Below are 57,671 nucleotides of genomic sequence, written 5' to 3'. Positions count from 1 at the left end.
CGGGCTTTGGCTGTGCGAAGCTCGACCAGGTAGATGCCCGCCGCCGGGCGGGGGCCGTTGCCCGCCAACAGCGGCAGCGTTTGTTCGCCTTGCCGACCCATGGCCCGCGTGGCGGGGCCAACCAAACGCCCAACCAGGTCGGTGAGGCGCACCTCCACCGGACCAGCCGTGTCCAGCGCAAATTGTACCACTGTTTCGGCCGTCAGCGGGTTAGGAAATACATGAAGTGGCGCCGAACCAGTTTGCGTGCTTTGCGTGGCCAGCGTCGTGGCCGCCACGATGCGCACCTTGTCCAGATAAATGTTGTTGCCGACGGCGCTCACCATCCGAAACCGGACCTGAAAATGGCTGCTGATGTAGCTGGCCGGGATGTCCACCTGAAGCGGCTGCCAGTCAGCGGCGGAAGTAGGCGTGTAGCCGTACACGCGCAGCGTGTCGCGCGTGTTGAGCACCGATGAAAAGATATTGCGCTGGTTGGTCCACGTCAGGCCGCAGTCGTTGCTGTACTGAATGCTCAGGTATTCATTGACAGCCACCGGGCGCTGGGCGTAGGCGCGGTCAAAAACCAGGGCCGGTGGATTGGCAGCCGTGTAGGCACTCAGGTTAATGTTGGGCGAAATCAGGTTGGTTTGGGTACCGGCAGGCAGAAACGAGCTGCGCACCACCAGGCAGGCCGAGCCGTCGCTGGCCTGCAAGCCTCCCGCCGCGCTGGTCACCCGCATCCAGCGTGCGGCCCCCGATGAGGAGGTGGACGACTGCGACCAGTTGCGCAGGTCCGGGGCCGGGTAGTTGTTGGGGAAGCCAGCGTTTTCAAACGACTCGGCCACCGGCGCTGCCAGGCCGGCGTTGCCGCCCACCACCTGCATGAGCGCCGTGCGGGTGGCCGTGCCGACGCCACCGGCTGTGGTGATGGTGAGCGTCACATTGTACAAGCCGCCGGTTGGGTACGTCACCGTGGGGGTGCGCTGGCTGGAGGTGCTGGGCACCCCGCCCGGAAACTGCCAGGCGTAGGCAGTGCCGGGAGCCGTGAGGTCGGCGTTATAGGAAAAGTCGTTGAACGTCACGGCCGAGCCCTCGCAAACAACGGTGGCCGAGGGCTGAAAAGCCACTATTGGCGCACAGGTACCGCTCACGTAGCCGTCGTTCGTGCCGGTCGCAATCAGGTTGGCCTGCGACGTCAGCACGCTGCGCGCCGAGGTCAGCACGGTGCGCATCAGCGCCCGCTGGCCTTGCGTGAACATGCGCTTGCAGCTGGAATAATCCATGTAATTCTGCACGTTGGCTACCGGGCCGCAGGTACTGTACCCCAGATTGCAGCTAAAGGTGCCGTCCGTTACGGGCGTGTCGGCCACGTAATCGGTGCCGTTGCAGTTGCCCGAGCCAGGGCTGTTGGTGTTGCCCCAGGTGTGCGACAGGCCGAAGTAGTGGCCAATTTCGTGCGTGGCGCCCCGAAATAAGCCCCGGCTGATGGAGCTGGTCCCGATGTTGCCAAAATAATCCTGGCGCACCACAAAGCCGTCGTAGGGGTTGTTGGGGGAGTTGGGCGGCGTCACGTAGCCCACGGTGGTGCCGCCGCTGGTTGGGGTGCCAATGGTATTTACCACCCAGATGTTGAGGTACTTGGCCTGGTCCCACACGCCCACGCCCTGCACCGCGCCGCTCTGGTCGTCGTTGACGAGGCTGGGCAGGTAGTGCCGGGTGATGCCCGTGGTGCAGTTGCCGTTCGGGTCCTTTTTGGCCAGCCGAAACCGGAACCCAATCGAAGCCGCGATGGGCCGGAAGAGCGGAATAATTTCGGCCGTGTCCGGGTTCAGCTTCTGATAATCCAGATTCAATTGGTCGATGGCCGTGGCCACCTGCGCGTCGCTGATGTTGTCGGTGCCGCCCGCGTGAATGATGTGCACCACCACCGGAATGGTGATATCGGTCACGTAAGCCGGGCCGCGCTGCTGGGCCTGCGCCAAAACCTCGAGCTGTTGGTAATACGCCCGCTGCGCCTCGCGGGCCCCCGGGTGCTGGGCAAAGTAGCGCTCCTGTGCCGCCGTGGTGCCACACCAATCAGGCCCCGGTTCCGGAACCGGGGCCTGCGCCCAGGCGCTTCCACTAACAAGGGATAGGGCCGCAAAGGCAAGCGGAAGTAGTTTTTTTAGCATAGCACAGCGGCGAAAGAACGCAGAAAAACAATGACTTTATTGGGAAAGGCAGCGGCACCGCTCACAGTTCCGGCACCCCTAAACTACTCGGTAACCCGCCGCTATTGCCGCCAGCCGCTGGCCCCCAGCAGCGGCACGAAGCGAAACTCCTCAAACTCTTCGCGGATGAAAGATTCCGGCCCTTCGCGCGTCACGCGCACCATGCGCTGGGTTAGGTTATCGCCCACCGGAATCACCAGCCGGCCACCCACCCGCAGCTGCCGCAACAGGGCCGGCGGCAGGCCGGGCGCCCCGGCCGTCACCAAAATGCCATCGAACGGCGCCTTGGCCGGCAGGCCCACCGAGCCATCGCCGCAATGCAGCGCCGCACCCCCCGCGCCCAGCGCCGCCAGGAACTGGCGCGTGCGGGCAAACAGCACTGCGTTGAACTCGATGCTGTCGACGTGCGGGGTGAGCTGCAGCAGCACCGCGCACTGGTAGCCGGAGCCAGTGCCCACCTCCAGCACGCGGTCGGTGGGCTGCACGTTCAGCAGCTGGGTCTGAAAAGCCACCGTGTAGGGCTGCGAAATGGTCTGGCCTTCGCCAATGGGAAACGCCTTGTCCTGGTAGGCGTGGGCCTCAAAAGCCGGCTCAAAAAACAGGTGGCGCGGCACGGACGCCAGGGCCGTTAGCACCCGCTCGTCGTGGATGCCGCGGCGGCGCAGCTCGCGCGCCAACGCGCGCCGCTGCCCCTGGTGGCGATACGTGTCCTGAAGCGGTGAGAAAGGTGTGATAACGAAGGGAGCGTTAAAATCAGAAAACAAAAGTCGCGTAGTGGCAGGCAACACTTGGCGCAGTAGTTCCCGATAAGCCCGACAACGGGCTTCAGCGCCTACCTTTGCCCGGCGCGGTTTTTGCCGACCAGCCGCTAAAATACTACCGAACCCCACGTTTTGCCGCTCATTCGCCGCTTTCAGTACATTAAGCTCGTGGCCGCCGACTTTGGCGCGGCGCTTGTGGCCTGGATGTGCTTCTTTCTGGTCCGCAAATACTTGCTGAATGAGCTGACGGGCTATAAATTCATCGAAGGCCAGCTTTTCTACCTGTCCGGCTCGGCCGTGATGATTGCCTCGTTCTGGACGGTGCTCTACGCCCTGATTGGTGAATACCGGGACATTTACCGCAAGTCGCGCCTGGGCGAAATCCTCCGCCTGGCCCAGATTTCGGTGCTGGGCGCGGTTGTTATCTTCTTCACGCTGCTGCTCGACGACGAAGGCGTGGTGAACTACCGGGCCTACTACAAAACCTTCGCCGCGTACTACCTGCTCCATTTTCTCATTACGGCCGTGCTGCGCACCATTGCCGTGAGCAGCGTGCAGCGCCAGGTGTACCGGGGGAATATCTTTTTCCCGACCTTGCTGGTGGGCTCCAATGCATTGGCCTTAAGCACGTTTCATGAACTGGCGCGCACCGGGCGCCACCTGGGTTTGCGCCTGGTTGGGTTCGCCCCCGTGGGCGATACCGTTGACCCCGACCTGGCCGCCGAGCTCCCCGCGCGCGGCTCCTACAAGCGCCTGCCGGCCCTGGTACGGGCCCTCAAAATCGAGCAGATTGTCATTGCCATCGAGCCGAGCGAGCACCTGCTCATTCAGGACATTCTCACCCTGCTGGAGGGCACCCCGGCCCGCGTCAGCATCCTGCCCGACTTGTACCAGATGCTGCTGGGCTCCGTGAAGGTGAACCACCTGTTTGGCACGCCGCTCATCGAAATCAAGCAGGACCTGCTGCCCATTTGGCAAGTGGTGCTCAAGCGGGTGATTGACGTGGTGGGCTCGGCCTTGTTTTTGGTGCTGGCCAGCTGGGTGTATGCGTTCACGGCCGTCATGGTGAAGCTGTCCTCGCCCGGTCCGGTGTTCTACCAGCAGGAGCGAATTGGCCGCCACGGCCTGCCGTTCCGCATCATTAAGTTCCGGTCGATGTTTATTGACGCCGAAAAAATGGGCCCGGCCCTGAGCTCCGACCACGACCCGCGCATCACGAAGTGGGGCCGCTTCATGCGCAAAGTGCGCCTCGACGAGCTGCCCCAGTTCTGGAACGTTTTGAAAGGCGACATGAGCATTGTGGGGCCCCGCCCAGAGCGTCAGTTTTTTATCGACCAAATAATAAAAATTGCGCCCCACTACCGCCACCTGCACCGCGTGCGGCCCGGCCTCACCTCGCTGGGCCAGGTAAAATACGGCTACGCCGAAACGGTAGCCCAAATGGTCGAACGGCTCAAATTCGACATCCTCTACATCGAAAACATGAGCCTGGCCATGGATTTTCGGGTGCTGCTCTATACGCTGAAAATCATTGTGGAAGGGCGGGGGAAGTAAATTTAGGAATCGTTTGTCATCCTGAGCGCAGCGAAGGACCTTCTCCCGTCAGGACTCATCGTTTATGCGTGATGAGGTCCTTCGCTGCGCTCAGGATGACAAACCTTTTCCATACCCCCTACCTTTGCAGTTGCCGGCCGGAACCTTTCAAGCTCCGGGTGAATTGCAATCCACTATGAATACCGAAGTAAAAGGGAGAGTCCTCGTCGCCATGAGCGGCGGAATTGACAGCAGCGTGGCCGCCGTGCTGCTGCACGAGCAAGGCTACGAAGTGGTCGGGATGACCATGAAAACCTGGGATTACGCCAGCGCGGGCGGGTCGAAAAAAGAAACCGGCTGCTGCTCGCTCGACAGCATCAACGACGCCCGCGACATTGCCGTGACGCTCGGCTTCCCGCACTACATCATCGACATTCGCGACGAATTCGGCGATTTTGTCATCGACAACTTCACCGACGAATACCTCGCGGGCCGCACACCCAACCCCTGTGTGCTCTGCAACACCCACATCAAGTGGGACGCCCTGCTGCGCCGTGCCGACCAGCTCGGCTGCCAATACATTGCCACCGGCCACTACGCCAACATTCGAAAAGATGCCGAAACCGGCCGCTTTGTGGTCAGCAAAGGCCTCGACGAAAACAAAGACCAAAGCTATGCCCTGTGGGGCGTGAGCCAGGAAAGCCTGAGCCGCACGTTGTTCCCGCTGGGCGGCATGCGCAAAACCGAGATTTATGACGAGGCCCGCCGGCGCGGCTTCACCGAGCTGGTGAACAAGCCCGAGAGCTACGAAATCTGCTTTATCCCCGACAACGATTACCGGGGCTTCCTGCGCCGCCGCGTGCCGGGCCTGGAGGCGCGCGTGGCCGGCGGCAACTTCGTGACCAAAAACGGGCGCGTCATCGGCAAGCACGAGGGCTACCCGTTCTACACCATCGGGCAGCGCAAGGGGCTGGGCGTGGCGCTGGGCTACCCGGCCTTCGTGCTCGAAATTCGGCCCGATACCAACGAGGTGGTGCTCGGCAACTACGACGAGCTGGCCAGCACCGCCACCGTGGTGGGCAAGCTCAACATGGGCAAGGAGGCCAGCCTGGCCGGCCGCGGTCTGGTGCCGGCTGTGGTGAAAGTGCGCTACAACCACGACGGCGCCCCGGCTTTTCTGGAGGAAGTGGACGGCAAAATCCGCGTCTATTTCGAGGAGCCCGTGCACGCCATCACGCCCGGCCAGGCCGCCGTGTTCTACGACGGCAACGATGTGCTGGGCGGCGGCTGGATTGAGCGCCACGTCATTGGCGAAGTGGCCCTGCCGCTGGCTGCTGCCGAAGCTTCTCATTAGGCCAGTGCCGATTTCCGCACACTTTTTGCGGAAGCTGAAAGTGGAGCGTTAAAAGTTAAATCCGCAGCCCGTCTGATTTTTACCTTTTAACGCTCGACTTTTAACTTCTCCAGCGCTTTGCTTCAAAAGCTGCATTTACTTCTACTCTATTTCTCCGTCCGCTCTCGTCACATGCACCACCTGTTATCACGTCTGAAGAAGGAAGTTTCGGCCCGGAGGGTGGGCGCCACGTTGCTGGCCATTGGCCTGGGCTTGGCCGGTTGCAAAGACACCACCGAAGCAGTGCCGGAAGCCGGTGTGAATTATTATCCGGTGAGCGTGGGCAACTACTGGGTGTATGCCGTGACGGATACCGTTTGGAGTTCTGCGTCGCAGGGGGTGGCCAGCGTGCCAAGTCCCACCTCGTATAAAGTCAAGGAAACCATTACCGGCACGTACGCTGATGCCGCCGGGCAGCCGGTGTATAAGATGGTGCGGTCCAAGTTGGTAGCACCTGCCACCGACTACCGCGACGACAGCGTGTTCACGGTGCGCACTTCCGACCAGGCGGTAGTGGTGAACCGCAGCAACACCCCGACCGTGGAACTGATATTTCCGGTGAAAGACGGACGCTCGTGGAATTTTAACGCCTACAACAACAACACCAACGACACCATCACGGCCGAAACCCGCCAGTACAGCCGCGTAGGCCAGCCCTTTACGACTGCCGCCACGGCCGGAATAGCCGCCAAAAATTACCCAACTACGCTCGTCACCGCCAACACCGGTACGGCCGTGGAAAACAGTTTGCTCAAGCAGCGGAACTACCAGCAGGTGTTTGCCAAAGGCATTGGACCGGTTTACCGGCGGCGCGATTACTTTGAGAATTTTTATTATACTAATCTCGGCAACGGCAATGTCGTGTACGTGAAAGGCTCGTATTTCAAGGCCGTTACCCGGCGCGAATCCCTGATTGAATACAGTGTGAAGTAAGCAACTGCCTGCTTGTTCACCATTCCGTTGATGCCGTTTTCTATGCTGCCTTCTACAACAAAATGGCTGTTTCTGGCCCTGATTGGTTCGGTGCTGACGGTGGTGGCTGCCAAGCCGGCCGCCGCGCAGGGCACGGTGCGGCGCCATTTGGTGTACTTCCGCGACAAGGCCGGTACCCCGTTTTCGGTGGCCCAGCCCCAAGCTTTTCTGTCGGCGCGGGCGGTGGCCCGCCGCACCCGGCAGGGCATTTCGGTATTGCCGCGCGACCTGCCCGTGAATCCGGCGTATGTGGCCCTGGTGCGGGGCGTAAGCGGCAGCCCGCAGGTGCTTTACACGTCGCGCTGGTTCAACGCGGCCGTGGTTTCCTGCGATTCGGCCACGCTGGGGCGGATTTTGGCGCTGTCTCCGATACGTAGCGCCACCACGCTCAATCGGGCTTTTAAAGCGGCGGGGGCGACCAAGGCGCCGGTTCAGGTGCCTGCCATTGCCGCCCGGGGCACGTTGGCCACCCGGGCGCAGTACGGGCCGGCCTACCGCCAGGACGTGCAAATCGGGGCCACGGCCATGCACGACGCTGGTTTTCGGGGCGAAGGCATGCAGATTGCGGTGTTCGATGCCGGCTTTCCGGGAGTAAACCAGATTGCGGCCATGCAGCCCGTCTTCCAGGAGCAACGCATGCTCGGAACCCGCAATTTTGTGGACGGCGGCACCAACGTCTACACGCGGCACAGCCACGGTACCAACTGTTTATCGGCCATTGGGGCCAATACGGCGGGCTTTTTTATTGGCACCGCGCCCAAGGCCAGCTTCCACCTGTGCATCACCGAAGACATTGCCTCGGAGCATCCCATTGAGGAAGCCAACTGGCTGGCCGCCGCCGAATACGCCGACTCGGCCGGGGTCGACGTTATCAGTTCTTCGCTGGGCTACACCACCTTCGATGCTCCCTCTGTTTCCTACACCTACGCCGATATGAACGGGCGCACCGCCATCAGCTCGCGGGCTGCTACCGTAGCAGCCCGGGTGGGCATGGTGGTGGTGAGCGCCGCCGGCAACGAAGGCGACGACCCCTGGCACTACATTTCTGCCCCGGCCGATGCCGACTCCATCATTTCGGTGGGAGCCGTCGATTCGCTGGGTGGGCATGCCTACTTCAGCTCCTACGGCCCCACGGCCGACGGGCGCATCAAGCCCACGCTTGCGGCAATGGGGCTGGCGTCGGCGGTGCTGGCGCCCAACGGGGCCGCGTTTCGGGGCAGCGGCACGTCGTATGCCTGCCCAATACTGGCGGGCATGGTGGCCGGGTTCTGGCAAGCCAACCCCACGCTTACGGCTCAGCAGGTGATTCAGGCCCTGCGCAGTACCGCTTCGCAGGCCAATGCGCCCGACAACATTCTGGGCTACGGCATCCCCAATTTCGTGACGGCCTATAACGCACTGCATCCCAACGCGCCGCTGAGCACGAGCAGCGCGGCGGCCGACGAGTCCCTGGGCTTGTTTCCCAACCCGACCGGCGACGGCCCGCTCACCCTCACTTTGCCCGCCAGCCTGCGGGGCCAGGCCCTGCGCGTGCGGGTGCTCGATGCGCGCGGGGCAGTGGTGGCCCAGCAGCAGTTGCCTGCCAGCAGCGCCCAGGCCGCGCTGAAATTGGGACGGCTGGCCAAAGGGGTTTATACCTGTGAAGTAAGCGCCGGAACCACTCGCCGCACGGTGAAATTTGTGCAGCAATAGCCCCTGCTTTTACCACAAAAGAAGGCCGCCGGATAGTGGCCTTCTTTTGTGGATTTTACCTGCATATCCTCTTGTTTTTGAGATGGATATTTTGTAATTTTAAAGCATCAATTCACCCCGTTTTATTGCAGATTAAATGTTGCAGATGATGATTACCAAGCGCATCGGGCGCCGCCAGTTTCACTTCACGGTGCAGGGCAACAACTTCCACGAAACCGTGGCCGAATACGACCGGCTCAGCTTCCCCGATGTGGCTGCATGTGGACTTTGCGGCTCCGATAATCTGGACCTGACCAGCCGCGTAGCGCAAGGTAAATACAAGTACACGTCGGTTAAATGTCTGTCGTGCCGCGCCGACCTTACCTTTGGCAAGAACAAGGACGACGACCAAAGCTACTTTCTGCGCCGCCGCGATAATGGCGAGCTGGATTGGAAAGCCCTGGAAAAAGCCGAGAAATAATCATTCGGCCTTGCAAACTGTTTTGGATACGGAACGGCACCTTGGTTACGGGGTGCCGTTCTTTGTACTCGTGGATGCTTCATCCACGAAATCCCTTACTCTGCACAAGTCGCGGTCCATGTTTACTGGAATTATCGAAGCCCTGGGTACCATCATCGCCGTCAACAATGAAGGCAGCAACCGCCATTTTACGGTGGCATCGCCGTTTGCCGCCGAGCTTAAAATAGACCAAAGCGTAGCCCACGACGGCGTGTGCCTGACGGTGGTAGCTGTGGATGAAGCGGCCGGCACTCACGTCGTGACAGCCATCGACGAAACTTTGCGCGTCACGAACCTGAACCAGTGGCAGCCCGGCCGCCACGTCAACCTAGAGCGCTGCCTGGCCGCCAACGGCCGCTTCGACGGCCACATCGTGCAGGGCCACGTCGACGCCACGGCTACCTGCCTGAGCGTGGAAGACCAGCAGGGCTCCTGGCTGTTTCGGTTCGGGCATGCGCCGGGCCCCGGCCGCCTCACGGTCGAGAAAGGCTCCATCTGCGTGAATGGTACCAGCCTGACGTGTTTCGACAGCACCGACGGAGGCTTCACGGTGGCCATTATCCCGTACACCTACGAACACACCAGCTTCCAGCAGCTGCGGGCCGGCGAAACGGTAAATCTGGAATTTGATATTGTGGGCAAATACGTGGCTAAGCTGCTGGGAAAGGCAGCCTGACAACTTGGGCGCGTGGGTTGCGTACGAAGTAAATCCTTCCACGCAACTTCTCTTTACCATGTCAAAGCGCGAATTGATTACGCCAAACCCCGGTGATAAACGCTTCATCCGGCGCGATGCCGACGGTCAGATTGAGCAGGCGGTCGACCTGAACAAGTCGCTGTCGCAGGACGACAAGCACAATTCCAAAAAGACCAGCAAGCCGGGCCAGGGTGACAAAGGCGACGGGCACACCGGCAACCGCAAGGCTAGGAAATAGGCGCCGGCCAGCAGGCGGCCCGGTTGCTATGGCAGCCGGGCCGCCTGCGCTTCGCCCGGAAGCGGCAAGGCTGCGGCAAGGCTCGTGGCCTTGGGCGCAAGGAAAAAAGTTTTGGCCTCCCGCAAAGCGAGCGTATCGAGTTGAATGTCGTTGGGGCGGGAGCCGATGCCGTGCAGCAAGCCGCCCCATTGCATGTGCATGAACTGCGCGGTGAGCAGCAGCGTGGCCTCCAGGGGCTGGGTTTCGGCGCGTGAGCCGCTGCTCACGACCACGGCCCACAGGGTTTTGGCCTGCATTTGCTCCCGGAAATTGAGCGCGGGGATGCGCAGCCAGGCGCTCCAATAGTCGAGGTAATGCTTGGCGTGCACCGGCAGGCTGAACATGTAGAGCGGAGCAATAAGCACAATGTCTGTGGCGGCCAAGGTGGCATCCAGCAGCAGCTGAACGTTGCCGGTAGGCGCCGGATAGGCCCCGTTGTGGCGCATGTCGACGAAATGAGGCAGCGGGTAGTCCTGCAAGTGCACCCAATGCTGCTCGATGGTGGGGGGCAGCCCGTGGGCCGCGCAGTACGCCAGCTGTTCGCTGTTGCCTAGGCGCCGGGTGCTGGAAAGCAGAAAGAGAAAGCGACGGGCCTGTGGTTTCATGGGAGCAGTTCTCTAAGCTGAAGCCGGCCACCAGCGCGGGGCCAGGTACCGGTAGGCGGCGGCGGCGCCCCAGCCCAGCAGCAGGCCAATGCAAGCGCCCCCAAGCACATCGGCCGGGTAATGAGCGCCAAGATACATGCGGCTGTAGGATAACAGCAATGCCCACGCAAAAGCCCCGATTTTCAGCGCCCGAAACCGGCCTGCCGGTAGCACCAGGGCCAAAAAAATGGCTAGCGCCACGGAGTTGGCCGCGTGCGAGGAAAGGAAGCCGAACTGCCCGCCGCAGCCATCGGGCAGGTGCAGCTGCGGGGCCAGCAGGGCGTCGTGGCAGGGCCGCAGCCGCCCAAAAAAGGGTTTGAACAAGCGGCTCGTAATGCTGTCGGCCAGGGCCACGGCGGCTATTACCAAAGGCAGCAGCAGCCAGGCCCGCCGTCGAAAAACGTAAATCAGCCAGCCGATAAGCAGCGCATAAGCCGGAAACCAGACGTTGCGGTTGGAGGCAAATACCATCACGGCATCCAGGCCGGGAGAGTAGGCCTGGTTGATGGCCAGCAGCAGCCGTCGGTCAAGGTGTTGGATGGCCTCAAGCATCGGCCAGCCAGTCGATACCCTTGCGGAGCCAGGCCTGCGTTTGCGCTTCCGGGGTGCCGGGCGCGGGCGGCGCAGGGTTGTAGGCCCAACCGGTGCGGGGGGGCAGGCTCATGAGAATGGATTCGGTACGGCCCCCAGTTTCCAGGCCGAAGCGGGTACCGCGGTCAAATGCGAGGTTGAACTCGGCGTAGCGAGCGCGGCGCTGCATCTGCCAGGCTTCTTCGCGCTCGGTGAAGGGCAGGGCGTGGTTTTCGGCCATTAGCTCGGTGTAGAAGGGGCCGAACAGCTCGGCTACGTCGCGCATGAAGGCAAATAATTCTTCGGCGCTGCCGTCCGGGCCTACGGTCAGCCGGTCGTAGAAAATGCCGCCCACCCCGCGCGTTTCCTGGCGATGGGGTAGGTAGAAGTAGTCGTCGGCCCAGCGGGTGAATTTGGGGTAGTACGCCGGATTATGGCGGGTGCACACTTCATGCAGGCGCTCGTGAAAGCGCCGCGCCTGGGCTTTGTCCACGTAAATTGGGGTCAGGTCGATGCCGCCGCCAAACCATGCTTCGCCGTTGCCGGCCTCAAAATACCGCACGTTCATGTGAATAATGGGCACCCGTGGGCTGCGCGGGTGCAGCACCACGCTCACCCCCGTGGCGTAAAAATGCGGGTCGGGCATGTGCAGCTGGCGGGCGGCGGCCTCGCTCATCGAGCCCCAGACCGCCGAGAAGCCCACGCCTCCTTTTTCCAGAATGCGCCCATGCTCCAGCACCTTCGAGCGGCCTCCGCCGCCGCCTTCGCGCTGCCAGGCATCGGTGTGGAAAGTGGTCGGGCCGGCGTCGGCGGTTTGGAGCTGCTGGCAGAGGCGGAGCTGAAAATCAGCCAGCCAGGTTTCAATTTCGGGGCGGGTGGTGGGAGAGGGCATGAAGGGTAGGGGGCGGTTTGCAGGTAACTGGCAGCGATTGGGTTCCCGTTGCTCGCGCTTCAGCAGCCACCGGTTGGTGGGGCAAAGATACAGACGAGGGCGCAGGGCGTACTTTTGCAGCCTCACCCGCCCTTGCTCCAATGTCCGACTTTGCCGCCACTGCTGCGCCCGACACCACCGACTTTTTTAATACCCGCGTAGCCAGCGCGGCTGCCGCCGCCGCCGCTGCCTTTACGGCCCCGGCGGCCGTGCCTACGGCCGTGGTCGACAAGGATTTGCTGCGCCGGGCCTACCGGCTGATGCACACCGCGGCTGCCATGGCCGGCCTCTACGAAGAGGAGAAAGCCATTGCGGCCCGCTACGTGCACGCCACCGCCCGGGGCCACGAGGCTATTCAGCTGGCCGCCGCGTTTCACCTCACCGAAACCGATTACGCCGCCCCGTATTACCGCGACGATGCCATGCTGCTGGGCATGGGCTTGCGGCCCTACGAGCTGATGCTGCAGCTGCTGGCCAAGGCCGACGACCCTTTCAGCGGCGGCCGGACGTACTACTCGCACCCGTCGCTGCGGCGGCCGGGCAGCCCGGTTATTCCGCACCAAAGCTCGGCCACGGGCATGCAGGCCATTCCGGCCACGGGCATGGCCCACGCCATCAAGTATTTGGAAACCATTAAGAGCGAAAAACTGCGCCGGGGCGCCACCGACGGCGAAAATCCGGAAGCGGCCAACCCGGTGGTGCTCTGCTCCATTGGCGATGGCGCCATGACCGAAGGCGAGGTGAGCGAGGCGCTGCAAATGGCCATTCTGCACCAGCTGCCCATCGTGTATTTGGTACAGGACAACGACTGGGGCATTTCGGCCACGGGGCGCGAGATGCGGGCCATGAATGCTTACGAATTTGCGGCCGGCTTCCCCGGCTTGCGCCGCGTGCAGGTCGATGGCACCGATTTCGCGGCTTCTTACCAAACGGTGGGCGAGGCCGTGGCCCACGTGCGGGCGCGGCGCGGGCCGGTGCTGATTCATGCCAAGTGCCCGCTGCTGGGCCACCACACCAGCGGCGTGCGGCGCGAATGGTACCGCAACGACCTGGCGGCCCACCAGACCCAAGACCCCTTGCCACGCCTGCACGCTGCCTTGCTGACGAACGGTTTCGACGAAGCCGAATTGAACGACCTGCAAGCCGAAGCCAGCGCCACGGTGCGTGCCGATTGGGCCGAGGCTCTGGCCGCTCCCAACCCCGACCCGGCCACCTTCGCCGACCACGAATTTGCCCCGGCTGCCGTGACGGCCGAAGCCGGGGAGCGCAGCCCCGCCGACGGGGAAAAAGCCCTGATGGTGGACGCCGCGCTGCATGCCGTGGACGACATTCTGCGGGAATTCCCGGAGGCCTTGTTCTACGGGCAGGACGTGGGCGGTGAGTTAGGCGGCGTGTTCCGCGAGGCCGCGCTGCTGGCCAAAAAGTACGGCGATGCGCGCGTGTTCAATACGCCCATTCAGGAGGCCTACATCGTGGGCAGCACCGCCGGCATGGTGGCTGTGGGCGCCCGGCCCATTGTCGAAATTCAGTTTGCCGACTACATCTGGCCGGCGCTGAACCAGCTGGTGGAGGAACTGTCGAAATCCTGCTACCTCACCATGGGCAAGTTTCCGGTTCCGGCACTCATTCGCGTGCCGATTGGGGCGTACGGCGGGGGCGGGCCCTACCATTCGGGCTCCATCGAAAGCACGCTGCTTACCATTCGGGGCATTAAAGTGGTGTATCCGAGCAACGCGGCCGACATGAAGGGCCTGATGCGCGCCGCCTTTCTGGACCCCAACCCGGTGGTCATGCTCGAACACAAAGGCCTGTATTGGAGCAAAGTGTCAGGCACCGAAGACGCCAAAACCGTGGAGCCGGCCGCTGGTTATGTTATCCCGCTGGGCCAGGCCGCCATTGCGCAAGCCGCCGATGCCGATAAGCTGCGCCAAGGCGAAACGGCCCTTGTCGTGACGTATGGCATGGGCGTGCACTGGGCCAAAGCTGCTAGCCGCGACTTTGCCGGCCAAATCGAAATCCTGGACCTGCGCACACTCAATCCGCTCGATTTTGATGCCGTGACGGCCGCCACCCGCCGCCACGGCAAGGTATTGGTTCTAACAGAAGAACCCTTGCTCAACAGCTTCGCCGAAAGCCTGGCCGGGCGCATTCAGCGGCATTGCTTCCAAGCGCTGGATGCGCCGGTGTTCACCCTTGGTGCCGCTAATTTGCCTGCCATTGCCCTCAACGTGGAGCTGGAGCGCCAGATGCTGCCGAGCGCCGCGAAAGTTTCAGCGGCCCTAAAGGAGCTGCTGGAATATTAGCGGGGTTGTGGCTGAGTGACAATTTAAAAATATGTTGACCGTCCTGCTGCGCTTGTCGAAGCATCTTGCGTGCAGTAGTAATCCAATTGATGCAACGAAGCGGTAGAGATGCTTCGGCTACGCTATGCTTCGCTCAGCATGACGGTTTCGGTACCTTTAAAAAGGATACCCGATGCCCAGATTGAAGGAAATCGGGTTGGCCGTGGTGTTGAAGTAGCGCAAGGCCCAGCGCTGAGCTGCGGGTGCAGTTGGGTCGTATACTTTGGTAGCGAGGTCGAGCCGCAGGATAAGAAAAGTAAAGTCGAAGCGGACCCCAAAACCAGTGCCTACTGCAATCTGCTTGTAGAACTGATTGAACTGAAACTGGGCACCAGCCCGCAGGTAGTCGCCATAGGTCGGCGACTTGGGGTCCTCGTCCTTGCGCTCCTGCAAGCCCCATACGTTGCCAAAATCCGTGAAAAAGGCCCCCTTGATGAAGCTGTAGATGGGGAAGCGGTACTCGGCGCTTCCTTCCAGCAGCAGTTCGCCGGGCTGCTCGGTGATGTAGTCGCGGGCGCCGTTGCTCAAAAACGAGGTGTAGCCGCCGGGGCCGAGCCGGCGCGGCTGCCACGCCCGCAGGCTGGTAGAGCCCCCGGCAAAGAATGACTTGTCGTAGGGCACGGTATACACATCCCGCTGCAAGTCCGAATCGAACGTGCGCGAGAGGGCGTGCACGGCCCCGCCGTTGAGACGCCAGACGAAATAGGTTTGGGGCGAGAGGCGGTAATAGCGGCGGTAGTCGGCGCTGATGCGGGCGAAATTGAACACATTCAGGCCCGTGTTTTCCTTCAGCCAATCTTTGTAGAGGCCCCGCGTGAGGCCGCCGATTTCGGCAAACAGCCGCAGGTAGCGGGCGTCGCGCGTTTCGTTGAAATCGTTGGAGTTGTAGAGCGACGTGAAGCTAAAGCTGGGCTCAATCTGTTTGCTGAAAGAGCGGTACAGCGACGAGCCCTCCGTGTATTGCAGTTTTCGGAGCCGCGCCTTAAAGGAATCACTTTCAAAAGGTGTATTTACCAGGGTGATGACGACCGGTGAGAAAACGTACTGGTGAAACACTGAGCGCTGCCAGATGTAGTCGTAGGCGAATTCAAAGTTGGAGCGCGTGTATTCGGGCCGGTCCACGTAGGTTTCGGACAGCGAAAACCGGGTTTTGGGATTGTAGCGCGTCAAAAAGTGGTTGGCACGGAAAGGAACCAAAAACTGCGGCAGCACCAGCGCCGCCGTCGCCCCTAGCTGCACGGTATACACAGGCTGGTTGGCGTTGGTGCCATCGGCCTGGGCCACCCGCGCCAACTGGCCTTCCAGGCCCGCCCGAATGCCTACCTCCAGCACTTCGGCTCCGCCGAAGGGGTTACGGGTTTTAAGGCGTAGGTTGAGAAAGGGGCCAGGCTTGTAAGCCACGTAGGTGACGCCGGCTTCGCTGGTTTCGCCAAATTTGGGTGCCGGCGAGGCGTTGATGACGGCCACCAATTCGCCCGTGCTGGGCTTTAAGCCGGTGCTGTCGGCCGTGGGCGGGTCGGGCACCTTCCGGTAGTTCACGGTATTGAAGCGGAACATGTCCAGGTTGGCCAGCAGCCGTTGGGTCTGCATGGTGCGGTCGAGGCTGTAGCGTTGGCCGGGGCGGACCAGCACTTTGCGGGCCAGTAGGCTGGTGCTGTATTTCTGCTTGTAGGCCGCGAAATGCACCGAATCAGTTTCGATGGTGTCGGTGCGCACGCCCAGGCTGGGGCGAATGCGCAGGGCACCGGGTGTGCCGGCCCGCCGCAGGGTGTCGCCGGCTGCGTTGCGCAGGGTGCGGCCCACGCCGGCATCGGTAATGAAGCGGACCTGCCGCAGCGTGTACACGCGGTGGCCCTGATTCGGGGCGGGATTGGCGATGAAGGTGCGTAGCCGGACGGTGAATTTCTCGTAGCTCGTATCGGCTTCGAGGGTGATGTACTGCTGGCGGAAATCGTAATAGCCCGCGTTTTTCAGCAGCGTTTCCAGACGGGTACGTTCCTGGCCAATCAATTCCTCGTTGTAACGGTCGTTTTCGTGCAGCAGCGTGGCCGACTGGCCGGCCCGTACCACGGCCGCCACCGCCGAATCGGCAATGCTGGGGGGCTGGAGGCGGTACAGAAACGGCTTGTTTTCCTGGATGTGGTAGGTGACGGTGACGCGCCGGTACTGCTTCGCGGCATCCAGCGAATCCGGCTTGCCCGGAAACACCGAGCCGATGGCTTTGAGGCTCCGAAGCACGATGCCGCGCTCGTAGCGCGCCGTGTCCGTGGCCGATACCCGGGCCCGGAAAAATCCCTGAGAGCGTAGAAAGGTAGTCATTTGCTCCACCGAGCGGTGGGTCAGGGCCGAATCGTAGATGACCGGGGCTTCGCCCAGGCGCATGATGGCGTTGCCTTTGTCGAGGGCCAGCTGCTTGCGGTTCACCTTGCGCTCGCGCCGGGCCAGCAGCTTGCCCAGCTGCGCCGAATCGGTGCCGGCCGCTTTCATCTTGGTGGCGAAAGTGTTCTGAATGTCGCGCAGCTTGTTTTTAATGCGCACCGAGTCGTAGAACTTGGTGCCCAGCTGATAAATGGCCAGCTTGGGCAGCGGAAAGCGGGCATTGGGCTTTTGCTGGGCCAGGGCGGTGAGCCGTTCTTTGTCGGCCTGGTTGGTGCCCTTGATTTCGACGCGGCTGAGTAGGCGCTGACCGGGCCGCAACAGCTTAAACGGGGAACAGGCTGCCACCGCCAGCAGCACCAACAGGGGCCCCAGGCGCTGCGCGGGCCGTAGCTTTGAAGAATAGGAGGACAACAATGGTTTCAAAAGCACTTGGCAAATACGTGCAGTCGCTGCACCAAAAGAAGTACCGGCAACGCCACGGCGCGTTTCTGGTGGAAGGGGGAAAAAGTGTGTTGGAACTGCTAAGTTCTGACCTGGAAACCGAACACCTGCTGGTCACGGCCGAATTCGCTTCCCAAAACCATGCCCGGCTGCCGGGCCGGGTGCCGACCACTGTCGCCTCCGAAGCGGAGCTGACCCAACTCGGGACCCTGGCCACCAACACCACCGCCCTGGCCGTGGTCCGCCTGCCCGCCGAACAGCCACTGCACCTAACGCTGCCCGAATCGGCTTTGTTGCTCGCCCTCGACGAAGTCCGCGACCCCGGCAACCTTGGTACCCTGCTGCGTTTGGCCGATTGGTACGGCCTGCCGGGCGTGGTGCTCAGCCCCGGCTGCGCCGATGCGTATGCGCCCAAAACGGTGGCTGCCAGCATGGGCGCCTTTGCCCGCGTGCGGGTATGGGAGCGTGACCTGGCCGAATGGCTGCCAACGCTGGCGTCCGCCGTCGGCATTTTTGGCGCCGATTTGGAAGGTGATAATGTGCATCGCCTGCACTTGCAGCCTGCCGGTGTGCTCGTAATGGGCAGCGAATCGCACGGCCTCACGCCGGCTGTGGCGGCGGCCCTCACGCGCCGGCTGCACATCCCGCGCGGTGCCGGCGGCCAGGCCGAAAGCCTGAACGTGGCCATCTCGGCGGCGATTTTGCTGGATAATTTTTTTCGAAATCAGTGATTCTTTTCCCTGCAATTTTTGAACGTCATGCAGCGCGCAGCGAAGCAACGCGCGTAGGGTAGTCACTCAATCGTCTGTCATCCTGAGCGCAGCGAAGGACCTGCTCACCGATGAACAAGCTGCAATTATTCCTAACGGGCGCAGACGTGAGAAGGTCCTTCGCGCTGCTCAGGATGACAGACGATTGAGTGAGTGACTACCCCACGCGCGTTGCTTCGCTGCGCGCTGCATGACCGTCCTTTTTGTAAAGCCCCCAATCCAAACAAAAGCCCCGACTCAAACCAGAGCCGGGGCTTTTTTATCAAGGCCACTCCGTTTTAATCAATCCCGAAAACGCGCAGGCCAAAGCTTAGTACCTGCGTGTCGGGGCCGGCGCCGGTTTTGAAAAGGCTGTTCATGTTATACTTCCCAAAGAATTCCAGGCCGCGGTAGCCGATGGTGCCCTGCAGGCCATACTGGAAGTTTTCCAGGTTGTAGGTGTCGTGGTTCTTGTCTTTGTAGGTCGTGCCGTCGGTCGTGTACTTGAGCTTGGTCCAGGCCGAGAGGCGGTAGCCCGCGAAGCCCCCGGCACTTAGGATGAAGGTGGGCTTGTAGTGCGTGTCGTGCAGCTGGAGGCGGAGCATCAGGGGCACGTTGATGCTGGAGGTGGCCAGCTTGGTTTTCTGAAACTGGCGGCGACTATCGGTTTCGCGCACCACATCGGTGCGGCCGTTGGCGCTCACCCACTTGTCGTTGCCGTTCAGCATGTAGTTGTTGAAGGCGAACTCCGGGCCGATAGAGAAGCTCACCGGGCTGCGCTTGCCAAACAGGCGGGCGTTGGTGATGAAGCCAATGTTGACGTAGCGCGAGCCTTCGGGCCGCAGCTCCACGGCTTCGGGTTGGCCGCTGGCGGTGTAGTACTGCTTCTGGTTTACGAAAGCGTTCAGGCCCAGGTCCAACACCAGACTCGTGCTCACACTCTTGCGGTCGAGGGCTTTCATGCGGACGGAGTCGCGGTGGGCCTGGCGCTGCTCCTGGGTTTTGGCATTGGCGGTGTTGTAGGATTTTACGCCCTTTTCATCGGTGCTCACTTCCACGCCAAATGCCTTGTTCAGCATCACGTCGACGCGGTTGGTATTGGCCGCCTTCTTGTGGGTGGTGATGCGAACCTGCTCGGGCAGGTTTTTGCCGGGCTGGTCCTTATCGGGGTAAAACTCCATGGTCACCTGCTCGGTCGAGGCGGTTTTGGCGGCCGTTTCGGCTTGGGCAATGTAGCTGGCTAGGCGCGAGGTAAGCGAGTCGAGGTGGTAGTTTTTCATCTGGCGCAGCTGGGCTGCGTCGCGTACCGTCAGGGTGAGGGTGGCGCGGTTGGGGAGGCGCACCACAATGGTGTCTTTCACAGTAGCGGGCACCGTGAGGGCAGTAGCGCGGGCCACAGTCGACCCACCCACCAGCATCAACAGAAAAAAGGGGAGAAAAGCGCGTTGCATGATTTCTAAGAAGAAGGGAATGAATTACAATCGGATGGATTTGCTGACGGTGCGGCCGGCCACGGTGGCGCGTAGGGTCACGTTCTCGGGCAAGCCGGTGGCTTCGGCTAGGCTGAGGCGCTCGCCCCGCACCAAGTGCCCGGCTTGCTGCAGCAGCCGGCCGCCCAGGCTGCGCCGGCCAGCCGATTCCTCGGCCGCGGCCAGGGCCGAAACCACGGGGCGAGCGGGCCGGCTGCCGGGGGCCGCGCCGTTGCGCACGTCCACCGTAATCAGTTCACTGGCGTTGGCCGGGACGATTTCCAGGGCCGTATCCGTAACAGGAGAGGGAGCCTGGGCCACCACTGGGGCGAGGGGAGGCTGCTGCTCGTCGGCAGCGGTAGAAGTGGGAGTAGGAAGCGTACGCGGGGCGGGGTGAGCAGCGGCGCGGGGCGTCGTGCGGGCCACGAGTGAGGGCGCATCGGTGGCCGCGTCCGGCTGCCGGCTGGTTCTCAGCGGGTGGCGAGGCGACTGCCCGAGGGCGGACATCCTGGCCTTTGGTGCGGTAGATGCGAGGGTGGCGGAGCGGGTTGCCTGCGAGGAAATATTTTTTTGAACTGAAGGGCTCGAAGCCATTTCCAGCGGTTGCGTGCGGTTTGGAGCGTCCTTATGCCCAGCGCCTGCAACCGCAATAGTCCCCTCAGCTACTGTGGGAGCAACGGTTGTTTGCTCAGCTTTTGGGCCGGTGCTGGTGGCCGGGGCTTGCAGTCGCTCTTTCCGTCTAGCCTGGGTGGCAGACTGGTTTTTAGTCGCGAGCGTGCCATGGGAGGTGGAGCGGCCGGGGAAGCCCAGCCACAGTCCCGCGCCACCCGCCAACAAAAACAGCACCACGGCTGCCGCCAGCGCCATGGGCCACCAGGCTGCCGCCCGGCGCTTGCGGGGGCGCAGGTGCTCGTCTTCGAGGCGCTCCCATAGCTCGCGGGCGGGCGGGGTAGCGTGGGTGCTCAGGCCGGCGCGGAAAAGCTGGTCGAGCCGCTGGTCGGTCGTTTCCGGTACTTCCGGTGCGGGCGTGGCTTGCAGGCGCGCCCACAGGGCATCGCCCGGCGGGGTTTCGTGGCCGTCGAGCTTGTCGCGGAATAAGTCGTCGATATCTTCGGGAAGCATAGGGCTAATTGTTCGTAATGGCGGAAAACTGCACGCGGCGCTGGAGCATGGCGCGGGCCTTGCTCAGCTGCGACTTGCTGGTGCCTTCGCTGATGCCCAGCAACTCGGCAATTTCCTGGTGGCCATAGCCTTCCAGGGCGTAGAGGTTGAAGACGGTGCGGTAGCCGGTGGGCAGGGTGGCCAGCAGGCCCATCAGGTCTTCGGCCTGAAGCTGGGTGTCGGCGGTAGCGGCGGTGGTGGCCAGGTTTTCGGGCTGGGCAAAATCTTCAAACGACACCGTTATCATCTCGCGCTGGCGCAGCTGCATCAGCGCCTCGTTCACCATGATGCGGCGCACCCACCCTTCAAAACTGCCTTCGAACCGGTAGGTGGGCAGGGCCCGGAACATCTTGGCAAAGCCCAGAATGAGGGCTTCTTCGGCATCTTCGCGGCGCTTGAGGTAGCGGCGGCATACGGTGAGCATCAGGCCGGCCAGCTGGTCGTAGAGCTGGCGTTGGGCCCGGTGCTCGCCCCGCACGCAGGCGGCAATGAGGTCGGCTTCGGTAAGAGTAGTGGTGAGCACAACGCAGAAAGGATGGTGAGGTAGCGCGGCAGATGCGGAAAAGGAGCGAAGGGTTGCCTGGAGTCAAAAGTTTTTCCGAACGCCGGTTGTTGGCTTTAAGGCAGTAGTTTCGCAATACGATGATGCACCGACTGCTGCCCTTCCTCCTGTGCTCCTCAGTGGTTTCCCACCTGGCGGCGCAGGAAGCGCCCTCAAAGCCCGTTAGTTACCCAAAATACCGGGCTGCCTTGGGCATTTTGGGCAATCCCAAGGTGCTGGGCGTGCAAGCGGAAGGCCGCTTTGGGCAGCATTTTGGGGGTCGGCTGGTGGCCACACAGGTGTTTGATTCGCATCGGCAGAACGAATTTAGCGCCGGCGGCATCGGCTTGCTCACGTATTATATCCCCCTGAAAAATCCGCGCCTGGAACCCGTAGTTGGCATTGGCGGCGTTTATTCGCTTTACCACTGGGACCTGGGCGCCAATGCCAAGAAAGGCACGCTGACGGACTTTAACGTGGGCGGTGGAATGGGCTTGAACCTGCGTTTTAGCAATGACTTTCGGGCCGGTATCAATGTATTATTTGCCAATGGATTCGTGGCTGATTATCAAGCCGACGACATGCGCATTGCGCGCCGGAAGCTGCTCGTGATGCCTGCCCTCACGTTTGATATTCTACTTTAGGCCCAGCTAGGGCAGCTCGCGCAGCGGCCTACCTTGTTGCCGTCCCAGTCGTAGGTGCTTGGCTTGGCCCACCACCTGCGCCCCGTAGATGCCGGTGTGGCCCGAGAACAAATATGCCACCACGCAAACCAGCGCCAGATACACCGCGCCGTGGGTGCCAAACAGTTCAAGGCCCATCAGGATGCAGGCCAGGGGCGTATTGGCTGCCCCCGCAAAAACACCCACAAAGCCCATGGCCGCCAGCAAAGCCACCGGCAGCGGCAGCACCACGGCCAGCGCACTGCCCAGCGCTGCCCCAATAAAAAACAGCGGCGTCACCTCGCCGCCCTTGAAACCGCAGCCCAGCGTGAGGGCCGTGAGGGCCAGTTTCCAGGCCCAGTCGGTGGGGGCCAGCGGGCGCTGAAAGGCTTCGACAATTACCGGCACGCCCAGCCCGCCGAAGCGGCTGGGCCCCAGCACCCACAGCAGCGCTGCTACCAGCACCCCGCCCACGACCGGTCGCAACGGCGGGTAAGAAATTCGGCCAAATACCTGACCGATGGCATGAGTGAGCGAAGAAAACCCGCGCGCCGTGAGGCCACATAAGGCCCCCACCAAAAGCGTGCAGCCGAATAGCAAAGGGCTGAGCGGCAGTGCTTCCAGCGTAGGATACGGCGTGTGGCCCACGCCCCAGGCCCGCGTCACGGCATCGGCAATGACGGCGGCCAGGAAACTCGGCAGCACGGCCTCGTAGCGAATGGAACCCAGCAGGAATACTTCCAGCCCGAAAACGGCCCCGGCCAGCGGCGTGCCAAATACCGAGGCAAACCCGGCGCTCATGCCCGCGATGAGCAGCAGCCGACGGTCGCGCGGCCGCAGCCCAAACCAGCGGGTGAGCTGGTCGGCCAGAGTCCCGGCCATCTGCACGGCCGTCCCCTCACGGCCTGCCGAGCCCCCAAACAGGTGCGTGGCCAGCGTGCCGCCCAGCACCAGCGGCAACATACGCAGGGGAATGCGCTGGTTGGGCCGATGGATTTCGTCCAGTATCAGGTTGTTGCCCCGCACCGCCCGGTCGCCAACGTAATGGTACGCTAAGCCGATGAGCAGGCCCGCGGCCGGCAGCAGTGCCAGGGCCCATGGGTGGCTTTCGCGCCAGTGCGTCACCCAATCCAGGGCCACCAAAAACCCGGCCGATGCCGTGCCGGCTAGCGCCCCAATCAGGACGCTGAGCAGCAGCCAGCGCAGCACAAAAAGCAGGGTAGATGCAGGCTCGAAGCGGCGGACCCAAACGGGCAGCAGGCGGCTAAAAAAGAGGCGTTGGGCCACGAAAGCGAACAAAATGATGAGCGGTGCGGAGCGGCCACCCGGCCGTCCGTTTCGTAGGAATCATCAGCGCGGAGCGGAGGGCGCCGGCGGTTCGCGGTGGAAATCCATCACCGTAGCAGGGCAAATATAGGCGCGGGCTTGGTCAGATTTTGCTGGGTCGTGCTGGCATGCTTCATTTGACAAGTCTAGGGTAAGAGGCTTGTTCCGGTAAGTTGTTTAAAGTCATGCTGAGCTTGTCGAAGCATCTCTACCGCGCAAGTAATTCAGTTACTCTCGCGGTAGAGATGCTTCGACAAGCTCAGCATGACTTTAAACAACTTGCCCTGCCCACTCATCGGCAATGCTTACGGATTAGGCCGAAAACCCCGCAGTCGCAGCGAATTGGTCAGCACCGACACCGAACTGAGCGCCATGGCCCCGGCGGCCAGCATGGGCGAGAGCAGCACCCCAAACAACGGATACAGCGCCCCGGCCGCAATGGGAATGCCCAGGATATTGTAAACAAAAGCAAAAAACAGGTTTTGCCGGATGGTCCTGATGGTTTGTCGGGACAACTCAATGGCCGTCACCACGCCCTGCAAATCGGAGCGCATGAGGGTGATGCCGGCGGCTTCCATGGCCACATCGGTGCCCGCGCCCATGGCCAGGCTCACATCGGCCTGGGCCAGGGCCGGGGCGTCGTTGATGCCGTCGCCCACCATGGCCACTACGCGGCCTTCGGCCTGCAGCGCCTGCACCTGCGCGGCCTTGTCCTGGGGCAGCACCTCGGCAAAATACCGCGTGATGCCCACCTGCGCGGCCACGGCCGCCGCCGTTTGCGGGTTGTCGCCGGTCATCATTACCACGTCCAGGCCCATTCGGCTGAGTTGCCCGATAGCCGCCGCTGAGGACTCGCGCACCGTGTCCGCCACGCCGATGAGGCCCACGGCCTCGCGGCCTACGGCCACGTAGAGCACGGTTTTGGCCTGGGCCTGCAGTCGGCCGGCCTCCGTCTGAATTTCCGGAGAAATGGCAACGCCCGCTTCCGTCAGTAGGCGCTGGTTGCCAATAAACACCGCATGCCCTGCCACCGTTGCGACCGCGCCCCGGCCTTCCTCGGCCCGAAACTCGGTTGCGCTGGGTATTTGGACTTGCTGGGTTTCCGCATAGCGCACCACGGCGGCGGCCAGCGGGTGTTCCGACTGGCGCTCCACGGCCGCCACCAGCGCCAGCAGCGGGCCGGCGGCCTGGCTGGGCATCGTCCAGAAATCCGTTACCGAAGGCTCGCCTTGGGTGATAGTGCCGGTTTTGTCGAGCAGCACGGTTGTCACTTGGTAGGCTTTTTCGAGCGCCTCAGCATTGCGAATGAGAACCCCGTACTCGGCGCCCTTGCCGGTACTGACCATGATGGCCGTGGGCGTGGCCAGCCCCAACGCACAGGGACAGGCAATGATGAGCACGGCCACAAAATTGACCAGCGCCAGCGGCAGGCGCGTGCTCACCGGAGCCAAGCTGAACCACAGCCCGAAGGTGACCAGGGCGATGACAACCACCGTGGGCACAAAAACGGCACTGACTTTATCGGCCAGCCGCTGTATGGGGGCCCGGCTGCCCTGGGCATCTTCCACCAGCTTCACAATCTGAGAGAGCAGGGTGTCGGCCCCGATTTTCGTGACCCGGAAGCGAAACGAGCCGGTTTTGTTGAGGGTGGCGCCGAACACGGCATCACCGGTTTTTTTGGCTACCGGCAGACTTTCGCCGGTCAGCATGGCTTCATCGATGGCAGATTGGCCTTCAACGATGAGGCCGTCGGTAGCAATTTTCTCGCCCGGCCGCACCAAAATGATGTCACCCGGCTGCACCTGTTCGATGGGCACGTCCAGCTCCTGCCCGTTGGGGCGCACGAGGCGGGCCGTTTTGGCTTGCAGGCCCAGCAGGGCCCGCATGGCGGCCGAGGTTTGGGTTTTGGCGCGCAGCTCCAGCACCTTGCCCAGCAGAATAAGCGCAATAATGGTGGCCGTGGTGTCGTAATACACATCGGGCCGTAGGCCCCGACTGGTGAAAAAGCCCGGTGCCAGCGTGGCGGCCAGGCTGTAGAGAAATGCCGCGCCGGTGCCCAGCGCAATCAGGGTGTCCATGGTTGCCGCCCGGTGCAGCAGGCTGTTCCAGGCCGAGCGGTAAAAGTCGCGCCCGCTGTAGAGCAGCACGGGCAGCGTGAGCAGCAGCAGCGCTCCGTTCAGCAGGGGCATGTTCACGCGCATCATCAGCGCCGGCCAGAGCATGAGCATACTCAGCGGCATGATGAGGGCGGCCAGGCCGGCGGCCACCCAGAACCGCCGTTTCAACTGCTGGTACGCTTCCGCTTTCTGCTGGTCGATGGCGGCGCTGCGCTCGGCGGCGCTGATGTCGGGGGCGCGCTCGGCCACGGCATAGCCGGCATTTTCTACGGCTTGCTTAAGGGTTGCGGGCGAGGCTTGGCCGGGCAAAAACTGCACGGTCGCTTTCTCGGTGGCAAAGTTGACCACGGCGCTTTGCACGCCGGGCGTGCGGGCCAGGGACTTTTCGACGGCCGATGCGCAGGCGGCGCAGCTCATCCCTTCGATGTCGAGGGTCGTGGTTTCGGGAGTAGGGGACATAATTCGGGGTGCTGCAATCAACGACTGGCAGCTTGTAACAAAGGAACACCAGCAACTAGCCCCGCCCGGTACGGAATCGTGCCGAAAAGCTATAGAATTTGCCGTTGGGTGCGCCGCGCTTTGCTGGCGCAAGTCATCACTTATTCTTCCCCTGAATGGGCCGGCTACCGGCCGCATGCCGCGCTTGCCCGCTACCTTCGGGCCCATGGAATTGCTCAAGGTGGCCGGTATTGGGCTGGTAGAACACGGAAAAGTGGTGCTAGAACACATCAGCTTTGGCCAGCCGGCGCACCGAAAACTGGCCCTCGCCGGCGAGTCGGGCACCGGCAAAAGCACGCTTCTACAAATCATTGCCGGCCTGATTCAGCCCAGCGCCGGCGAGGTGCGCATCAGCGGCGACCGGGTGCGCGGCCCGCGCGAAACGCTGGTGCCCGGCCATCCCGGCGTGGCTTATTTGTCGCAGAAATCCGACCTGCCGCATTCGCTGCGCGTGGAGCAGGTGCTGCGCTACGCCAACAAGCAATCCAGCGCCGACGCGCAGGCGCTGTACGAGCTTTGCCGCATCGACCACCTGGCCGAGCGCCGCACCGACCAGCTTTCCGGCGGCGAGCAGCAGCGCGTGGCCCTGGCCCGCCTGCTGCTGGGCGCGCCCCGCTTGCTGCTGCTCGACGAGCCCTTTTCCAACCTCGACCGGGTGCACAAGCGCATCCTCCAAACCATTATCGACGAGCTGGGCCCGCGTCTGGGGATTACCTGCCTGCTGGTGTCGCACGATGCGGCCGATACCCTGCCCTGGGCCGATGAAATTCTGGTGCTGCACCGGGGCCACATCATCCAGCAGGGCCCGCCCGCCGTGATTTACCGGCAACCGGTGAATGAATACACCGCCGCTCTGTTTGGCGACTACAACCTGCTGCGGGGCGCCGACCGGCAGGCCCTGGCTCCCAAAACGCCGCGCAAAAAGCCGAAGACTGTCCTACTGGTGCGGCCCGAGCAATTTCGGCTTGGCAAAGTCGAGGGAAATGCCGTGGCCGGGACGGTGCAGGCCGTTCGATTTTTCGGCGGCTATTACGAGGTGGAAATCAGGCTGGCTGAAACCAGTATTCGCGTTCGGGCCGATGCGGCAGAGGTGACCGCAGGTTCGGCCGTGGCCGTGTCGGTGGTGGCCGGCGGTGGCTGGGAGGTGGCGTTGTGAGTTCGTTATTTGCAGCCTCCGCTTTACTCTTGTTGAACTCCTAGCATGCCGCCGTCGCCTTCACCCGTTTCCCAGCCCAGGGGCAGCCGCTGGTACGATGCGGGGGCGTCCGTCGCCATTGCCGTTTTGTTTGCATTCTACCTGCTTACCTCCGAATACCACAACCTTTATTACGACGCCGAAGACTACTGGCAGCTCGGCCACCGCTTTTATCAGCAAGGTCATTTCCAACTCCTGGCTTACGATGATGCCCTGCGCGGCTATGCCTATCCACTGCTGAATTTTGGGTGCCTGGTGGTCCGCAAAGCCTTGCGCTGCGATGCCGTGACGGTGGTAAAACTGCTGAACGCGGGATTGGCGGGGGCGCTGATGGGCGTGGTGGGTCCGCGCCTTTGGCAGGCGGCTACCGGGGCTACCCAACCGCCGGCCCTGGCGCGCCGGCTGCTGTGGGCCGGGCTGTGCTTCGTGTTTTGGCGCGACTATTTCAACTTTTCGCTCTCAGATTTTCCCGCCTTGCTGGCCCTGGGTTTTGCCCTGTGGCTGGCGCAGCGGCATGGGCCAGCGGCGGCCATTGCAACGGGGCTAGCCTTGGCGCTGGCCCTGAATATTCGCCCGATTTATGTGGCGTCGGTGCTGCCGGTTGGGGCATTGCTGCTGCTTGGCGTGCCGCGCCGACAGTGGCTGCCTTGCCTGGCGCTGCTGGCGGTAGGAGCGGGGCTGGTACTTGCGCCCCAGTGGTTCATCAACCGGCGGCATTTTGGGGCAAATACGCCGCTGGTGTTGTCCCAATCCAAATCCCTGAATATTCACAACCTCTACCTGCAAAAGCTGAAATGGGGGTTGCTGCACGAAAAATACGAGTCTTCCGTCGGCCGGGAGCTGCCCACTGGCCAGCTCCTGTTTCTGGACCCCGATGGCGCGGCCGTGCTGCGCGCCGAGCAGCTGCAGAATTTTGAAACCCCCGGCCAATACCTGCGCACAATGCTCCGGCACCCGTTTGCGCTGGCGAAGGTGTACGCTCGGCACGTGTTTGCCGGACTCGACATCAGCCACCCCACGCCGTATCTGCGGCGGTGGGCACCCGCCGTCTGGTTGCAGCTGCTGAATTATAGCCTGTGGTTTTGGGCCGCCCTGATAGCCTGCCAGCGTCTGCCCACCCGGCGTGAAAGCCTCGTGCTGGCCGCCCTGCTGTTGCCCTGCCTGGCCGTGATGCCCCTGAGCATGGAAGCCCGTTTTCTGCTGCCGCTGCATTTGCTGCTGCTGGCGCTGGTTGCTTTTGGGGCCAGGCCGGGCCTGCAAGCCGTCACCAAGCAGCGCGCCTTTTGGACGGGAAGCCTTTACCTGCTTTTTATCTTCGGGTGCTTCGCGTGTTCCGCCAGCATCACGCAAACGGTTGAGCCTCGTTTTCGGCCATTTTTACTGAAAACAGCGCGTTGACATTCAAAAACAGAATCGGGCCGCGACAACCTTGTCGCGGCCCGATTCCGATGTAATTGCCGGCGTTTCCAGGGAATGTATGCGCCAGTTAGCCCCGACGTACCTGCGGTTCTAATACTGGCCAATCGAGAGCAATACCAGCGTGCAGGCTTCTTCCGTCTGAATGCCGCGCTGCTGGGCCAGGCGCTCCAGTTCGGGGTTTTCAGTGCCGGGGTTGAAGAGAATGCGCTTGGGCTTCAAGTCCAGGATATAGTCGTACCAGCCCGGCTGGTTTCTCGGCCCTACATACAGCGTGACGGTATCAATATCTGGTTCCTGCGGCCGGTCGGTATGAATGGCCATGCCCGCAACTACGCCTTTCCTAATCCCCACCGGAACCACCTCATGCCCGTGGTTTTTGAGCATGTGCATTGCCCGAAAGGAATAGCGAGCGGGGTTATCGGAAGCGCCGAGCACAAGGGTCTTTTTCATAATGAGCTGGTTTGTTAACAACGGTTAGGGGGGAATTGGCCGTGATTTTACTGGCCAATGGATAACAGCTAAGCAGTACGAAAAAACGTCCAGCAGTGACGAATCATTCAACGGCGCACCCAGGCCGCAACGGCCTCCGCGCACCGCTCACCGTCCATGGCAGCCGACACGATGCCACCCGCGTAGCCCGCCCCTTCACCGCACGGAAACAGGCCCGCTACCACTGGGTGTTGCAGCGTTTCCTTGTCGCGGGGGATGCGCACCGGGGCCGAGGTGCGGCTTTCGACGCCCACAATCTGGGCTGCATTGGTGGCATAGCCGGGAATTTTGCGGCCAAAGTCGCGGAAGCCCTGCCGCAGCCGTTCGGCCAGCACCGGGCCCAACACCTCATCCATTGGCACCGATACCAGGCCGGGCTGGTAGGAGGTTTCAAGCAAATTGGACGACGTTTTTTTCTTCAGAAAATCACCCAGCAGCTGGGCCGGGGCGCGTTGGGTGCCGCCGGCGGCCTGGCAGGCCACCTGCTCAATGGCTTGCTGAAATTGCAGCCCGGCCAGCGGGCCGTAACGCTTTACGTCCATGTCTTCCAGCTCCACGGCTGCCACGATGCCGGAGTTGGCAAAGCGCGAGTCGCGGCGGCTGGGGCTCATGCCGTTCACCACCACCTCGCCCGGTGCGGTAGCCGCCGGCACAATGAACCCGCCCGGGCACATGCAAAACGAAAACACGCCGCGCTGCTGCCCGCGCACCTCCGTCTGGTGCACCAGCGAGTAGGAGGCGGCCGGCAGCAAGCCCCGTTCCGTGCGGCGGTACTGGGCCTGGTCAATCAGCGACTGCGGGTGTTCCACGCGCACCCCCAGCGCAAAGGGCTTGGCTTCGATGAGAATCCCACGCCGGTGCAGCAACTCATAAATGTCACGGGCCGAATGGCCGGTAGCTAAAATAGTCGCGTCGGCCTCGATGGTTTCCCCGGTGGCCGTGACGACGCCACGCAGCCGGTTATTATCGAGCAGGAAATCCGTCACGCGGGTGCCAAACCGCACCTCGCCGCCGGCCGCGATAATGGCCTCGCGCAAGGCTTGTACCACGGCAGGTAATTTGTTGGTGCCGATGTGGGGGTGGGCATCGACCAGAATATCGGGCGTGGCGCCGTGCTGCACCAGGCGCCGTAGTACCCGGCCCACGTCGCCGCGCTTGGTGGCACGGGTGTAGAGCTTGCCATCGGAATACGTACCGGCTCCGCCTTCGCCAAAGCAGTAGTTGGAATCGGGATGTACTACCTGGTCCTTATTGATAGCCGCCAGGTCTCGACGCCGCGCCCGCACATCAAAACCACGCTCCAGAACAATGGGCTTCAAGCCTAGCTCAACGCAACGCAAAGCTGCAAAGAGCCCCGCGGGACCGGCGCCAACGATAGCTACATTTGGCGCATTTATTTTAACATTTGAATAAGTGAACCAAGGCCCAAATAAGTCACTTGGTGGCGTTGAGCGGTACACATCGGCTCGGAGCCGAATGAGTGGCTGCCTGCCGCGCGCATCAATGGAACGGCGCTTTATATGCACAAAATCGACCTCCCCCGGTTGCAGCCGTACTTCGCGCAATATGGCTTCGTACCTGTCCAGCTCGCTGAACGCAACTTCAGGGGCAAGTAGAATTTCTAACTCTTGTTTTAACATTTGTAAAATATGAAAGGTGTCTATCCTTTTGATTACGGGGCCTAAGCCAACTTCTGAATTTGCAAAGCTACGGTTCCGGCCGATGGCGTGCTTACCAGCTTACTTGCATTGCTCATTGCTTGCATTCGGCAAGAGCCTTGAATCAACCAGCGTCTATGAAAATACCGTACCCCTCTGCACCCGTTTCACGCCTGCGCTCCATTGTCAGCGGTTCCATCGGCAACCTGGTGGAATGGTACGACTGGTATGCCTACTCAGCATTCGCGCTCTACTTTGCGCCGGTGTTTTTTCCCAAAGGCAGCCCCAATGCTCAACTGCTCAACACGGCCGCCATTTTTGCGGTGGGTTTTCTGATGCGCCCACTTGGGGCATGGCTGCTGGGCGCTTATGCCGACCAGCACGGTCGGCGCGCGGCGCTGTTGCTTTCGGTGCAGCTCATGGCGGGAGGCTCGCTGCTGATTGCCGCAACTCCCGGCTATGCTCGGATTGGGATAGTGGCCCCGGTGATGCTGCTGCTGGCGCGGCTGGTGCAAGGCCTCAGCGTGGGGGGCGAATACGGCACTTCGGCCACCTACCTCAGCGAAATGGCCGGCGCCAGGCACCGGGGCTTTTGGTCCAGCTTTCAGTACCTCACGCTTATGGGCGGGCAGCTGCTCGCCCTGCTGGTGCAACTGGGCCTGCAGCAGTTGCTGACCCCACCCGAAATGAGTGCCTGGGGCTGGCGGGTGCCCTTCGTAATCGGCGCCATGGCGGCGCTGGGAGCCCTGTACCTGCGCACCCACATGGGCGAAACGGCCGCCTTCGAGAAGCAACAAGCTGCAGTTCCGTCCGCCAGTAACGTCAAAAGCACGTCGCCCGCCCCAAGCCAGCTGCAGGTGCTCATGCAGCATCCGCGGGCCGTGTTCACAGTGGTGGGTCTTACCCTGGGAGGCACCCTTGCGTTCTATACTTTCACCACCTATGCCCAGAAGTTTTTGGTCAATACTGCCGGTTTCAGTAAAGAGCAGACGACGGTAATTTCCTTTTGTGTGATGTCGGTGGCGCTGCTGTTTCAGCCCTTGATGGGCGCTATTTCCGATAGGGTAGGCCGCCGGCCGGTGCTGTTATTTTTCGGCATCGGTGCTACTGTAGGCACGGTGCCGCTGTTGCGCCTGCTGGCCCACACGCACGATGCCTGGGCGGCCGTGAGCCTGCTTGTGGCGGCTCTTTTCGTGGTTAGTGCCTACACGTCCATTAGCGCGGTGGTCAAGGCTGAGCTGTTTCCCACGGAGATAAGGGCCCTGGGCGTGGGGCTGCCTTATGCGCTGACTGTGGCCATCTTCGGTGGCACGGCCGAATACGTGGCGCTGTTTGCCAAAGAACAGGGCGTTGAAGAGTGGTATTACTGGTACGTGACGGGCTGCGCGCTGCTGTCGCTGTTGGTATATTGGCGAATGGGGGAGACGCGCGCCGAGAATGGGCACATGGCGGGAAATGATTAATCGGAAAATCATTTACTCGGTTAAGGCGGGCTTCTTGATATACTCAATCGCGCGACGCAGCTTTTTGGAGTTCAGATAAAACTTTCCAATGCTGCACCGCTATCGGATTCAGTGCAGTAGCGCTGTCAACGTACTTCCATGAATTCACGTAGTCGTGCTTGAGAAAATAGGCCACTGCCAGCCGCTCGTAGGCGTCAATCACAGCTTCGGTGTCATGCGAGTTTGCGATATAAAGCTGCGAAAGGCTGATTGCGTCTTCAAGGTCAGATACCTGACTCGTTGTCTGATAACGGTCAATCAACGAAAGGGCCATGTCTACGAAAATTCGATGGTTCGTTGGGTCGTGTCGTATGCTCTGCCGGAAGTACCCCAAAGCATCCGTGTTATGGTGGCGGCTGCTCTCAACGACGCCAAATCCCCAGTAGGCAGACGCGTTGGTACTATCCAGCAGCCATGCTTGATTGAAACGCTTAATGGCTGTTGATAAATCGTCTTTACGGAAAAACTCCCAGCCTTTTTCGGCAAAATGTGCGGCCGCTGCTTTCCGGCTGGCGAACCGCTGGTCGGAGTCTGCCAGAAACCGGGCGTCGGCCAATCGCAGCGCTCTGCTCTTTTTGAAACCGCCGTACATAGGCAATAAGTTGATTTCTCCGCTTCTGGCAATCTGGGCTGAAGCGCATTGCAGCCCGCCAGCTAAGGCAAAGGCCATTAAGTAGCTGACGAAACGTTTCATGCTCTACAACCGGGCGATGCTCGTTAAAAAAGAAAGTCATGTCAAGGTAAACCGGGCATGACTTTCGTTGAATTCCTATTCAAGAAATGCGATGGCTTACACGCCCACGCCTTCCTCCAGCACGCTTTCCACCCAGCCCTTGCCCCAGTCTTCCAGTTCCTGGGCGCTCCACAGCTGCGGGTAGAAGATGCGGCGCTGGAACTTGGGCGGCAGGTAGCTGCGCCAGTTGGTGCCGCCGGTGGCGGCCAGGTCGGTGGGGTTGCGCTGCAGGTAGCGCACCGCCGATTTGAAGTGCATCAGGGGCCAGTTCACGTTCACGCTCACATCGAGCTGGCGCAGGGCGCGCACCAACCGGGGGTGCTGGCGCTCTTCCTCGGGCAGGCGCTGGACCATGGCCCACACGTTGCGGTCGTGGTAGGCTTCGGCGTGGCGCACGAGGTCGGCGGTGTACTTGCGCTCAAACTCGATGAGGGTGAGGGCCTTGGCGCCACTGGCTTCGATGGTGGCCCCGGCTTTCCAGTAGATGCAGCCCAGGAGCTGGTCGTAGTCGTGGGCAGAGGCTTCGCCCAGGGCCTGGCGCTTGGCCTCGTCGGTCAGGTTTTCGAGGCTGGTGCTGGCAATCTCAATCATGCGGTACTGCACGCTCTGAAAACCGGAAGCGGGCATCAGGGCCATGCGGAAATCCAGAAACTGCTGCTTGTCCATGCCGTCGACCATCACATCGAACGAGTCAATGAGGTTGTCGAAATAGCGGTTGATGCGGCCCAGGCGCAGGACGATTTCGCCCAGCGTGGGTGGCTGCAGGTTGCCAATCTGTTCGTACTCGCAGAGGCAGAGCTTAAAATACAGCTCCGAAATCTGGTGGTACATGATGAAAATCCGCTCGTCGGGTACGTTGGTGAGCGGGCGCTGGAGCGAGAGTAGCGTGTCTAACTCAATATAATCCCAGTAGTTAACGTATTTGGCGTGGTAGAGGCCTTCGAGGTAGGCGGCCAGGTCCTGGCCGTCGGGAGCGTATTTTTCCTGGAGCCGACGCAGCTGCGCCAGCACGGCAGGCGAAAACTCGTCCTGGGTGGGAGGGACGGACATTGTAGCAAAAAGGGGTGTGGTGGGAAAAAAGGCTGGGTGGGCCCGGGACAAATATCGTTAAAATACTGAGTTTGCAAAGCGGGAATTTAGGCGGCGTGCCGAACAATTCGCAACTATTGCGGTCCGGCGGCATCTTTGCAGGATAATCCAGCCCAAAATCTTTTCGTTTCGGTGCCGGCCGGTTAGGGTTTCGCGCCTTCGCGGCCGGGTCTGGCAGCCATCCGCTACTTTTAACCCCGCAAACTAACCCACTACTGGTGCACGCCCATGGCCGAGAAATCCAGCATTTTTGATATGATTGGACCCGTCATGATTGGACCCAGCTCGTCGCACACGGCCGGCGTGGTGCGCATTGCGCGGGCTGCCATTCGCATTCTGGGCGCGGTGCCTACCGAGGCAGTGATTACCTTCTACAATTCTTTTGCCCGCACCTACGAGGGCCACGGCTCCGACCGCGCCATCGTGGCGGGCCTGCTGGGCTACGCCCCCGACGATACCCGCATCCGCACAGCCTTTGAGCATGCGGCCGAGGCCGGGCTGAATTACACGTTTCAGAGCGTGGGCAATGCCTCCACCATGCACCCCAACACCATCAAGCTGAATTTGCTGGACGGCGCCACCGGCCACCGCATCGAGGTAGTGGGCCAGAGCCGGGGCGGCGGCGTCATTCGCATTGTGGAAGTCGACGGGTTTCCGTCGGACTTTTCCGGGAGCCTGCACACGCTCATCATCGACGCCGACGACGTGCCGGGCTCCATTGCCTTTATTGCCTCGGTTATTGCCCACGACCAGTGTAACATTGCCACCATGTTCGTGAGCCGCAAGGGCCGCAACGATGCCGCCCGGCAGTTCATCGAAATGGATAGCCCTATCAAAGAAATAACCCTGGCCTACTTACGTCAGCTGAGCTGGGTAAAGCACATTACCTACATCCCCACGCTTGACTAAAGCGGGAGCGGTGTAATAAAAACCGAAATTTGCCGATTCTTCTATCTCCGATACCCTACTTTTCTGCAAGCATGAAACGACGGACTACTTCTTCCGCGCTCAAGCGCCGGGTGCTGGCCGGGTTGGCGGGCACGGTGCTGCTGCTGCCAGCTGCGCGGGCCCAAACGCCCGCCGTGCCCGCCTCGCCGCCGGCTGCCACCCTGAGCAGCGCCGCCCAGGCCGCCACCGGCCCCTGGACGCTGCAGCGTGCCGTGGACTATGCCCTGGCCCACAACCTGAACGTGCGCCTGAGCGAGCTCCAGGCCCAGAACAACCAGCAGGTGCTGCGCCAGAGCCGCGCCGCGCTGCTGCCCACGGCCAACCTAAGCGCCTCGCAGAGCTGGCAGTACGGCACGAGCGTGAACCCGCTCACCTATGAATTTCAGAGCAATACGGTGCGGGCCAACAACCTGGCCGGCATAGCACAGGTCACCTTGTTTCAGGGGTTTCAGCTGCGCAACACCATCCGGCGCAACGACCTGGATTACCAGGCCAGCCTTGCCGACATCGAGAAGGCCCGCAACGACCTGAGTTTGAACGTGGCCTCGGCTTTTCTGCAGCTGGTGCTGGCCCAGGAGCTGGTGCGTGCCAACCAGGTGCGCGTGGAGAGCGACCAGGCGCAAATTACCCGCACCAAGATTCTGCTGAAAGCCGGCAGCATTCCGGAAAGCACCTTGCTCGACAGCCAGTCGCAGCTGGCCACCGACGAGCTGAACGTCGTGACGGCCCAGAACCAGGCCACCCTGGCCCGGCTCTCGCTCATGCAGCTGCTCAACCTCGACGCGGCCACGGCCAAAAGCTTCGAGATTGAGGTGCCGCAATTTCCCGACCCGGACGAGGAGGCGCCACTGGCCCTCGACCTGGACCAAACCTACCAGACGGCCGCCGACCGCCTGCCCGAAATCAAGGCGGCCGAGCTGCGGGTGCAGAGCGCCCGCCGGGGCATCGACCTGGCCCGCGGCGGCTATTATCCGCGCCTGGCCTTGACGGGGCAGGTGTTCTCGGGGTATTCGTCGGTGCGCACGGTCACGTCGGTGAGCAACGATTCCACGGCCCGGCGCACCACGTTTTTCGTGAACAACGGCGGTGTCGTGACCCCGCTCAGCGTGGTGACGTACCAGCGCAACATCACCAGCCTGCCGCAGGGCTTCTGGGACCAGCTGAACAAGAACCTGGGCCAGCAGGTGCAGTTTTCGCTCAATATTCCAGTCTTCAACGGCCTGCAGGTGCGCACCGGCGTGCAGCGCGCCATCATCAACGAGGAGGCCCAGAGCGTGCGTGCCGAGCAGGCCCGCCTCACGCTGCGCCAAAGCATCGAGCAGGCCTTTGCCGATGCCCGGGCCGCCCAGCTGCAGTACGCCGCCGCCAAGCGCCAGGTAACGGCCCTCACGCTCACGCAGCGCAACTCGGAAATCCGCTTCAACAACGGCCTGCTGAACGGCACCGAGTTCAACATCACGAAAAACAACCTGACCTTCGCCGAATCGAACCGCATTCAGGCCAAGTACAGCTACATTTTCCGCCGCAAGGTGCTCGATTTTTACCAGGGCAAGCCGCTTTCACTTTAGTCATTTAACAAGTAGCATTTATCATTTAACACCCTCACGGCTTACGCCTAAGCAAGCAGAACGGCTGTTAAATGTTACTTGATAAATGTTGAATGAAACCTTATGAAAAACAACCGTTTACTGTACACGCTTATCGCCGTGGTGCTGGTGCTCATCGTGGGCTACACCGTGGCGAAGAAAAAAGGCTGGGTGGGCAAGTCCACCGGGGTAGAAGTGCTGGTGGCCAAGGCCGGGCCGGCCACCATCGTGGAGAAAGTAAGCGCTTCGGGCAAGGTGCAGCCCGAAACCGAGGTGAAAATCTCGCCCGACGTATCCGGTGAAATCACCGAGCTCTACGTGCAGGAAGGTGATTCCGTGCGCAAGGGCCAACTACTGCTGCGCATCCGGCCTGACAACTACCAGGCCCAGGTGAATATGCAGAGCGCCCAGGTGGGCACCCAGCGCGCCAACGTGGGCCAGGCCCAGGCCCGCCTGCAACAGCTGTTGGCCTCGGCCAAGCAAACCGAGCTGACCTACCGCCGCAATGCCTCGCTCTATAAGCAAAAGGTGATTTCGCAGGCCGACTACGAAGCCAGCCAGGCGGCTTACAATGCCTCACAGGAGGAAATTAACAGCGCCCGCCAGCAAATCCGGGCCTCGCAAAGCACCGTCAGCGCTGCCTCGGCCTCGCTGGAGGAAGCCCGCAAAAACCTGAACAAAACCACCATCTACGCCCCGGTGAGCGGCACGGTGAGCAAGCTGAACGTGAAGAAAGGCGAGCGGGTAGTAGGTACTACCCAGATGGCCGGCACCGAAATCATGCGCATTGCCAACCTCAACAACATGGAGGTGCGCGTGAACGTGAACGAAAATGATGTGAACAACGTGACCCTGGGCGACTCGGCCGACGTAGAAGTGGATGCCTACAGCAGCAAGGACGAGAAGTTTCGTGGCATCGTCACCAACATTGCCAACACCGCCAAGGACGCGCTGACGGCCGAAGCCGTGACCGAGTTTGAGGTGCGGATTCGCTTGCTGCCCGAAAGCTACCGCCACCTCATCCGCACCGTGCGCAAGCAAACCATCGTGCCCTTCCGGCCGGGCATGACGGCCTCGGTTGACATCATTACCGACCGCAAGGCCGGGGTGCTGAGCGTGCCGCTGGCGGCAGTAACCACCCGCTCCGACTCGGCCATGCTGAAGAACGACGACAAGAACGGCCCGCGCATGGGCGGGCGCCCCAGCGGTACGGCCACGGCCGTCGCGCCCGGCGCGGCTCCCAAGGCGGAGATTCAGGAGGTAGTGTTTGTGGTGAAGGACGGCAAAGCCGTGCTCACGCCCGTGAAAACCGGCATCAGCGACTTCCAGAATATTGAGATTCTGAGCGGCGTGCCGGCCGGGGCGCAGGTGGTAAGCGGGCCCTTCCGCGCCGTGGCCAAGTCGTTGAAAGATGGCTCACTGGTGGATATCAAGGACGAAAAAACTTTGAATAAGGAAGCCTTGAAGGAAGACGCAGACGCGAAGTAGCCGGGCTTGCCAGGGCAACTATTCTTAGAGGAAACGTCATGCTGAGCGCATTCGAAGCATTTCTCCCGCAACTGTAATCCCATCCATTGGGGTTAGTATTGCAGGCGAGATGCTTCGCCTTCGCTTAGCATGACGTTCTGTTTTTACTCCTTCGCTCATTCAACTTCTGCCCTAAATTCCCACCTCCCTTGGAAAAAATTGCCATGCTTGGCGGCGGCTCCTGGGCCACTGCACTAACCAAAATACTGAGCGAAAACGGCGCCCGCGTCGACTGGTGGTTGCGGGCCAAGGACGATGTGCAGCATTTGCTGCGCACCCGCCACAACCCGCGCTACCTCTCATCGGTGCAGTTCGACCTGAACCAGGTGTACCCCAGCACCGATTTGGAGGATGCCATTGAGGAGGCCGACTGGTTGGTGCTGGCCGTGCCCGCCGCCTTTGTGCAGCCCGTGCTCGATAAGCTGAGCCGTGACAGCTTCAAGCACAAGCGCGTGGTATCGGCCATTAAGGGCATGATTCCGGGCAAAAACCAGCTGGTGACGGACTACGTGGCCGAGCGGTTTCGGCTGCCGCGCACGCAGCTGGGCGTCATTGCCGGCCCTTGCCACGCCGAGGAAGTGGCCCTCGAAAAGCAGAGCTACCTCACCATCGGCTCGCCCGATGCGAGCCTGGCGTTGGCCTTTTGTGAGATGCTGCGCAACCGCTTCGTGAGCGCCCACCCGGCCTCCGACCTCGACGGCATCGAATATTGCGCGGTGATGAAAAACATCATTGCCCTTACTGGCGGCATTGCCCACGGCCTGGGCTACGGCGACAACTTCCTGGCCGTGCTGGTGAGCAACGCCGTGCAGGAAATTCGGCGCTTTTTGCAAGCCATTAACCCCCAGCCGCGCGACTTATCGGCCTCCGCCTACCTCGGCGATTTGCTGGTGACGGCCTATTCGCAGTTCTCGCGCAACCGCACCTTCGGCAGCATGGTGGGCCGGGGCTACTCGGTGAAATCAGCCCAGCTGGAAATGAACATGATTGCCGAGGGCTACTACGCCGTGAAGTCCATCCACGAGCTGAACAAGAAGCTGAAGGTGAACATGCCGATTACCGAAGCGGCGTATAACATTCTGTACGAGGGCAATGCGCCGGGCGCGGAGCTCGATGTGTTGAAGGAGAAGCTGCGGTAATTGTCATTCCGAACGCAGTGAGGAATCTGGGTTTGATAAAACTGATGCAAATCCCTCATAGTGAACAGTGTGATATGAAAAGCTACTACGTCTATCTGTTGACCAACCCGAAACGCACGGTACTTTACACGGGGGTGACGAACGACCTAGCGCGTCGACTGGAGGAGTATCTTGAAAATGAAAATAGTCGCCGCACCTTTGCAGGGCGCTATTTCTGCAACCTGCTCATGCATTGGGAAGAATTCAGTGATGTTAATCAAGCCATTGCTCGCGAGAAGGAGATAAAGGGCTGGCGCAGGGAGAAGAAAGACGCGCTGATTGGGGTTAATAACCCAACCTGGAGTGATTTGAGCGCATTAATCTTTGGTTAATAAGTTGCCGGGATTACCAACAAACCCAGATTCCTCGCTTCGCTCGGAATGACAACAACGCTATGAAAGTCGTCGGTTTCACCTTCGTTCGCAACGCCATTTCCTACGACTACCCCGTGGTAGAAAGCATCCGCTCACTTCTGCCACTGTGCGATGAAGTGGTGGTGGCTGTGGGACGCTCCGAAGAAGACACTTTGGGCCTTATCCAGGGCATTGGCTCGCCCAAAATCCGTATTATCCATACGGTGTGGGACGACTCTTTGCGCGAAGGCGGCCGGGTGCTGGCCGTGGAAACCGACAAAGCCCTGGCAGCCGTGCCCGTCGATGCCGACTGGGCCATTTACCTGCAAGCCGATGAGGTGCTGCACGAGGCCGACTACCCGGCCATCCGGGCCGGCATGGCCCGCTGGAAGGATGATAAAAGCGTGGACGGCCTGCTGCTGAACTACCGGCATTTTTATGCGTCCTACGACTACGTGGGCGATTCCAAGCGTTGGTACCGGCGCGAAATCCGCATCATTCGGCCCGGCATTGGTGTGTATTCGTACCGCGACGCCCAAGGCTTTCGCAAGCCCGACAACCAGAAGCTGCGCGTGAAGCTGCTCGAGGCCACCGTGCACCACTACGGCTGGGTGAAGCCCCCCGCCGCCATGCAGCGCAAGCAGGAAACCTTCAACAAGCTCTGGCATTCCGACGATTGGGTGGCGCAGCACGTAGCCCCGGCCGCCGAGTTCGACTACAGCCAAGTAGACTCGTTGCAACATTTCACCGGCACGCATCCGGAGGTGATGACCGAGCGCATCCGGCAACAAAACTGGCGCTACGACCACGACATGGCCCGCAACCGCTACCGCCTCAAAGACCGGCTCAAACAGTTGGTGGAGCGAGTAACGGGCTACCGCATCGGGGAGTACCGCAACTATAAGCTGGTATAGCCTGCTCCGTCTATGAACTGGCTTCCGCTCGCCCTGCTCACTGCCTTGTGTCTGGCGCTGTACAACTTTTTTATCAAGCTGGCCGCCAACCATGTGCCGCCTGCGCTGGGGGCCGTGGTGCTGCAGTTGGTAGCGGCGGGAATCGGGGCCGTCTGGCTGCTCACACTTAGGGCGCAAGGGCAGGCGCTACCGGTTTCTGGCAAGGGCGTGGGACTGGCTGCATTGGCTGGGCTGGGCGTGGGGCTGGCTGAAATACTGACGTTTATCGTTTTCCAGCGCGGCGTAAGCGCATCGGTGGGCACCCCCGTGATTGTGGGCGGCTCGGTACTACTCACGGCAGTGCTGGGGCTGGTGGTGCTGCGCGAGCAGCTTACCCTGGCCCAGGCGGGCGGCTTGGTCCTCATCGTGCTGGGAATCGGTTTGGTAGCGCGAGGGCATTAAGAAGGACTTCGGCCTCACTCGGCCAGATGCCAGTAGGCGGGCGTGTTGGCGGTTGCTGGTGAGGTAGCAGGAGGGAGCTGGTAAATAAGCACTTGCTCGTTTTGAAATGCGGGCGGATAGGCGAACCGGGGTTGGAAATTTCCTCGCGCGTCAGGGAATGCCAGCACGTAGCGGTACGGAACTTTAGGGCGCGGAAAGGCATCCAGCGGCCAGGTTTCACCGGGCCGCTCCGCATGCAGGTACATGCGCATGAATAGACTGTGGGTTGGTTCGGGGACGAGCAGTGTCCCACGCGGCTGGTGTTCCAGCCACTGGAATGCGGCATGAAAAGCCTGGTTGCGATGCCTGAGGGGCCGACTTTCGCGCCATAAGCTGCTAAGCTGGTACCCAGTCCAGAGCAGCAGAAGCATTGCCAGAAGCAGCCGGAGCGGGCGTCGGCTGCGTCGCAGCCACCAATCCGCTGCCAGGGCCACGAGAACGAAGAAAAAGAAGGCTTTGTAGACTAACGTCCGCTCAGGAGCCAACACGTGCCGGATGGTGAGCACGGCGTAGGGGGCCAGCATAAACCAAAGCGCGGCCGGTGCCAGATGCCGCCAGGCGGGGGCATTCTCGTCCAATGTTTGGTTCTTACGTGACGGGGGCAGAAGCACAGCGGTAGCCGCCAGCGTGGCCAGCGTGAATACGCTGCCGATGGTCATTTGGCCGGCCAGTACGCCTTCGGTTTTCCACAGGTAGGCTGGCAGGCCGGCCAGGAACTGCGGCCAGGTTTGCGCGTTCACAAAACCATTGCCGAAGAAGGACGCCGGGCCAGACACAAATAGCAGCGGGAAGTATAACAGCAGGCTCGCGGCGCCAGTCATCAGTACCACGGCCACCAGGCTGCGCAGCGCAAGTCCAGAGCGTTGTTGAAAAAAATACCACCCCAGCCACGAAAATGCGGAAGCCAGCACCAGCGCAAACGTGGGTATCGTAAACATTCCCAGCACCGAGCCCACGAGCAGTCCCGACCAGGCGATGCGCCTCCGCCGCGGGGCCCGTTTCAGGGCCATGCTGCAAAAAAATACCACCCCCGCCAGGGCAGTGAGCAGCCAGTAGCCCCGGCCCACCGCCGCCTGATAAAGGCTTTGGCCCAACAGGCTGAATAGCACCGTGGCCAGCCAGGCCACCCGAAACCCGGCCCGCATCCACACCAGCCCCAGAAAAAGAAGCGCCGTGCCCACGGTGGCCGCCAGCAGCACCGGCAGCCGCATCGTGAACCAAAAGCCGGGCGTGATGTGGTAAAATAGCCAACTCAGCGTATTGGAAAGCACGTGGTTGTTCGGGACGGGATAATAGCTGCTAACGGCCAGCAGGCTTTTGCTCGCAAACAGCTCATACGAAACGACATCGTCGTACGCAGGGGTGATAGCCGGGTGGCTCAGCCCAACGCGTAGCACCGTGAGCGCCGCCCAGGCTGCTAAGGCACTCTTGCGCTGCCTGGGCAACAGGCGGCTGAAACACCGGCGAAGACCACGCGCCGCGGCACTTGCCTCGGCCAGCCACGCGGTAATTTCGGTTCTGCCGGTACGCGTCAGGGCTATGGCTGCGGAAATGATGCCGGTTGAAACGGCTAGTGCCGCCAGCCAGTGCCAGGCCTGGGCCAGCTCGGCGGCCGAAAACGGCCGGATGCGCCAGCGATAAAACGGAAAAATAGCATCCAGCTGCCGTGCTTCAGCCCAACTGGCGCTGTGCAGCACCAGCGTTGCATAAGCCGCGCCTATGGTTAGCACGCTGCATCCCAGTAAGGCAAAAAACCAAGGGGTGGGCTCTGGGGCTGCGGGTTTCATGGCGCGTGTTCAACGGGGGTGGCCGTCAGTACCTGGGTTTGGCTGTGTGCTGGCTGGCGCTGAGTGACAGCAGGCCGGAGCAAGGGCGCATAAATTGTGACCAGGGCGTCGTGGTAAACCGGCCGGTAGGTGGGGGGCAGCCCCACCGTCTTCTTAGCCGTGGCAAACAGAACCACGAAGTCATAGCCAGTACCAGGGCTTTTCTCCCGGCTGGTATGGAGCAGCAGTTGAGATGACTGGTCCTGCCGGAGGTAGTGGAAAAAAAACAGCTCGTGCAGCGGGGCGAACATCCACACCCGGGCGGGGGAAGAGGTGTTCGGCCGGTGGCTCAGCAACCAGTGGTACGCCTGCTGAAACTGTTGGGTCTCGCGCTGCAAGGCCCGGATGTGCCCTTGGTCCAGGTACACCCGGCTGCCCCCAATGCCCGCCACCGCCCCCACCACCAGCAGCCAGCGCACCCGCCCAACCACCCGCCGCCAGCGCGGCAGGCGCCCGACAAGCAGCGCCGCCACCAAATAGCCAAAAAAAGTGAGGTACAGCAGCACCCGTGCCGGGGCGTACACCCGTTGTAGCGCCATGAGCAGCAGCGGCAGCGCCAGCTGCACCCAGGCCAGTAGAGCAGCGGTTCGGCGCGGGCCAGGTGCCCGCCAGCGACAGCCGGCTAAGCCGCCCAGCAGGGCGCCGGCCAGCCAGGCCGGCCCGCTGTAGCGAACGGGCAGTCCAAAAAGTACTTCCGCCAACTCATACAATACCGGCCGATAGCTTGGCCAGAACTGGCCCGGGGTCCGCGTCATCACGTAGCGGTTTCCGGTCAGCAAAGACCACCCCGATATGGCCACTACCGGGCTATAGAGCAGTGCGGCAATTCCCGTAATAATGCCTCCGGCCAGTACTAGCTGACCAAATTCCTGCCACCTTCGCTGCGCAGCCAGTCCCACGGCCGCCCCCAGCCCCAACCCCGCCAGCGGGTAAGCATAGGTAGGAATTAAGTAAAAGCCCAGAATACTGCTGCTGATAAAAGCCAGCCAAGCAACATGCCGGTAGCGAGAGAATGGCCGTAATAACTCAATTGTCGCAAAAAAGCCGGCCTGCAACAAGCAGAGCTGCAAAAAATACCCGCGCCCGGCCGTTGCGTAGTACACCCACAGGGGCGCTCCGCTCACCAGCCCATTCACCAGCACAGCGGCACGCAAGCCAATGAGCCGCGCCAGCAGCACCACCGACACCACGCTCCCAAAGGTGCCCAGTAGCAGCGTGGGCAGCCGCATGACCAGCCGGGGCGAAAGGCCCAGGTGCACCAGGGGCCAGGCCAGTAGGTTGTAGCCAATATGGTTGTTCGGGATGGGGTAGAAGCCCGTGATGGCCAACGGTCCCTGACGCACAAAATAGTCGTAGGAACCTACTTCGTCGGTACTCAGTGGGTAGGTAAACAGGTACCATGTGCGGACGGCTAGCAGGCCAGCCAGTACGCCGGCGGCCAGCAACACCGATGTTCGGGGAAGGCGGCTATACCACCGGCGCAGGCGTCCAACCCCGAAGCGTAGCTCGCGCCAAACCGAACTCAACGGGCTGCCAGCAAGCATGCGCCACAGCACCAGCAGCCCCAGGCCAGCCGCGGCCAAAAGCACGCCCCGTAGCCAGTTGAGCCGGTCCGGAGTAAGTGCCAGTGTCAGCCGCTCTAGCCCGTTTTCGTGGTATACGATGCGGGCCAGAGCGGCTACTTCTGCATACGAGGAACACCCATAAAGCCCCCCCAGCCCGCCTCCGCCGAGCAACAACCCGACGCCGCCTGCAAACCAAAGAAAGCGGGTTGCGACAATCCCGTCATTGGTGTTGGTGACGGGCATTGCCCGCTGGCGCGACAGTTTTTCCAAGAGCCCCCGCATGGGTGTCAGGCGTGGGGCGGCAGGGCGTCGAGCTTCGCCAGCTCGGCCCATACCCGGTGCGTAGGTAAGCCCATCACGTTGAAGTAAGACCCTTCGAGCCGCACAATGGCGGCCATGCCCAGCCAGTCCTGCGCGCCGTACGCGCCGGCTTTGTCGTAGGGCTGGTAGGTATCGACGTAATACGCAATTTCCGTCGGGCTCAATTCCCGAAAGTGCACGGTGGTCTGGTCCGAAAAAAGCACCTCCCGGCCATCGCCGGCGAGCAGGCACACGCCCGTGAACACGTCGTGCGCCCGGCCTTGCAGGCGGGTGAGCATGGCCATGGCTTCGGCGCGGTCGGCGGGCTTGTTCAGTACGTCGTCGCCGAGGCACACAATGGTGTCGGCCGTGATGACCAGCTCATCCGGAGCCAGTCCGGCGGCGTAAGCAGCGGCTTTGCGGGCGGCCAGGTATTCCGCCACCTCCACCCGGCGCAGGTGGGCCGGAAAGCTTTCGTCCACCTCCAGCAGCCGGATTTCGTAGGGCAGGCCCAGGTCGGTCAGCAGCTGGCGCCGTCGGGGCGAGTTAGAAGCAAGAATCAGTCTCACGAGGGCAGAGTGGCAAAGTGTTCCGCAAATACATTCGCGCTTTTCTCATCGGCAATGCTGCTGAAGAGAAAACCGCCGATGGTTTTCGGGTAAAAAAAAGTGGACTTGGGGGGCATCACGGCCCCGGAATGGCACACGGCCTCGACTTCGGCCATGCTTACTTCGTTCACAATAAATGCGGCCCGGGCTTCGCCCCGGTCCACGCGCTGCAGGCATTCGGCAAAGCTGCGCACGTAGGCCACGCCCGGCCACGCCCGCTGCGCGTCGGGCCCGACGATGCCCAGGGCTTTCTCCAGAACGAAAAAATGCAGCACCGTCAAATCCAGGGCTTTTACTTCGGCCGTGGTGTCCCAGTCGAGTTGCGCATGCACCTCGGGCCGAAGCCGGATTTTGTGGGCCTGTCCGCCCAAATATAGCCCAAAGGCCCAGGGCTTGCCGGCGATGATTTCGGGCAAGTCGTTGGCATTTTCCTGCGGTATCACGGTGAAGTACGGCCCGAGCCGTTCCAGAAGCCTCTCTTCGCTCAGGCCATCGGGCAACTCAAGCAGCAGCCGGTGGGTCGGCAGAATGCGCAAGTCGTCGGCCGCTGCGTTGGTCAGGTACATCAGGTGGTAGTTCCAGGGTTCGCGGCCCGTGGCGCGGCCGTCGGCGGCCAGCTCGCGGGCCTGCCGGTAGGCCAGCGAGCCCTCGTAGCGGTGGTGACCATCGGCCAGTATCACCTGGCGGGTGGCCAGCACTGCCTGGATGCGGCCGATAAGGGCGGCATCCTGAATCACGGCCAGCACATCGCGGGCGCCCTGGTAGTCTTCGGCCGTTTCGTAGAGGGGCGAGCGCATGGCTTCGTCCAGGTAAGTTTCCAGCTCAAAATCCTCGTCGCGGTACAGCCCGTGGGTCGCGCTGGTTTGAAACTGGGTGCGGGCCAGCAGCTCGGCCCGGTCGTTTACCGAAGCAGGAAGCGTGTTTTCGTGGCGCAGCACCACGTTTTGGTCCCAGTCATAGGCCCGGATGTGGCACATGAAGCCTTTGCGGCAGTACTCCCGCGCGTGCCCCGGCAAGCGGAAGTACTGGTAATAAACGTAAATGCCCGGCAGCTCGTCCTGGCGCAGCACGCCGCTGGCCTGCCACTCCTGGAGTGTTGCCAGCGCGGCTTCCGCCGGGTCTTCGGCCCGCGGCACCGACAGATGTATCGAATTGAGCGGGTTGCGGTACAGGGCCTCGCGCTGCCGGGCCGATACCACGTCGAAAAGCGGCGAGACGTAGGCGTCAATGTTCGCACTCAGCACCGGGTTGTAGCGCCAGCCGCGCAGGGGTTGAATTTCAGCCAAAGCTTTTATAATGAGGAATGAGGGATGAAGAACGAGGAATTATTCAAATCAGGGCCGAATTAAAAGTCTTCATTCCTCATTCTTCATTCCTCATTATCAATCACGGGGCCAGGCGACTGAGGCGCCAATGGTCACCTTCCCGCCAGTACACAATCCGGTCGTGCAGGCGGCTGGGGCGGCCCTGCCAAAATTCTATCCGCGTGGGCGTCAGAATGTAGCCTCCCCATTCGGGCGGGCGCGGCAGCGGGTTCAGGTCACCAAATTTTTCGGCCATTGCGGCTTCGCGGGCTTCCAGTTCTTCGCGGCTGCCAATTTCCTGGCTCTGGGGCGAGGCCCAGGCCCCGAGCTGGCTGCTGCGCGGCCGGCTCTGGAAATAGGCGGTCGACATCGGTTCGGGCGCTTTTTCTACGCGGCCTTCCACGCGCACCTGCCGCTCCAGGGCCGGCCAGAAAAAGTTGAGGGCCGCCAGCGGGTGTGCGGCCAGTTCCTGGCCCTTCTGCGAGTCGTAATTGGTGTAAAACAAAAAGCTGGCCTCGTCGGGCAAGCCCTTCAGCAGCACCACGCGCGACGAGGGCTGCCCGGTGGGTGATACCGTGCTCACGGTCATGGCCGTGGGCTCTTCCACCTGGGCGGCCAACGCTTCGTCGAGCCATTGCCGGAACTGGCGCACCGCATCGGGCAATACATCGGTTTCGGAAAGGGTGCGCTGGGAATACGTCTTGCGCAGAGCGGCTAAGTCAGTCATAGATAGAGCGGATACGGCCTCCGCAGGCGCTGGTGTGGAGCCGGTGGCAACAGGGTGAGCGCAGAACGGGCCGGGCTGGTTGCGGCCCGGAACATTTTTGCGCCAGTGAGAGTCTTAAATGACCATGCTGGCTGGCCAAGCGGCGTTTAGGCCGCAAGTTACTCATAAGTGCCAGCAGGCTCACCCGGCCCGTAACCTCCGTTGGTTTTGGTGCTGTTTTCGTTTTTCTGTCTTACCCGCAACTCCCGATTCGACTATGCGTCCCGGCACCCTTCTTATTTCGCAGCCTTTTCTCGGCGACCCCAACTTTGAGCGAAGCGTGGTGCTGCTCTGCCGCGACGAGCCCGAAGACGGCTCCTTCGGCCTCGTGCTGAACCGCCTCACCAGCCTCACCCTGGGCGATGTGCTCGACTTGCCGACGCGGGCCGCTGCGGCAGCATCCGACCTGCCCATCTACGTGGGCGGCCCCGTCGAGCCCAACACCCTGCATTACTTGCACCGCCGCCCCGACCTGCCCGGCGCTTCCGACCTGGGCCAGGACGTGTACTGGGGGGGCGATTTTGACATGCTCCTTGGTTTAATCGGCAGTGGGGCGGTTAGCGCCGATGAAGTGCGCCTTTTTGCCGGCTATTCGGGGTGGTCCAAGGGCCAGTTGGCGGGCGAAATGCAGGGGCAGAGTTGGATACGACACCCCGCAAGCGCCGGGAAAGTGTTTACTTTGGCATCCGATGCGTTCTGGCGGTCTATTCTGCGGGAGAAAGGCGGGCGCTTTAAGGTGCTGGCCAATTATCCGGTGGACCCCCGCTTGAATTAAGGCGGCTTCGCGGCCGTAACCGTAGTACTCTAAATCACCTTTTTTGCGCTCGCTTCTGGCCCCGTGTTCCGGGCTGGCTTTTACGAAGTTTTATGGCTGCTGAAGAAACCCCCCAAGCCCCGCTCACCGGCGGCACCGACCCGGCCGCTGAGGACCGGATGACCATTTTGCAACGCCGCCTGGCCGAAATTCAGGCCAAATCGGCAGCGCCCGCTGCTTCGCCTTCGCCCGAATCGGGCGCGCAGGTGGAACTGCCGGCACAAGGCACGCCCGCGCTGCCCGCCGGCCAGCCCGAGGGCGCCGGCACGGCCGAAGCCCCCGCCGAAGCCGTTATCGCCACCGACCTGGGCCCCACCGCCCCGGCCGCCGGTACGCCCGAAGCCGCCGCCGCCGCCGAAACCGCCCAACACGTTCCTGACTCGGTGACGGTGGATGGCCACGATGTGTCGGCGCCCATGGCGCGGGCCATTGCCCATTACGGCGAAGAAATCACCAATTCCACTTCGGTGCCCGTTGCTACGCCTGCTTCAGAGCCGGCTGCCACGCCCAATCCGGAAGCATTACCCGCCGACGAGCACATTGCAAGTGCAACGCCCGCTCCCGTAGCCGACCCCGAAACCCTGAGCGGCCCGCCGGCCAGCGACACGGTTGAAAGCCAGGCGCCGGCCCTGCCCGCCTTAGAGCTTGCGGATGCGCCCGCCCTCGAAGCCGCTTCTGAGCCGCTGGCTACGTTGCCCACTTCCTCAGAAACGCCGCTGAACGCGGCTCCGGCCGATGTAGCGGCAATCGACGCGGGCGAAGAGCCAACCGGTGCGGCAGGCGAAATATCCACCGCCGAAGGTGCCGCACCCGATTTTACGGCCCTCGACCTGCCGGCCCAGGCCCACTACCTCGTGGGACTGCTGCGCCGGCCCGATGCCCGCCAGAACCGCAAGCAGATTCAGGACCTGACCCGCCAGTACGAAACCAACGTGGGGCTGGCCCGCACCGCCGCCCGCCAGAAATTTGCTGAGGGTGGGGAAGGAGCCGAAGCCTTTGCCTTTCAGCAGCCCGAGGGCCAGCAGGAACTGAATAAAGCCCTGCAGGAATTCCGCGAAAACCGCGTGAAGGACGCGAAGGCCGAGGACGCCAGCCGCGCTGATAACCTGGTGAAGAAACAAGCCTTGCTCGACCAGCTGCGTACGCTGGTAGAAGGTGCCGAAACCAAAGACAGCTCGGCGAAGCTAAAAGCCCTGCAGGCCGAATGGAAAGCCACCGGCGCCGTTCCACAGAACGATAGCCAGAGCATTTGGGACACCTACCACGGCTTGCTGGACATCTATTACAGCAAGCAGGGGCAGTTCCTGCAACTGAAAGACCTGGACCGCCGCCGCAACCAGGAGGCCAAAGAAGCCCTCATCAAGCGGGCCGAAGCCCTGGCCGACGCCCCCGGCATCAACAAGGCGCTCGATGAGTTGACCAAGCTGCACGAGGACTGGAAAAACATTGGCCCCGTGCCCAACGACCAGCGCGAGCCGCTGTGGCAGCGCTTTATCGCGGCTTCCGATGTGCTGCACCAGCGCCGCAAGGAGTTTGTCGACCAGCGTTCCACGGTTGAGAAAGCCAACCTGGTGGTGAAGCAGGCCCTGCTGGAGCGCGTGCTGCCCTTCGCCTCTTTCGACACCGACCGCGTGAACCTGTGGCGCTCCAAAACCGACGAGCTGCAGGAAATCAAGGCTGAGTGGGAAGCGGCCGGTTTGGTGCCCCGCGCCCAGGCCGACGCGCTGAACAAACAGTATTGGGCCGCTTACAAAGCTTTCTTCAACCGCAAGAACGACTTCTTCAAATCCCTGGATAACGAGAAGTCGGCCAATGTGAAAGCCAAGCAGGCGCTAATCGACCAGGCCGAGGAAGCCCAGAACAACCCGGACCACGACGCTGCCCGCCAGGTCATTATTCGGGTGCAGAAGGAGTGGAAGGACGTGGGCCGGGTGCCCGACAAGCTGGCCGATAAGCTCTGGCACCGCTTCCGCGCCGCCTGTGACGCCGTCTTTGAGCGGCCCAAGCACGAGGCCCGCCAGCGCGAGGAGAAAGTACAGCTTTCGTCGGCGGAACAAACCGCCCACCTGGACAAAATTGCCGAGCAAGTGAAGGCGCTTTCGCCGGATGCCCCCGGCACGCTGGAAGGTTTCCGGGAATTGCTGGCAGGGTGGGTAACCGAGTTTGATGGCAGTTCCGAGCAGCCGGGCCACGGCACTTCCGACCGCAGCGAAGAGCAGCTCCTCGTGCTGCTCGGCAAATACCTTGACCAAGTGCCCGGCCTGAGCTACGCCGACCGCAACGACCTGCTTTTCCAGACCGAAGTCGCCCGCCTCAAGGCCCGTCCGCAGGCCCAGCAGCAGCTCACCCGCAAGGAGATGGCGCTGCGCAAGGAAATCAACGAGCTGGAAAACGACCACGCCACCCTCCAGACCAACCTCGATTTCTTTGCCCGCTCCAAAAATGCCTCGCAGCTGCGTGAGGAATACCAGGGCCGCATCGCCGAAGGGCAAAAGCGCATCGACGTGCTGAAAAAACAGTTGAAAATGATTCGCAGCTAAGGGAGTTATACTCAACGCGCTTCGCCTACAGAAAAGCGCCCGCAAGCATTGCTTGCGGGCGCTTTTCTCATTAAAAAACTGCCGGAATGCTGGCACATTTGCCGCGGTGCCTTACTTTTGCACCACCAACCCGCCGCCTTAGCTCAGTTGGTAGAGCTTCTGACTTGTAATCAGAGGGTCGTTGGTTCGAGTCCGACAGGCGGCTCATTGATGCGAAAAAGCCCGCTGCAACTGGATTGCAGCGGGCTTTTTCGTGGCTATCCCTTCAAGCCAGTACCAAATGGTAAACGGGCAGGATGGTAAATTCCCGGCTTCTAATCATGATTTCCGGATTTTCGGCAATCCACTCATGAGCGGCTTGCGTTGAGTCAAATTCGTGGTTTTCCTCGCCCAATAGCGGGCGGAAGGTCCAGGATTTGCTATGCGAAGTTGCCGGGCCATCCAGGGCCATCTTGAAAATGCGGTATTTGGTAATGAGTTGTGTTTCCATAGCGCCAAACTACTTAAAAGCGTTGAGTTGAAAAAGAAGTATAGAATAAATCAGATACCAGCTATTGGGGATGCCAGGTGAAGCACAGGCCCGGACCACCCGCCGGGCTCCACATCGGCACGAAACTAGTGTCGCCGATGCCGCGGCCGCTGGGCTTGTGGCCCCAGCGGTTGCGGTGGGAGAGGTAGGCCACGTGTGCCGACAGAATGCCGAAGCCCGCCCCGGCCACCACGTCGGACTCCCAGTGCTTGTTGTTAATCATCCGAAAGGCGGCGACGCTTGTGGCCAGGGTATACGCGCCAATGCCGTACCACTGGCTTTTGTCCCGGAATTCGGCGTGCACAATGCTGGCGGCCAAAAAGGCCTGCGCCGTGTGCCCCGACGGAAACGAGAGGTGGTCTGACTCGTCGGGCCGTTCGATGTGGGTCAGGGTTTTGACCACGTACACCGAGCCCAGCATGATGAACTCGCTTTTCAGCAGCACCAGCCCTAGGTTTATCCGGTCGTCGTGCGATTCTACGCCCGCCAGCAGCGCCACCGGAATTTCCAGGTAGGGCGCCCATTGCAGGTAATCGTCGATGTGGTTGCGGTAAGTGCCAAAGGCGTTGCGGATGTCGCGCTTGGCATCGTAGGAGCTGTAGAGGCCATTGCCGTAAATGGTGCTGGCCCCGTAGCCGATGAGCACAGCCGGCACAATGGTGGCGCGAAAGCCCTTGCTTTTAAAGAAAGACTTCTTGACCGGTCCGGGCACGCCGGCCGGGTTCTGGTACTTATGGGTGGTGTCGGTGGGCACCGGGATTTGGGCCGGCGCTAGTTGGGGGGCGGCTGCCAGTGGCAGCAGGAAGGCCAGACGTAAAACGTGGCGGGAACACATGGGCGATGAATAAAGGAGATGTACGAAGAAAGGGCGTAGGGGCGGGACCTGAACCACCAAGCGCCGCCGCGGGTACTAACTTGCGGCCGTATTCTGAGTTTTCCCGGGGTTTACCCGTTTTGTCTGTGGATTTAATTACTGCAACCGCTCGTTTCATCGAGCAAAAATTTGCCGGCGAAGGCAGTGGGCACGATTGGGCGCACATCCGGCGGGTGTGGCTGATGGCCCGCCGGCTGGCCGCCGCCCACCCCGAAGCCGACCCCGAAACCACGGAGCTAGCCGCCTTGCTGCACGACATTGCCGACTGGAAGTTCCACGACGGCGACTACGAAGCTGGCCCCCGCGCGGCCCGCGAGTGGCTGCGCAGCCAGCACGCCGCCGCCGCGCTGATTGCCCGCGTCGAAACCGTTATTCGCGAAGTATCCTTTAAAGGTTTGGGGGTGGCCACGCCCGTTACGTCGGTGGAGGCTGCTTTGGTGCAGGATGCCGACCGCCTGGATGCCATTGGCGCCATTGGCGTTGCGCGGGCGTTTGCCTACGGTGGCCACAAAGGCCGGCCCCTGCACGACCCCGCCGTGGCGCCCGTGGCCCACGACAGCTTTGCCAGCTACCAGAAAAATACCGCGCCCACCCTCAACCATTTCTACGAAAAACTGCTGCACCTGAAAGACCGGCTCAACACCGACGCGGCCCGCCAGGTGGCGCAGGAACGCCACGCCTTTATGGAAACCTACGTAGCCCGTTTTCTGGCCGAGTGGGACGGCATTGACTAAAACGGGTGGGCTTGCGTTAAGGGGAGGGCGAGCGGTTCGCCCCGTTACCTTTGCGCCATGAAGCTGTCTGTTCGTTTTCTTTTCGGCCTGCTGTTGCTGCTCAGCGCCGCCAGTTGCCGCAACTGCCCCATCGAGTCGTGCCACACCCGCAAGGCGCACCTGCACGGCGGGGTGAAGTACCGGGGCCAGCCGCTCTGGAAAATGCAGAGCCCCGCCATTGGCCAAAAAATCAAGACCTATAACCCCAAGGGCGGGCACAATTCCCTCGACAAAAGCAAGCCGCTTAAATAACCAGTCGGCGGGCTCGCGCGTAGTAGCCCGTTGTCAGTTTTTTAAGTCTCCAGCCGTCCCTGTCTCGTTAAAAAAGGCCCCACGTGCATCCTCCTAAAAAAGGCCGCAGCGCTTGTCGTTGCGGCCTTTTTGTTGTATCTTCGCACGCATATAAAGAACCATTCACCCTGCGGCTAAAAACCCTCTTATTTGGGTTTTTTCAAGCCGCCTATCAACCCCCTCAATGGCGGAAGGCGAAAAAATCATTTCGATAAACATCGAAGACGAGATGCGGGGCGCGTACATCGACTACTCGATGTCGGTTATCATCTCCCGGGCCCTGCCCGATGTGCGCGACGGCCTCAAGCCCGTGCACCGGCGGGTGCTCTACGGCATGAGCGAGCTGGGCGTGGCCTACAACAAGTCGTACAAGAAGTCGGCCCGTATCGTGGGCGAGGTGCTGGGTAAATACCACCCGCACGGCGACAGCTCCGTGTACGACACCATGGTGCGCATGGCCCAGGACTGGAGCCTGCGCTACCCACTGGTGGACGGCCAGGGCAACTTTGGGTCGGTCGACGGCGATTCTCCGGCTGCCATGCGCTACACCGAAGCCCGCCTCAAGCGCATCTCCGACGAGATGCTCAACGACCTGGACAAGGACACCGTTGACTTCCAGCCGAACTTTGACGACTCGCTGGAAGAGCCCAGCGTATTACCCGCCAAATTCCCCAACCTGTTGGTGAACGGCACGTCGGGCATTGCCGTGGGCATGGCCACCAACATGGCGCCCCACAACCTGACGGAAGTGATAAACGGCATCGTGGCCTACCTCGATAACCCCGATATCACGGTGGCCGAGCTGATGCAGTACGTGACGGCCCCGGACTTCCCCACCGGCGGCATCATCTACGGCTACGAAGGCGTGAAGCAGGCCTTCGAAACCGGCCGCGGCCGTGTGGTGATGCGGGCCAAAGCCACCTTCGAAACCACCAAAACCGGCAAGGAGCAAATCGTCGTCACCGAGATTCCCTACATGGTGAACAAGGCGTCGATGATTGAGAAGACGGCCGCGCTTATTAACGACAAGAAGATTGAGGGCATTTCGGACATGCGCGATGAGTCGGACCGCGACGGCATGCGCATCGTCTACGACCTGAAGCGCGACGCCATGCCCAGCGTGGTGCTCAACAACCTCTACAAATACACCCAGCTGCAAAGCTCGTTTGGCGTCAACAACGTGTGCCTGGTAAAGGGCCGCCCCATGACGCTGAATCTGCAGCAGCTGATTCATTATTTTGTGGAGCACCGCGCCGAAATCATCATTCGCCGCACCAAGTTTGAGTTGGCCGAAGCCCAGAAACGGGCCCATATTCTGGAGGGCTTGCTCATTGCGCTCGACCACCTGGACGAGGTGATTGCCCTGATTCGGGGCTCGCGCGACCCGGAAGTGGCCCGTGGCCAGCTCATTACCCGTTTCGCGCTGAGCGAAGTGCAGGCCCGTGCCATCCTCGACATGCGTTTGCAGCGCCTCACCGGCTTGGAGCGTGATAAAATTGTGGCCGAATACGAGGACTTGATGCGCTTGATTGACCACCTGAACGCCGTATTGGCGTCGGATGCGTTGCAGCGCGGCATCATCAAAACCGAGCTCGAAGACATCCGCGAGCGGTACGGCGACGCCCGTCGCACTGAAATCAACTACATCGGTGGTGATTTCTCGACCGAGGACATGATTGCCGACGAGGCCATGGTCATCACCATCAGCCGCGAGGGCTACATCAAGCGCACCAACCTGGACGAGTACCGCGCCCAGGGGCGGGGAGGACAGGGCTCGCGGGGCGCTGCCACCAAAAAGGATGACTTCACGGAGCACCTTTTTGTGGCCACTACCCACGAATACCTGCTGTTCTTCACCGAGCTCGGCCGCGTGTTCTGGCTGAAAGTGTACGAGGTGCCGGAAGGAGGGAAGGCCACCAAGGGCTTGCCCATTCAGAACCTCATCGAAATTCCCCGCGAGGACAAGGTTCGTTCCGTTCTGAACGTGCGCGGCCTGAAAGACCCCGATTACCTTGAAAATACCTACCTGATGTTCTGCACCGAGCAGGGCACGGTGAAGAAAACCCCGCTGGAGGCCTATTCGCGGCCTCGCACCGCCGGCATCAACGCCATCACCATCAACGAAGGCGACCGGATTTTAGACGTGCAGCTCCTGACGCCTAATTCTGAGGTGGTTTTGGCCTTGCGTTCCGGCCGGGCCGTGCGCTTCAACGAAGCCAAGGTGCGCTCCATGGGCCGTGCGGCGGCGGGCGTCCGGGGCATCAGCTTATCCGACACGCCCGGCGATAGGGTAGTGGGCATGGTGTGTCTGGCCGACCCCTCCCAGGAACTGCTGGTGGTCAGCGAAAACGGCTTTGGTAAACGAAGCTCGCTCGATGAATACCGCGTAACCAACCGCGGCGGCAAGGGCGTTCGGGCCATGAAGATTACCGAAAAAACAGGTAATCTGGTCGCCATCAAGGATGTAAACGATGCCGACGACCTCATGATTATCAATAAGTCAGGCATCACCATTCGTTTGCGAATGAGCGATTTGCGCACCATTGGGCGGGCTACTCAAGGGGTACGGCTCATCAAAATCAGTGCTAACGACGAGATTTCCTCCGTTGCCAAAGTCGCGGCGGAAGAAAAGGAAGAGGAAGTTGAATTGGATACCACGCTGGCCGTTGGTCCGGATGCAGCTGCTGCCGTTGTTGAAACGGAGGACCTGTCAGCAGATGACGATGACTCCGAGGAATTGGACGACGATGTTGAAGAAGAAGAGTCGGAGGATGATGCCGAAGAAGCGGACTTGGCATAATTGCTGAAGAGGAGCGGGGCGGTCCATTTGGGCCGCCCCGTTTATTTTTGACGAACCCAACGCGAAATCTTCACGTTCTTCCGCTTCTTTGCGGACTTTTTGCCCACTTACATTTTTCCTTTTTTTAGTCCGGAGTCAAGCAAGTACACCCACTCCTTGTGTCGATTGACTTCGGGCCCATTCCCAATCTTATGAAGAAGAATCTGTTAACGTTTGTTGCAGGGGCCGTGCTGTCGGCTGGTTTTCCCGCGCTGGTTTCGGCCCAAACTTCGGCTGTGACCAATGCCATTCTCAACCAGCGTACCGGCTTGCTTGATAAAGCCCGGACCGAAATTGACAAAGCCATTGTCAACGAGAAAACCAGTGGCAAGGCCAAAACCTGGTACACCCGCGGGGAAATCTATCAGGGGATGATGGAGAGCCCGATTTATAGCAAGCAACTGCTGCCGGGCGAAGGAACTCAGAAAGCGTACGAGTCTTTCGCGAAGACCATTGAACTGGATACCAAGGACGGCGAATTTGGCAAGCAGGCCGTTACCCATCTGGATAACCTCTACGGTCACGCTTTTAACGATGCCGTAAATAGCTACAATGCCAAAGACTACGACAAAGCGATTGCCAGCTATAAGCTCGCCTCCCAAATCAAGCCGCAGGACACCACTGCAGTACTTTACTCAGCCTACGCCTCGGAGGCTAAGCAAGACTACGCAGGCGCAAAAGCGAGCTACAACCAGCTGCTGGGCATGAACTACAAGTCGGTTACGTTGTACTCGCGCTTGCTGCAGATTGCCCGTCAGCAGAAGGACGAGGCCGAAGCTGCGAAAGTGGTGCAACAAGCACTGGTGGCATACCCCAACAACAAAGCCTTTATGCTGGAAGACCTGAACATGTCGTTGGCTTCGGGCAAAGGGGAAGATGCGTTGAATAAAATCAGCAAAGCCATTGTGGCGGACCCAAGCAATTCCAACCTCTACGCGGTGCGGGGCTCTATGTACGACCAGCAGAAGAAGACGGACCTGGCAGTGGCGGACTACCGAAAAGCTGTCGAAATGGACCCCAACAACTTTGATGCTGAATTTAACCTTGGGGTTTATAACTACAATAAAGCTGCCGATGCTTACACGAAAGTCAGCAAGATGGATTTGAAGACCTATCAGGTAAGTGGCAAAAAGTACGAGGCCGAAGGCAAAAAGTATTTTGAAGCTGCGATTCCGTACTTTGAGAAGGCGCTTCAACTACAACCGGATGACCGCAACACCATTTCATCGTTGCAGAAGATTTATTCCCGATTAGGGCGTACGGCGGATTCGGAAAAAATGAATGCGAAATTGCAGTCTCTGAAAAAGTAATTGCTATTATGCAGTAGGTAAGAAGCCCGCCCATTACATGGGCGGGCTTTTTTGGGTAGTAGGTAAGGGACAATTTGAAAACTAATTTAACATAATATAAATTATAAGACAATAATGGTTACTTTAGTCTTCCATTTTTTCTGGCCTTAAGGAACATCTGGGAATGCAAGGAAATGATGCATACACACTTGAATTAATTAGTTTCCTTTTCCAGCAGATGTGACTTGGAGATGCCGGAGGAAATACACGGTGCCGGAATGTATTCCATGTACTCAACGTTATTTTCGCGCTGGTTCGGGTTAGTCGTATGTGTTGTTTTTAGTGTTAGGACTTAGGCAGTTGCAGCCCCGGCGGGGCGGCTGTTGCCTAGCGCTCTAGCCAGTTTTAGCTCTGCCGCGGCCCTGATGCCGAGTTG

General features: G+C 61.2%; 48 protein-coding genes, 1 tRNA gene and 1 riboswitch (1 of these 50 running past the window's edge). Of the genes, 27 read left to right on the top strand and 22 right to left on the bottom strand.

What is annotated here, in order from left to right:
- On the bottom strand, positions 1-2,153 hold the 5' portion of the coding sequence (locus tag JKL48_RS17835; protein ID WP_201985532.1) for a M43 family zinc metalloprotease. 28 nt of this gene lie to the left of the window's left edge; only the first 2,153 of its 2,181 coding nucleotides appear in the window; the start codon lies at positions 2,151-2,153; its stop codon lies off the left edge, out of view.
- A gap of 101 nt (positions 2,154-2,254) precedes the next feature.
- A complete protein-coding gene (locus tag JKL48_RS17830; RefSeq protein WP_236668887.1) occupies positions 2,255-2,956 on the bottom strand; it encodes a protein-L-isoaspartate(D-aspartate) O-methyltransferase in 702 nt (233 codons plus the stop codon).
- A gap of 129 nt (positions 2,957-3,085) precedes the next feature.
- Between JKL48_RS17830 and JKL48_RS17825 the strand changes: the two genes are divergently transcribed.
- The 7 genes from JKL48_RS17825 to JKL48_RS17795 all read left to right on the top strand — a co-directional run bounded on the left by JKL48_RS17825 (position 3,086) and on the right by JKL48_RS17795 (position 9,977).
- Positions 3,086-4,507: a sugar transferase gene (locus JKL48_RS17825; RefSeq protein WP_236668886.1), complete on the top strand. Its 1,422-nt coding sequence runs from the start codon at positions 3,086-3,088 to the stop codon at positions 4,505-4,507.
- A gap of 175 nt (positions 4,508-4,682) precedes the next feature.
- The gene (mnmA, locus tag JKL48_RS17820) at positions 4,683-5,840 is read left to right on the top strand and encodes a tRNA 2-thiouridine(34) synthase MnmA (protein ID WP_201985524.1); all 1,158 of its coding nucleotides are present in this window, start codon (positions 4,683-4,685) and stop codon (positions 5,838-5,840) included.
- A gap of 171 nt (positions 5,841-6,011) precedes the next feature.
- Positions 6,012-6,812: a hypothetical protein gene (locus JKL48_RS17815; RefSeq protein ID WP_201985520.1), complete on the top strand. Its 801-nt coding sequence runs from the start codon at positions 6,012-6,014 to the stop codon at positions 6,810-6,812.
- A gap of 42 nt (positions 6,813-6,854) precedes the next feature.
- Positions 6,855-8,543, top strand: a complete 1,689-nt coding sequence (locus JKL48_RS17810; protein ID WP_201985518.1) for a S8 family serine peptidase — start codon at positions 6,855-6,857, stop codon at positions 8,541-8,543.
- Between the two features lie 145 nt (positions 8,544-8,688).
- On the top strand, positions 8,689-9,003 hold the full coding sequence (locus tag JKL48_RS17805) for a hypothetical protein (RefSeq protein WP_201985511.1): 315 nt from the start codon (positions 8,689-8,691) through the stop codon (positions 9,001-9,003).
- Positions 9,004-9,121: 118 nt separating this feature from the next.
- Positions 9,122-9,718 (top strand): riboflavin synthase, encoded by a 597-nt coding sequence (locus JKL48_RS17800; protein ID WP_201985509.1) that lies wholly within the window; start codon positions 9,122-9,124, stop codon positions 9,716-9,718.
- Between the two features lie 58 nt (positions 9,719-9,776).
- Positions 9,777-9,977, top strand: coding sequence for a hypothetical protein (locus JKL48_RS17795; RefSeq protein WP_201985507.1), 201 nt, complete (start codon positions 9,777-9,779; stop codon positions 9,975-9,977).
- A gap of 26 nt (positions 9,978-10,003) precedes the next feature.
- On the opposite strand, the gene JKL48_RS17790 is transcribed toward JKL48_RS17795, so the two are convergent.
- From JKL48_RS17790 to hemF, 3 genes are read right to left on the bottom strand one after another with little or no spacing between them, the layout of a single operon-like run.
- Positions 10,004-10,621, bottom strand: coding sequence for a flavodoxin family protein (locus JKL48_RS17790; protein ID WP_201985505.1), 618 nt, complete (start codon positions 10,619-10,621; stop codon positions 10,004-10,006).
- A gap of 12 nt (positions 10,622-10,633) precedes the next feature.
- Positions 10,634-11,212, bottom strand: a complete 579-nt coding sequence (locus tag JKL48_RS17785; RefSeq protein ID WP_201985497.1) for a phosphatase PAP2 family protein — start codon at positions 11,210-11,212, stop codon at positions 10,634-10,636.
- On the bottom strand, positions 11,205-12,122 hold the full coding sequence (gene hemF / locus JKL48_RS17780) for an oxygen-dependent coproporphyrinogen oxidase (protein WP_201985494.1): 918 nt from the start codon (positions 12,120-12,122) through the stop codon (positions 11,205-11,207). The genes JKL48_RS17785 and hemF overlap by 8 nt, the downstream gene beginning before the upstream one ends.
- A 299-nt stretch (positions 12,123-12,421) precedes the next feature.
- Between hemF and JKL48_RS17775 the strand changes: the two genes are divergently transcribed.
- Positions 12,422-14,464, top strand: coding sequence for an alpha-ketoacid dehydrogenase subunit alpha/beta (locus JKL48_RS17775; RefSeq protein WP_394368864.1), 2,043 nt, complete (start codon positions 12,422-12,424; stop codon positions 14,462-14,464).
- A gap of 156 nt (positions 14,465-14,620) precedes the next feature.
- On the opposite strand, the gene tamL is transcribed toward JKL48_RS17775, so the two are convergent.
- A complete protein-coding gene (tamL, locus tag JKL48_RS17770; protein ID WP_201985489.1) occupies positions 14,621-17,293 on the bottom strand; it encodes a translocation and assembly module lipoprotein TamL in 2,673 nt (890 codons plus the stop codon).
- 2 nt (positions 17,294-17,295) lie between these two features.
- Between tamL and JKL48_RS17765 the strand changes: the two genes are divergently transcribed.
- Positions 17,296-18,054 carry an RNA methyltransferase gene (locus JKL48_RS17765; RefSeq protein WP_201985481.1) on the top strand — a complete coding sequence of 253 codons (759 nt, stop codon included), beginning with the start codon at positions 17,296-17,298 and terminating at the stop codon, positions 18,052-18,054.
- 317 nt (positions 18,055-18,371) lie between these two features.
- On the opposite strand, the gene JKL48_RS17760 is transcribed toward JKL48_RS17765, so the two are convergent.
- The 3 genes from JKL48_RS17760 to JKL48_RS17750 are packed head-to-tail and all read right to left on the bottom strand — an operon-like array spanning position 18,372 to position 21,225.
- Positions 18,372-19,523 carry a porin family protein gene (locus JKL48_RS17760; protein WP_201985479.1) on the bottom strand — a complete coding sequence of 384 codons (1,152 nt, stop codon included), beginning with the start codon at positions 19,521-19,523 and terminating at the stop codon, positions 18,372-18,374.
- 24 nt (positions 19,524-19,547) lie between these two features.
- A complete protein-coding gene (locus JKL48_RS17755) occupies positions 19,548-20,663 on the bottom strand; it encodes a hypothetical protein (protein WP_201985477.1) in 1,116 nt (371 codons plus the stop codon).
- 4 nt (positions 20,664-20,667) lie between these two features.
- Positions 20,668-21,225, bottom strand: a complete 558-nt coding sequence (locus JKL48_RS17750) for an RNA polymerase sigma factor (protein WP_317191966.1) — start codon at positions 21,223-21,225, stop codon at positions 20,668-20,670.
- Between the two features lie 119 nt (positions 21,226-21,344).
- Here JKL48_RS17750 and JKL48_RS17745 point away from each other — a divergent pair, with 119 nt between their 5' ends.
- Positions 21,345-21,887, top strand: a complete 543-nt coding sequence (locus JKL48_RS17745) for a hypothetical protein (RefSeq protein ID WP_201985475.1) — start codon at positions 21,345-21,347, stop codon at positions 21,885-21,887.
- A gap of 6 nt (positions 21,888-21,893) precedes the next feature.
- Here JKL48_RS17745 and JKL48_RS17740 read toward each other — a convergent pair whose 3' ends face one another.
- Complete coding sequence (locus tag JKL48_RS17740) at positions 21,894-23,192, bottom strand: chloride channel protein (protein ID WP_317191964.1); 1,299 nt, start codon at positions 23,190-23,192, stop codon at positions 21,894-21,896.
- A 47-nt stretch (positions 23,193-23,239) separates the two neighbouring features.
- Positions 23,240-23,313: riboswitch (Fluoride riboswitch) on the bottom strand.
- Between the two features lie 223 nt (positions 23,314-23,536).
- The gene (locus JKL48_RS17735; RefSeq protein ID WP_201985473.1) at positions 23,537-25,807 is read right to left on the bottom strand and encodes a heavy metal translocating P-type ATPase; all 2,271 of its coding nucleotides are present in this window, start codon (positions 25,805-25,807) and stop codon (positions 23,537-23,539) included.
- Between the two features lie 175 nt (positions 25,808-25,982).
- Here JKL48_RS17735 and JKL48_RS17730 point away from each other — a divergent pair, with 175 nt between their 5' ends.
- Both JKL48_RS17730 and JKL48_RS17725 read left to right on the top strand, forming a co-directional pair.
- On the top strand, positions 25,983-27,002 hold the full coding sequence (locus tag JKL48_RS17730) for an ABC transporter ATP-binding protein (RefSeq protein ID WP_201985471.1): 1,020 nt from the start codon (positions 25,983-25,985) through the stop codon (positions 27,000-27,002).
- Positions 27,003-27,128: 126 nt separating this feature from the next.
- Positions 27,129-28,439, top strand: coding sequence for a hypothetical protein (locus tag JKL48_RS17725; protein ID WP_201985469.1), 1,311 nt, complete (start codon positions 27,129-27,131; stop codon positions 28,437-28,439).
- 111 nt (positions 28,440-28,550) lie between these two features.
- On the opposite strand, the gene JKL48_RS17720 is transcribed toward JKL48_RS17725, so the two are convergent.
- Positions 28,551-28,910, bottom strand: a complete 360-nt coding sequence (locus tag JKL48_RS17720) for a CoA-binding protein (protein WP_201985467.1) — start codon at positions 28,908-28,910, stop codon at positions 28,551-28,553.
- 107 nt (positions 28,911-29,017) lie between these two features.
- Positions 29,018-30,589 (bottom strand): NAD(P)/FAD-dependent oxidoreductase, encoded by a 1,572-nt coding sequence (locus JKL48_RS17715; protein ID WP_201985465.1) that lies wholly within the window; start codon positions 30,587-30,589, stop codon positions 29,018-29,020.
- Between the two features lie 155 nt (positions 30,590-30,744).
- On the opposite strand from JKL48_RS17715, the gene JKL48_RS17710 reads away from it, so the two are divergent.
- Positions 30,745-32,070 (top strand): MFS transporter, encoded by a 1,326-nt coding sequence (locus JKL48_RS17710; RefSeq protein WP_201985458.1) that lies wholly within the window; start codon positions 30,745-30,747, stop codon positions 32,068-32,070.
- A 43-nt stretch (positions 32,071-32,113) separates the two neighbouring features.
- Here JKL48_RS17710 and JKL48_RS17705 read toward each other — a convergent pair whose 3' ends face one another.
- Both JKL48_RS17705 and JKL48_RS17700 read right to left on the bottom strand, forming a co-directional pair.
- Positions 32,114-32,803: a tetratricopeptide repeat protein gene (locus JKL48_RS17705; RefSeq protein WP_201985456.1), complete on the bottom strand. Its 690-nt coding sequence runs from the start codon at positions 32,801-32,803 to the stop codon at positions 32,114-32,116.
- Positions 32,804-32,899: 96 nt separating this feature from the next.
- Positions 32,900-33,892, bottom strand: a complete 993-nt coding sequence (locus JKL48_RS17700) for a tryptophan 2,3-dioxygenase family protein (RefSeq protein WP_201985454.1) — start codon at positions 33,890-33,892, stop codon at positions 32,900-32,902.
- Positions 33,893-34,159: 267 nt separating this feature from the next.
- Between JKL48_RS17700 and sdaAB the strand changes: the two genes are divergently transcribed.
- From sdaAB to JKL48_RS17665, 7 genes are all read left to right on the top strand, one after another.
- The gene (gene sdaAB, locus JKL48_RS17695; RefSeq protein ID WP_201985453.1) at positions 34,160-34,840 is read left to right on the top strand and encodes an L-serine ammonia-lyase, iron-sulfur-dependent subunit beta; all 681 of its coding nucleotides are present in this window, start codon (positions 34,160-34,162) and stop codon (positions 34,838-34,840) included.
- 71 nt (positions 34,841-34,911) lie between these two features.
- A complete protein-coding gene (locus JKL48_RS17690) occupies positions 34,912-36,447 on the top strand; it encodes a TolC family protein (protein WP_201985451.1) in 1,536 nt (511 codons plus the stop codon).
- 102 nt (positions 36,448-36,549) lie between these two features.
- Positions 36,550-37,953 (top strand): efflux RND transporter periplasmic adaptor subunit, encoded by a 1,404-nt coding sequence (locus tag JKL48_RS17685; protein WP_201985448.1) that lies wholly within the window; start codon positions 36,550-36,552, stop codon positions 37,951-37,953.
- A 188-nt stretch (positions 37,954-38,141) separates the two neighbouring features.
- Positions 38,142-39,131 carry an NAD(P)H-dependent glycerol-3-phosphate dehydrogenase gene (locus tag JKL48_RS17680; RefSeq protein WP_236668885.1) on the top strand — a complete coding sequence of 330 codons (990 nt, stop codon included), beginning with the start codon at positions 38,142-38,144 and terminating at the stop codon, positions 39,129-39,131.
- A 74-nt stretch (positions 39,132-39,205) separates the two neighbouring features.
- A complete protein-coding gene (locus JKL48_RS17675; RefSeq protein ID WP_201985439.1) occupies positions 39,206-39,502 on the top strand; it encodes a GIY-YIG nuclease family protein in 297 nt (98 codons plus the stop codon).
- A gap of 62 nt (positions 39,503-39,564) precedes the next feature.
- Positions 39,565-40,437, top strand: coding sequence for a glycosyltransferase family protein (locus JKL48_RS17670; RefSeq protein ID WP_201985436.1), 873 nt, complete (start codon positions 39,565-39,567; stop codon positions 40,435-40,437).
- 12 nt (positions 40,438-40,449) lie between these two features.
- Entirely contained in the window at positions 40,450-40,878 is a 429-nt protein-coding gene (locus tag JKL48_RS17665; protein WP_201985434.1) for an EamA family transporter, read from the top strand.
- A gap of 14 nt (positions 40,879-40,892) precedes the next feature.
- Here JKL48_RS17665 and JKL48_RS17660 read toward each other — a convergent pair whose 3' ends face one another.
- The 5 genes from JKL48_RS17660 to pdxH form a co-directional block, all read right to left on the bottom strand.
- Entirely contained in the window at positions 40,893-42,647 is a 1,755-nt protein-coding gene (locus tag JKL48_RS17660; RefSeq protein ID WP_201985432.1) for a hypothetical protein, read from the bottom strand.
- Positions 42,648-42,700: 53 nt separating this feature from the next.
- Positions 42,701-44,578, bottom strand: coding sequence for a hypothetical protein (locus tag JKL48_RS17655; RefSeq protein WP_201985430.1), 1,878 nt, complete (start codon positions 44,576-44,578; stop codon positions 42,701-42,703).
- Positions 44,579-44,595: 17 nt separating this feature from the next.
- The gene (locus JKL48_RS17650; RefSeq protein WP_317191963.1) at positions 44,596-45,177 is read right to left on the bottom strand and encodes a Maf family nucleotide pyrophosphatase; all 582 of its coding nucleotides are present in this window, start codon (positions 45,175-45,177) and stop codon (positions 44,596-44,598) included.
- Positions 45,174-46,502, bottom strand: a complete 1,329-nt coding sequence (locus tag JKL48_RS17645; RefSeq protein WP_201985429.1) for a DUF1015 domain-containing protein — start codon at positions 46,500-46,502, stop codon at positions 45,174-45,176. Before JKL48_RS17645 ends, JKL48_RS17650 begins: the two co-directional genes overlap by 4 nt.
- Before the next feature lie 100 nt (positions 46,503-46,602).
- Positions 46,603-47,247, bottom strand: coding sequence for a pyridoxamine 5'-phosphate oxidase (gene pdxH, locus JKL48_RS17640; protein ID WP_201985426.1), 645 nt, complete (start codon positions 47,245-47,247; stop codon positions 46,603-46,605).
- Between the two features lie 256 nt (positions 47,248-47,503).
- Here pdxH and JKL48_RS17635 point away from each other — a divergent pair, with 256 nt between their 5' ends.
- The 3 genes from JKL48_RS17635 to JKL48_RS17625 all read left to right on the top strand — a co-directional run bounded on the left by JKL48_RS17635 (position 47,504) and on the right by JKL48_RS17625 (position 50,845).
- Positions 47,504-48,061 carry a YqgE/AlgH family protein gene (locus JKL48_RS17635; RefSeq protein WP_201985418.1) on the top strand — a complete coding sequence of 186 codons (558 nt, stop codon included), beginning with the start codon at positions 47,504-47,506 and terminating at the stop codon, positions 48,059-48,061.
- 92 nt (positions 48,062-48,153) lie between these two features.
- On the top strand, positions 48,154-50,640 hold the full coding sequence (locus tag JKL48_RS17630; protein WP_201985415.1) for a DUF349 domain-containing protein: 2,487 nt from the start codon (positions 48,154-48,156) through the stop codon (positions 50,638-50,640).
- Positions 50,641-50,772: 132 nt separating this feature from the next.
- Positions 50,773-50,845: transfer RNA gene (locus JKL48_RS17625), tRNA-Thr, on the top strand.
- Positions 50,846-50,905: 60 nt separating this feature from the next.
- Here JKL48_RS17625 and JKL48_RS17620 read toward each other — a convergent pair.
- Positions 50,906-51,130 carry a hypothetical protein gene (locus JKL48_RS17620; RefSeq protein ID WP_201985407.1) on the bottom strand — a complete coding sequence of 75 codons (225 nt, stop codon included), beginning with the start codon at positions 51,128-51,130 and terminating at the stop codon, positions 50,906-50,908.
- Positions 51,131-51,191: 61 nt separating this feature from the next.
- Positions 51,192-52,004 (bottom strand): phosphatase PAP2 family protein, encoded by an 813-nt coding sequence (locus tag JKL48_RS17615; RefSeq protein WP_201985404.1) that lies wholly within the window; start codon positions 52,002-52,004, stop codon positions 51,192-51,194.
- Between the two features lie 125 nt (positions 52,005-52,129).
- On the opposite strand from JKL48_RS17615, the gene JKL48_RS17610 reads away from it, so the two are divergent.
- The 4 genes from JKL48_RS17610 (at position 52,130) to JKL48_RS17595 (ending at position 57,256) form a co-directional block, all read left to right on the top strand.
- A complete protein-coding gene (locus JKL48_RS17610; protein WP_317191962.1) occupies positions 52,130-52,777 on the top strand; it encodes an HD domain-containing protein in 648 nt (215 codons plus the stop codon).
- Between the two features lie 57 nt (positions 52,778-52,834).
- Positions 52,835-53,068: a hypothetical protein gene (locus JKL48_RS17605; RefSeq protein ID WP_201985398.1), complete on the top strand. Its 234-nt coding sequence runs from the start codon at positions 52,835-52,837 to the stop codon at positions 53,066-53,068.
- 223 nt (positions 53,069-53,291) lie between these two features.
- Positions 53,292-55,907 carry a DNA gyrase subunit A gene (gene gyrA / locus JKL48_RS17600; protein ID WP_201985395.1) on the top strand — a complete coding sequence of 872 codons (2,616 nt, stop codon included), beginning with the start codon at positions 53,292-53,294 and terminating at the stop codon, positions 55,905-55,907.
- A 191-nt stretch (positions 55,908-56,098) separates the two neighbouring features.
- On the top strand, positions 56,099-57,256 hold the full coding sequence (locus JKL48_RS17595) for a tetratricopeptide repeat protein (protein ID WP_201985387.1): 1,158 nt from the start codon (positions 56,099-56,101) through the stop codon (positions 57,254-57,256).
- The last annotated feature ends 415 nt before the right edge of the window (positions 57,257-57,671 follow it).

This window comes from Hymenobacter rubidus (genome assembly GCF_016734815.1).
Classification (GTDB): Bacteria; Bacteroidota; Bacteroidia; order Cytophagales; family Hymenobacteraceae; genus Hymenobacter; species Hymenobacter rubidus.
This window is presented reverse-complemented; position numbering and strand designations above follow the sequence as displayed.

Bases quoted from the DNA above. Each gene is read 5' to 3' on its own strand.
- JKL48_RS17790 (WP_201985505.1), bottom strand. From the start codon at position 10,621: ATGAAACCACAGGCCCGTCGCTTTCTCTTTCTGCTTTCCAGCACCCGG.
- JKL48_RS17765 (WP_201985481.1), top strand. From the start codon at position 17,296: ATGGTTTCAAAAGCACTTGGCAAATACGTGCAGTCGCTGCACCAAAAG.
- JKL48_RS17630 (WP_201985415.1), top strand. From the start codon at position 48,154: ATGGCTGCTGAAGAAACCCCCCAAGCCCCGCTCACCGGCGGCACCGAC.
- hemF (WP_201985494.1), bottom strand. From the start codon at position 12,122: ATGCCCTCTCCCACCACCCGCCCCGAAATTGAAACCTGGCTGGCTGAT.
- JKL48_RS17665 (WP_201985434.1), top strand. From the start codon at position 40,450: ATGAACTGGCTTCCGCTCGCCCTGCTCACTGCCTTGTGTCTGGCGCTG.
- JKL48_RS17815 (WP_201985520.1), top strand. From the start codon at position 6,012: ATGCACCACCTGTTATCACGTCTGAAGAAGGAAGTTTCGGCCCGGAGG.
- JKL48_RS17670 (WP_201985436.1), top strand. From the start codon at position 39,565: ATGAAAGTCGTCGGTTTCACCTTCGTTCGCAACGCCATTTCCTACGAC.
- JKL48_RS17755 (WP_201985477.1), bottom strand. From the start codon at position 20,663: ATGCTTCCCGAAGATATCGACGACTTATTCCGCGACAAGCTCGACGGC.
- JKL48_RS17745 (WP_201985475.1), top strand. From the start codon at position 21,345: ATGATGCACCGACTGCTGCCCTTCCTCCTGTGCTCCTCAGTGGTTTCC.
- JKL48_RS17690 (WP_201985451.1), top strand. From the start codon at position 34,912: ATGAAACGACGGACTACTTCTTCCGCGCTCAAGCGCCGGGTGCTGGCC.
- JKL48_RS17620 (WP_201985407.1), bottom strand. From the start codon at position 51,130: ATGGAAACACAACTCATTACCAAATACCGCATTTTCAAGATGGCCCTG.
- JKL48_RS17795 (WP_201985507.1), top strand. From the start codon at position 9,777: ATGTCAAAGCGCGAATTGATTACGCCAAACCCCGGTGATAAACGCTTC.
- JKL48_RS17810 (WP_201985518.1), top strand. From the start codon at position 6,855: ATGCTGCCTTCTACAACAAAATGGCTGTTTCTGGCCCTGATTGGTTCG.
- pdxH (WP_201985426.1), bottom strand. From the start codon at position 47,247: ATGACTGACTTAGCCGCTCTGCGCAAGACGTATTCCCAGCGCACCCTT.
- JKL48_RS17800 (WP_201985509.1), top strand. From the start codon at position 9,122: ATGTTTACTGGAATTATCGAAGCCCTGGGTACCATCATCGCCGTCAAC.
- JKL48_RS17700 (WP_201985454.1), bottom strand. From the start codon at position 33,892: ATGTCCGTCCCTCCCACCCAGGACGAGTTTTCGCCTGCCGTGCTGGCG.
- JKL48_RS17785 (WP_201985497.1), bottom strand. From the start codon at position 11,212: ATGCTTGAGGCCATCCAACACCTTGACCGACGGCTGCTGCTGGCCATC.
- JKL48_RS17705 (WP_201985456.1), bottom strand. From the start codon at position 32,803: ATGAAACGTTTCGTCAGCTACTTAATGGCCTTTGCCTTAGCTGGCGGG.
- JKL48_RS17760 (WP_201985479.1), bottom strand. From the start codon at position 19,523: ATGCAACGCGCTTTTCTCCCCTTTTTTCTGTTGATGCTGGTGGGTGGG.
- JKL48_RS17775 (WP_394368864.1), top strand. From the start codon at position 12,422: ATGCACACCGCGGCTGCCATGGCCGGCCTCTACGAAGAGGAGAAAGCC.
- JKL48_RS17735 (WP_201985473.1), bottom strand. From the start codon at position 25,807: ATGTCCCCTACTCCCGAAACCACGACCCTCGACATCGAAGGGATGAGC.
- JKL48_RS17675 (WP_201985439.1), top strand. From the start codon at position 39,206: ATGAAAAGCTACTACGTCTATCTGTTGACCAACCCGAAACGCACGGTA.
- JKL48_RS17615 (WP_201985404.1), bottom strand. From the start codon at position 52,004: ATGTGTTCCCGCCACGTTTTACGTCTGGCCTTCCTGCTGCCACTGGCA.
- JKL48_RS17595 (WP_201985387.1), top strand. From the start codon at position 56,099: ATGAAGAAGAATCTGTTAACGTTTGTTGCAGGGGCCGTGCTGTCGGCT.
- sdaAB (WP_201985453.1), top strand. From the start codon at position 34,160: ATGGCCGAGAAATCCAGCATTTTTGATATGATTGGACCCGTCATGATT.
- JKL48_RS17720 (WP_201985467.1), bottom strand. From the start codon at position 28,910: ATGAAAAAGACCCTTGTGCTCGGCGCTTCCGATAACCCCGCTCGCTAT.
- JKL48_RS17710 (WP_201985458.1), top strand. From the start codon at position 30,745: ATGAAAATACCGTACCCCTCTGCACCCGTTTCACGCCTGCGCTCCATT.
- mnmA (WP_201985524.1), top strand. From the start codon at position 4,683: ATGAATACCGAAGTAAAAGGGAGAGTCCTCGTCGCCATGAGCGGCGGA.
- JKL48_RS17685 (WP_201985448.1), top strand. From the start codon at position 36,550: ATGAAAAACAACCGTTTACTGTACACGCTTATCGCCGTGGTGCTGGTG.
- JKL48_RS17715 (WP_201985465.1), bottom strand. From the start codon at position 30,589: ATGTTAAAACAAGAGTTAGAAATTCTACTTGCCCCTGAAGTTGCGTTC.
- JKL48_RS17635 (WP_201985418.1), top strand. From the start codon at position 47,504: ATGCGTCCCGGCACCCTTCTTATTTCGCAGCCTTTTCTCGGCGACCCC.
- JKL48_RS17730 (WP_201985471.1), top strand. From the start codon at position 25,983: ATGCCGCGCTTGCCCGCTACCTTCGGGCCCATGGAATTGCTCAAGGTG.
- gyrA (WP_201985395.1), top strand. From the start codon at position 53,292: ATGGCGGAAGGCGAAAAAATCATTTCGATAAACATCGAAGACGAGATG.
- JKL48_RS17605 (WP_201985398.1), top strand. From the start codon at position 52,835: ATGAAGCTGTCTGTTCGTTTTCTTTTCGGCCTGCTGTTGCTGCTCAGC.
- JKL48_RS17805 (WP_201985511.1), top strand. From the start codon at position 8,689: ATGATGATTACCAAGCGCATCGGGCGCCGCCAGTTTCACTTCACGGTG.